Below are 57,671 nucleotides of genomic sequence, written 5' to 3' on the forward strand. Positions count from 1 at the left end.
CTAAAGTTTTTAGGAGTTTGTATAACAATATCATCTATCTTATCAACATCAAAACTCCACTCTCTTGCAGCTGCACTTTTTCCGTTGAAAGATACTCCTGCTGCATCTTGGACGCTAAATCCCGTTGCAAGACCTGTAATAACTATACTTAACTTCTCAGAATCATCATCATAAGAAGCAACCCCTGGCTCTTTGTATAGCTCAGCAAATGAGATGGTCGCACCACTTCTTGTGTTTGAGTTGTCTTCTATAACAACATCACTATAAATGTTTTTTGATATATCAGCATTGACAACTTCATCTGCATCTAACTTTTTAAAATCATCATGAACTGGGATATCTGCTACACCATCAACTGTAACGGTAATAGTTTTAGGATCAGTTGTGCTTGAATAACTTTTTCCATCTCTAGTAAATGCAGTTACTTCAAAGCTATAATCTTCGTTGCTATTGTGTGGCGGTATAAACTTTAGTGGGGCAGTGTTTTTAAAATCTTCTATATTTATCTTCCACGTGTCATCAGCATTGTTAAGTAAAACAGTTACATTTGGATTAGTTCCACTTACCACTCCATCTTTATCTATTGTGATAGTTCCATTAGTATCACTATAGTATATCGCTCCACCATCAGGTATCTTGTCTATCATCGCAGTTACAGTTTCTCTTCCACTTGTATCTGTTGTTGTAGCTGTTATGTTTAAATTTATTCCATTTTGAGGGTTTGTTATATCTCCAGAATTCGAGTCTTTACTCGTGTTTCCATTTGCCCTTCCTGCATCTTCAAATCCTGTAGCTTGAGCAGCATTTAACGCTTCAATACCATTTGCTACATTAGTTACATTGATAACCAAATAATCAGGAAGCGAGATACTTGTATCTTGCTGCGCAGGTGCACCACCTTCGCAATCGACGGTAATAACTTGCATCGCTATCTTTATCTCTCCCGCAAAAAAGTTTGTAGGTTTTACTTCTAGCGTTGAGATATATTCAAAAGGAATAGTTACTCCAACATTTACATCAGCAACCGTAAATTCATGATCAGTTGTTCCATCATGGTATTTAAATCTAAAACCTACTGGCACACCACTTAGTTTTACAGTTGTTATCTCAGATGCAAAAGGATTTGTTGTATTTCCTCTATCGTCTTCATTTGTAACACTCAATGCACTTAATGATATATAGCCATAACTTGAGCTCTCTGTGATGGTGCCATAATTTTTATCGCCTTGAGTTATTACATCATAGTGTGCATCGCCATTTGTATCAGTAGTTTTATTCTCAGCTACTGGAGTAACTGTAATTTTTACACTGTCATTTACTATGGTTGTGTTATCACTTCTTGTTACTTCATAAGAGAATTCTGCATCTTCTCCACAATAGTGTTTACTTGGAGTAAAAGTTACTGTTCCATCTCCATTGTTAGTGATTTTACCAACTACTTCGCCATCAGCTCTTGTTATATTTATAGATTCATTTTTAGCTAGAGTTTTTTCAGAAGTTGATGATGTATCTTTAATCTTGACATCACCAGAAGTATCATTTAAAACTAAAAGCTTATTTGTATCTTCTGTAGTGGTAGTGACAATACTTGTAGCAACATCTGCGTCAAACATTATTAAAGGTTGTTTAGCACTATTTGAGATATCTCCATCACTATCTACTATCTTGTAAGTAAAACTATCTTCAGTATGAGTTGCTATTGTAATTCCAGTAGGATCTAGCTCCCAAGTTCCATCTCTGTTTACTGTTAAATCTCCTAAGGTAGTTCCATTTATAGTATAAGTTGGATTTGCATCATCAAAAGTTCTAATAACTGAATTATATGTAAACTCTTTAAGCTCTTTACCTGTAGTTAGTCCATCTCTGCCTGGGATATCATTTGTAAGAACTTGTCCAGTTACGCTATTTCCACCCTCTTTTACAATAACTCTAGCATCATCAACTGCTACTGGGACATCATTTGTCTGAACTGGCTCTACTCTTTGAGTGTTTAACAATCCTGCATCTAAACTCTCTTCAAACTCTATGTCACCTCTAAATATAGGCTCTTTATTTCCATCATTCCACTCAGCTTTTCTAAGATCACTAACAATGTCTGTGCTGTCTCCATCTCTTAGTGAGACCATAGATTGCGAATCTTTACTTTTTGCAACCTTATCATTTTGAGATCTATCACTTTCTATAATAAGTGGTTCTTGAGTATAGGGTACTTCATCATATGTACTCTCATCAGCTGGATCTAGATCATTTAAAGCGAGTGCTTCATTTAGTGTGTCGGGCTCAAAAGCTACTTCCTCGTTGTCTAAGCCAACATTTAAAAGTGTTTCATCAAGTAGTTGTTCACCGCTAGAGTTTAAGACTATAGTCTCTCCTGCAGTTCTTGGCACTATAGATATAGTTGCGTTAGTCTGGTTTTTAGCATCTGGGACTACACTTTCTCCAGCATAGATCTCATCGCCAACTTCTAACTCTCTTAAGTTTCCTTGTGCATCTTTTGCAAAAAACTTACCGTTTGCTTCGCCTATAGTTCCAATTATTTGAGCCATGTTATTTCCTAACTTTTTTAGATTTTGGTATTTTATATCTATCTGTTTTTTAAAACTATCACACTTTAGAGTGGTGCAGTTTCTTTTTGGTTTTTAAACAAAAGAGACAAAGAGAGTCTGTTTTTTATGCTTAGTTTTTCGTAAATGTTTTTTATGTGAGACTTAACTGTGTTAATGGAGATCCCAAGATGTTCACAAATGTCGTTGTTACTTGAACCATCTTTTATAAGTAGCGCAATATCTAACTCTCTTGATGTTAGTAGCTGAGTAAGATGATCTGGCATAGCTTTTTCTTTGGAAAAACCTCTTATAAGTGAGGTAGTAAACTCAGGGTAGATCCAGACCATTTCTTTAGTTATAGTCTCTAGTGCGGAGTCCAGAAAAACTCTACTCATTAGTGTGTTTCCATAACCGTAAACACCTAGATCTAGAACATACTTTCCTTTGTCAAAGTTAGGTGTTTTCTCTAGTAGTAAAATTTTTATGTTTTGTTTTTTAGCTGTGTTTATAAGTTTTAAGAGATCTCTGTAGCAAGAGGCGTAGTCTAAAACAACAAGAGTATTTTTGTATAAATGAAGTTTGTCGATCTCTTCTATAATTTCGCTTTTAAATAGAGTGATCTTCTTTTGCCACTCATTTAAAAGTGTTATATCTTCGCTATACAACATTACTTTCATTTACTTGTCTCTCCAAGGTATTCATTATTAAAATAATTTATATACATTGTAGATTTTACTAGTATCTCAAAAGTATCAATTTTAAAATAAACACTTAGTTTCAATACATCTTTAACTCCCTTTAGATAAAATTCACACAAATAATACTCATAGGATCTCACTTGTTAGATGTTAAAACACTCTTTATTGCAAGTACAGTTATATTGCTACTGGTGTCGATCATCACGCTATTTAAGTACAAACAAAATCCAAAAAATAGTGCAATAAAATACCTTACACTCTTTATACTCCTGCATTTCATCGGTTTTGTTGGTTTTATCTTAAGAAATCAAATCCCAGACTTTTTATCCATAGTCATAGCAAACACTCTCTTTGGAGCGGGAACGCTTAGTTTATATCTAGCTACAAAAGCTATCACAAACAAAGAACCTATCTGGCACAACAGATATCTCATCCCTATTATTACTTTTTTTATAGGTTTTATCATCTTCACTTATATCGAGTACAATACAAGCGCTAGAATTTTCATATACTATCTTTTTTGCTTTATCTACACTTCAGCTATTGCTTGGTTGTTTTGGTTTAATGATTCGATGAAGTTTAAAATTTTTGATAGAGTCTCTTCAGTCTTTTTCACTATTTTATCAATAATTTTTTTAGGGGTTATCTTTCAAACAAGTTTTATAAAGCTTCAAGCTTACTACTTTAGCAATTCAAATACGTTTATGATTTTATCTATTTTCATTATGATTGCTCTTAATTTGTGGACTATTTTGACTATAAAGCATAGAGTTAAAAACTAGCTTTATAGCCTTCATTAAAGATGTTGATGATCAAATCCTCTGGAAGTTTTTTTCTTAATCTCTTTACCATATTTTTTAAGCCATTTAAGCTTACATCATCTTCATAATCCCACACATATTCAAAAATCTCATCATAGGTAAAGACCCTATTTTTATGAGAAAAAAGAAGCTCTAAAAGGCTTCGCTCTTTACTTGTAAGCTTTATGAGAGAGCTATGATGCCTAAGTTCTTTTAGTTCATTGTTCCATGAATAATTATCAGAAAGATCTATCTTCTTGATAGTTAAAATACTGTATTTAGACAACTCATTTATGGTTAAGTTTAGTGCATCTTTTAGCTCTTTCCTACTTATAGGCTTTACAAGATATTTTGTAAGTTTTAAAGATGCTGCATCTAGCAAAAAAGCTTTTTTTGTATGTGCTGTGAGCATTATGGCTTTAGTTTTGTAGTCATTTTCTCTTATCTTTTTAAGTAACTCCAAACCACTTATCTTAGGTATATTTATGTCTATAATCATAATGTCTGGTTTTTTTTCTTTATAAAGCGTGTATGCCTTTTCTCCATCATCAGCCTCATAAACTTCACAAAAAAGTGTTTTAAGATAACTTACATAGTTTACTCGTGTAGCTTCTTCATCTTCAACAAATAAAATTTTATACGGATATAAACTATGCATAACTACTCTTTTACACTTGGAATTTGGATTGTAAAGCAAGCCCCGTTTAAGTTGTTTTCAACTAAGAGCTGACCAAAAAATCCATTTTCTATAATCATTTTCGCCATATATAAGCCCAAACCTGTTCCTTGTGACTTGTGTTTTGTTGTAAAGTAAGGTTCAAATATTTTTTCAATTATCTCTTCTTCAATGCCTCGTGCATTATCGCCTATGACTATAAAAATCTCATCATCTTTTTCATAAGCTTTTATAACTATCTCTGGAAATTTTATCTTCATTGAGATTAAAGCATCTATAGAATTGTTTAAAATAGTTAAAATAACTTGTTGCAGCTCTTCTAAGTAACTATGACTTTCTAAACCTTCTTCTAGATCTATCTTTATTTTTATATGGTTTATCTTTATCAAACCTTTGACAATGTCATAAGATTTCTCAATCGCTTCTTTTATCTCAAAGGTACTTTTATTTTTATTTGGATGAAAGAAGTTTTTAAAGTCATCAATGGTTTTTGACATATAAGCAGTCAGTGACTCTATCTCAAGAAGTTTATCTTCTAAACTTGCATCTTTTTGTTTATGCTCGCCAAGTGCTAGATCTATCAAAAGCACATAAGAGTTTATCTGCGCTAGTGGTTGCCTCCACTGATGAGCTATGTTTTCAATCATCTCTCCCATTTGAGCTAATTTACTTTGATGCATAAGCATTACTTGATGTTTTGTACTTTTTTCTATCTCATCTTTTATTCTTACTTCTAGTGAGTTGTTTAACTCTTGTAATTCATGCTTTGCATCTCTTAATCTCTGCTCATTTTTACGCTGATTTGTTATATCATAGCCGATATTAATAATCTCATCATTTGGAAGTTTTACATTTGCCCACATTATACTAAGTAGATCTCCACTTTTTGTTTGAGGATGCCACTCTTTAAAAATTCCATACTCTTGACTCAAAAAAGAGGATCGAACTTCTTGATATGCGTTAGAGTCTTTGTAGAAAAGTTTTAGAGGATCACTAGAATCTTCAATCTCTTCAAAACTCCAACCAAAAACTTTTTGGCACTCTTTATTCCAAAGCATTATTTTGCTATCTTTATCAAAAGCATTTAAAAGTACAGGAGCAATATCAAAAAGAGTTCTAAATTTCTCCTCACTCTCTTTTAGCTGTTGTCGAGCTAAATCTTTGCTCTTTATCTCTTCTTTTAGTTTAAGATTCCAGTATATAAATACACTAGCTAGAACTAAAATAAAAAATATCAACTGTATAAGTCTTTCATTGTCTGTTCTTATTTCATACTTAATATTGTTCCATTTACTCAAGATCTCTTCTGTAGTTTTATCATCTATTGACTGAAGTGCTAACTCTAGGATCTCATGGAGTATTGGCTCATCATTTCTAGAAGCTATGCTCAGATTAAACTTGTCTGCAAACTGCCCAGTGATGTTGATATTGTCACTCATTTTATTTTTTTGTATCTCATGGTTAATAACTATAGGATTGTCTAAAAATCCAAAAATCTTCTCTTGATCTACATATGCAAAACCCTCTTGTAAAGACTCAACCTCGATTAGATTTATATCTGGGTATTTTGTTTTTAGTATTTCATATGTTGAGTAGTTTTTTACAACCCCCAATGATTTTTCTTTGATCTTCTCAAGATTACTTGAAAAAGCAACACCTGTTTTTGTGGCTATAACCAAAGGAGTGGTGACATACGGTGTACTGAAGTTAAGATATTTTTCTCTTAGAGGTGTTGCTTGAGTGAGTGTCAAGATGTCGCACTCTCTATTTTTTGCTTTTGCTAAAGACTCTGACCACTCTTGTGTTTGAACTAACTCAATTGGAGTCTCAATCATTTGAGAGATCAGCCTTATAAAGTCAGCAGAGATTCCTATGTGCTTTTCATCTTCAATCTTCTCAAGTGGCATCCAGTTTGGATCTACACACATCTTTATGACTTTTTTCTCTTTAAGATAGTTTTTTTGATCTTGTGTTAATTCAATGATTTTTGGATCAGTTTTTTCTATAAAAGTGTTGATCTGTTTTGCTAAGGCACTACTTATAGAAAGTAAAAAGAACACTAATATAAGTTTGAAGATGCTTTTTTGCATAGTTTAAAATACCAATTTCAAAGAGTTATTTCCTTAGCTTATCAAGTTGTTAATCTCTCAAGCTGATGCTATTTCTTGAGCATTTAGATCTGTATTAATCATAGGAGTATATTATATTTTGACTTTTACTAATCTTTTAAAAATTAACGCTTTAAAAATGCAAACTTTGCTATAATGTCACTCATGGGGCTGACCTGGTTTCGACGGGATCAAGTAGCTTTTAACTGCATGTCGGACTGAGCACTTCCGTTATACGGCTCAAACTTGCTTAAACGCAAACAATACAAATTACCGCCCAGCTTTAGCAGTAGCTTAAGTTTTACCCCCTCGCAAGAGGACGGGCTGCTTCACCTATGGACTCTAGATAAATAGGACTCGAAGTATAACCCTTATGTAGATATATTTTGCGTCTGCCTCGCGCGTAAAATGAACCCTAGAGGCTCGTCTTGTGTAGCTTTGCAAGCTGTGCGAAGCAAGATTAAACCCAATCAACTTTACTAAACATGTAGACGTTAGGAGTAGCGTGGTTTCGGACTGGAGTTCGATTCTCCACAGCTCCACCAAGTAACAAATTAAATCTTCTTTAAAACCTCAAAACTATTAGTCTTTCAATTTTAATTTTAATATCAAACTTGTCTTGTCTTAACTAGACCTCAAAATATAATAGCTTTTGGTACAATACACAACAAAAAAATAACCGAGGATAAATAATGAGTAAAATTTTTATAAGTATTAGTTTAATCTTTAGTATAAACTTATTTGCTAATGAAGACCATGACCATCACGGCCACTCTCATCATGGGCATTCACATCAAGGTACAGCAGAAGATACACAAAAAAAGATACAAGCTTACATTAAAGGATGTGATGCGGGAAATATAAAAAGTTGCAACAATCTAGCAGTTTTATATGATCTCGGTGAAGTTGTAAAACAAGATAAAAACAAAGCAATCAAACTTTATACTAAGGCTTGTAATGGTGGAAATAAATATAGTTGTAGTACTTTAGGAGAACTATATTTTAGAGGTGATGGAGTAAAACAAGACAAAAGTAAAGGCATTGATTTTTACACTAAAGCTTGTGATAAAGAAGACTACAGCAGCTGTAATACTCTAGCGATTATATATATAAAAGGCGATGGAGTAAAACAAGATGTAAGCAGAGCAAAAAGCCTATTTTTTAAAGCTTGTAATGGCGGAAATGAAGGTGCTTGTAAAAACTATGAAAGAGTGAAAGAAAGCGTAAACTAACATAAACTTTGAGACAAAAGTTTATGTTAAACGCCTTAATGAAAAGAGCTATTTTTTAGAGTTTAGTCTTGAAAAATACTCTTGTGTGTACTTACATACTGGACAAGCTTTTGGAGCTTTTTTCCCGTAGTGAACATGTCCACAAACTTCACAGATCCAAGCTTCTTCTGCATCTTCACTTACAAACTCAGCACCAGCTTCAAGTCTCTCAAGTAGCATCTTATACATATTTTCATGCTCTACTTCTACTTGACCAATTCCATTAAATAGTCTTAGTGCTTCTTTATGTCCCTCTTCTTTTGCAATAGCTGCAAAATCAGGATACATTGTTGTGTTTTCATAGTTTTCGCCATCTATTGCGCATTGAAGATTTACTTTTGTATCACCAAAGTCATTTTCAGTACCACTAAGCATTCTGTTATGAAGTGATAACTCCATTTTCGCGTGGTGTTTTTCGTTGTCTGCAGCTCTTTGGAAATGTTCTGCTATATCTCTAAAGCCTTCATTTTGAGCAACTTCTGCAAAGTACTCATACTTGTTTCTAGCTTGAGATTCACCTGCAAATGCTTTTAGCAAGTTTACTAAAGTTAAGTCTTTAGTTATCATCTCCATCGCCTCGCCACAGCAGTGAAGTTCCCCACCACCAACGTTTTGAACTTCTACTACATTACCACATTTATTACACTTGTATGTTTCGTATTGTCTCATTATATTCTCCAAAAATTAGTGCTGTTATTATACAATTATTAAACTTAATTTATAATCTTTATCCTTTAAACAACTTTAGTGTATAATGTCGTTATGAATAATTTTACAGATGAACTAAGAAGACACAACTTAAAAGCAACTCCTCAAAGATTGGCAATAAGTAGTGCGCTTCATAATTATGGACATATAAACATAGACAAACTCTACGAGATGATGCTAAGTAAGTTTTCTTCCATCTCCTTAGCTACCATATACAAAAATATAAATTTAATGCTTGAAAACTCTTATATACAAGAGGTTAAAATACCTCAAAACAAGACAGTTTATGAGTTAACTAAAAGCTCCCATTCTCACTTGGTTTGTGTAGATTGTAAGTCGGTTGAGGATGTAAGTGTAGATGTAGATGAAATTGTCAACAAACTTAATTTAGACGACACTTTTTTGATATCAAAAGCAGATCTAGTTATCTCTGGTGTTTGCAAAAACTGTAATTGAACCTTCTGATTAATCTATAAACTAGATTCCGTGTCAAGCACGGAATGACGGACGCGCGTCATCCTGAACAAACAAAACGTCATCCTGAACAAACAAAACGTCATCCTGAACAAACAAAACGTCATCCTGAACTTGATTCAGGATCCAACTTGATAATTGTTCAGAACATTCAATTAGGAATTTTTCAATTTTTTATATATTTTAACAACTCCTCAGAACTCTTATAATATAATCGCGTAAATCAATTTTCCAAAGAAGGAATAGTATGCGTGGTTATAAAATTTTTGCTGGTTCTGCGAGCATAGAATTTGCAAAAGAAATTTGTCAGGTTTTAAATGTTCCACTAGCAAAAGCTGAAACAAAAAGATTTAGTGATGGTGAGATCTCAGTTCAAATAGCTGAGAGTGTTCGTGGTCGTGATGTATTTATTGTGCAAAGTACAGGTGCTCCATCAAATGATAACTTGATGGAACTTCTTATTATGACGGACGCACTTAGAAGATCTAGTGCATCAAGCATCACAGCAGTTGTTCCTTACTATGGTTATGCAAGACAAGACAGAAAAGCTGCACCTCGTGTGCCAATCACTGCAAGACTTGTTGCAGATCTATACGAGGAAGTTGGGATAGATAGAGTTATAACTATCGACCTTCACGCTGGTCAGATACAAGGTTTCTTTAACATCCCAGTTGATAACCTCTATGGATCTATCACATTTGAGACCTACATTAAAAGTAAAAATCTTAAAAATCCAATCATTGCATCTCCAGATATAGGTGGCGTTGCTCGTGCTAGATACTTTGCAAAAAGAATGGATCTAGAGATGGTTATAGTAGATAAGCGTCGTGAAACTGCAAACGAGAGCGAAGTTATGAATATCATAGGCGATGTAGAAGGCTACGACGTTATTATGATTGATGATATGGTTGACACTGCTGGAACTATGGTAAAAGCTGCAACTGCACTTAAAAACAAGGGTGCAACTTCTGTTATGGCTTGTGCTACTCATGCAGTTTTAAGTGGTAATGCTTATGAGAACTTAAACAATGGCGAACTAGATGAGCTAATAGTTACAAATACCTTAGTCTCAAAACCTCACAAAAAGATAAAAGTGCTTACAGTTGCACCTCTTTTTGCTGAAGTAATCCGCCGTGTTTATCATAATGAGAGTGTAAACTCACTATTTGCATAAAAGTAAAAATTCTCACAAGGGATAACAACATTGAAAAACATTAGAAATTTCTCTATCATCGCTCATATAGACCACGGTAAAAGCACTTTAGCAGATCGCATTATTCAAGAGTGTGGAAGTGTTAGCCAAAGAGAGTTAAAGACTCAGATGATGGACACTATGGACATAGAGCAAGAGCGTGGAATCACCATCAAAGCTCAAAGTGTTAGACTCGACTATGTAAAAGATGGCGAGCACTATATCCTAAACCTCATAGATACTCCTGGCCATGTTGATTTTTCTTATGAAGTTAGTAAGTCTTTAGCATCTAGTGATGGTGCTCTGCTTATCGTTGATGCCGCACAAGGCGTTGAAGCTCAAACTATTGCAAATGTCTACTTAGCACTTGATAACAACCTAGAACTTATCCCAGTTATAAACAAGATAGACTTACCAGCAGCTGATCCCATAAAAGTAGCAGAAGAGATAGAGACAAGTATCGGCATTGATGCAACTGATGCTTGTTTAGTTTCAGCTAAGACTGGAGTTGGGATCCGTGAGCTCATTGACGCTATAGTTGAGCGTATCCCAGCACCAAAGGGAGATCCAGACGCTACTACAAAAGCCATCATTTATGACTCTTGGTTTGACCAATATCTAGGTGCTTTAGCACTTGTTCGTGTTTTTGATGGAGAGATAAAAAAAGGTCAAATCATTAAGCTTATGAGTAATGGCGAAGAACACCAAGTTTTAGACTTAATGTATCCACATCCACTAAAAAAAGCAAAAACATTAGCTATAAAAAGTGGAGAGATTGGCATTGTTGTTCTTGGTCTAAAAGAAGTTAGTGTTGTCAATGTTGGCGACACTATAACTGATGCAAAAAACCCTACAAGTGAGCCCGTTGTAACTTATGAACCTGCAAAACCTTTTGTTTTTGCAGGACTTTACCCTATAGATACAGACAAGTTCGAAGATATGCGTGATGCCTTGCAAAAACTAAAACTAAACGATAGCTCACTCTCTTATGAACCTGAAACTTCCATAGCACTAGGCTTTGGTTTTAGAGTTGGATTTTTAGGAATGCTTCATATGGAAGTTGTAAAAGAGAGACTTGAACGAGAGTTTGACCTAGATCTCATTGCAACTGCTCCATCTGTTATCTATCATGTTTATCTTAACAATGGCAATCTAGTAGAGGTGCAAAACCCATCAGAACTCCCAGAAGTAAACCACATAGATCGCATAGAAGAGCCTTATGTAAAAGCTACAGTTATCACTCCATCTGAATATCTTGGCAATATCATGACTCTTCTTATCTCAAAAAGAGGGATGCAAGAGAAGATGACTTATCTAAATGAAGATAGAGTTATGCTTGAGTACTCGCTTCCAATGAATGAGATCATAGTTGATTTTTATGACAAACTAAAGTCGATATCAAAAGGTTATGCTTCTTTTGATTACGAGCCTACTGAGTTTAAAGAGGGAGATCTTGTAAAGTTAGATGTAAAAGTTGCTGGCGAAGTGGTAGATGCTCTTAGTATTATAGTTCCAAAAACATCTGCTTTATCTCGCGGTAGAATTCTTGTTAAAAACATGAAAGAGCTTATCCCTCGCCAACTCTTTGAAGTTGCAGTTCAAGCCTCTCTTGGCAATCAAGTTATAGCTCGTGAGACTGTAAAATCTATGGGTAAAAATGTGACCGCTAAGTGTTATGGTGGAGATATTACAAGAAAAAGAAAGCTACTAGAGAAACAAAAAGCTGGTAAAAAAAGAATGAAGTCTATCGGAAAAGTACAGCTTCCTCAAGAAGCATTTATGTCCGTTTTAAAGATGGATTAAAATCCATGAGGTGCTTGTTGTGTGAGAGCGTGTCTTTCTCACACATCTGCGACTCCTGCCAAATAATATTTCTAACGCCTAGCATCTATAGACGAAAAATCCTTAACAATATCGAAGTTATCTCTTTTTACAAATACAAAGATATCAAAAATCTTCTTCACACAAAACATACAGATCTAGGTTACTATATTTACTCTATTATGGCGAGAAACTCTTTTAAAAAGTTTGCAACATCATTTCTTTATGAAAGTAAAATAAGTGCAATAGCCATTGATGATAAAACAAACAGCGGTTACTCTCATACAGCCATACTAAACAAACAACTTAGTTCTAAAAGCATTCTGCCTGAGTTTGCAAAACTAAGAGCTAAAAACGATATCTCTTACTCAGGAAAAGGCAAAGAGTTTAGAATGATGAATCCAAGAGACTTTAGCTTTAAAAAACCAAAATACAAAGAGATCATACTTGTAGATGACATCATCACAACAGGCTCTACTCTATCTCAAGCCATTACAAGCATAAGTAGAGAGAATTACACTCCTCTTTTTTGCCTAACTCTCGCAGATGCAAGTGTTAAGTAACTCAGCACAATATAAAGACTATTAAGCTAAGATTTAACAAATTACATTAGGTTAACAGATGAAATTACTACTTTTAGTATCTTTTATATCTACCATTCTTTTTGCAAAAGAGATACTCTTAGATGACTTGCTAGGCGAGTATGAAAAATCGCAATCGCTCTATCATAAAACAAAACAAGAGAGTGCTGGAAATCTCATACTTTTTTCTCGTTCAGACTTAGATAAGATGCAAGCCTATACTTTAAATGATGTCTTAAAAACAATAAGAATGTTTAACTTAGAAGCCACAAGAACTGGAATGACAAACCTTACAAAAAGTGGAAGTAACCAATCCTCTTTTAACTCCGTAAAACTCTTTATAAATTCACACGAGTTAAACTCTGCAACCCTAGGAGACGCACTTACTCAATATGGCAAGATGAGCCTCTACTTTATAGACCACATAGAGATCTACCAGATGGGAAACTCAGTTGTGTTTGGAAATGAACCTGGGAGTATGGTTATAAAACTCTATACAAAAGAGCCGTCTCGTGAAAATGCCACCTCTATGCAAACTTCTATAGATACAAGAGGTAGTTTAACCTTGCGAGCTATAGATGCAAGAGAGTTTGATGAATACTCATATTTAGCTAACTTTGATGTTAGCAAAAACAACTATAAAACTTATAATGCACATGGATATAACTTATCTCGTGATGGACAAAGAGGTCAAGTCTATGCAAAGTTTTCAAAAAAAGAGAGTTTTGATATAGAATTTGGAGCAACAAAAGAGAGATATGACTCTTTTTCTGGCTTAGGAAATGCTCCTCTTGATGGACACACTGATGCAACAAACATATATCTTCAAGCTACTAAGCATTTTGATAAAGATCTAAACTTCATAGTTAGTTTATCTCATGAAAACCTAGAAGTTATAAATAGAGATGCCATAGCTATTCCAACAGCTGACATGCCACAACCAAAACAAGTTGATGTAGATATTGGAAGTCATATTATAAGTGCTATTTTAGAAAAAAGATTTATCTATAAAAACAATGACCTCTTTGTTGGTGCCCATATAAAACATCAGAAATTTGAGATAGATGACTACAGAAGAGATGGTGTTAGTGTAGATAAAAACTGGGGACCTACGCAAAGAGACATCTTTATGGCTTATATAGAAAATCTTTACAATATAAATGAAGATAACCTTATAACAGTAAGTGCAAAGCTAGATAGATATGTAAACAAAAATGCCACTTCATCAACTGAACATATACTCAGACTTGGATATGTTGCTCTTATAGAGGATAGTTGGACTTTCAAATTATTTGCAATGAAAAGCTATGTATATCCAACTTTTAGACAAACAACCTTTTCTCCATACTTCAATATAAATCCAGATCTAGAGAGTATAAAAAACAAAATTTACTCAGCAGAACTTACTTATAAACATAATAAAAACACTATAACAGTAAGCGCGGGAGAGGGTCGAGCAAAAAATGCAATAGTTTTTAATCCAATGCTAAAAAAATATGTTAACAAAGATGAAACTGGATCTTTTCAAAGAGCATATGTAAGATTTACACATAACTTTGATATCAACAATAAAATAACTCTAGAGTATTTTAAAGTTTTTCAAGATAAATATTTAAGTTCAGATCAAGGCGGACTAATACAACTCTTTAATAAAGTAGGCAAACTTGATATATATAATGAACTAGTATATAGATCAGATTATGATTCTGCATTTGGCGTAAAAATGGCAGCTGGATATGACTATACTTTAGGTATAACTTACCCAGTAAACAAAAAACTTGACTTAAAGCTAAAGGGAGAAAATCTACTTGGCAAGGCTCATGAAGTGAAGATAAATGGGGTTGATGTTCCTCTTATAGAAAGACGAGGACTACTAACTATGGAGTACACTTTTTAATGAAAGCATTTATCATAATACTTCTTTTATCACTTTCATCCTTTGCTTCAGATTCTTCTCTTAATTTGCAAGTAAAAATCTTAGAAAAAATCATAAGTGAAATTTCTATAAATAAAGAAAAAATAATTTGGAGTGATAACAAAGAGATCTCTAAAGCGATTGAAAACCATAAGTTGCTACAGACAACGCCAAACTGCAAAAAAGCAACGATAATGATACTTCAAGATAAAAACAATCTTCCAAAAGAGTGTTCTCACTGTGCTATTTTTGTTTTAGACTATGCACTTTTATCTCAAGTTCAAAAAAGTTTTGGTGCGTTTTTTTGGAAAAAAGGAAGACCAAATATAGTTATACTAAAGTCAAGGTTAAAGAGTCTTCTTATCCAAGCTTCAAGTGATCTGGATCCTTATTTAGAAGAGAAAGTATGGTAAAAGCAAAAGAATTTTTTCTATTTTTAATGCTCTTTATCTTAGGAGTCTTTTTTATCTATATCTATTTTTTTATAAAAGAGACTCAAGAAGAGATATTTGTAAAGATGCAAAAAAACAAAATAGAAGATGTATCATTTATCTTAAAAAACATAGAAGAAACACTAGTAACAAAGAACTCTATTTTTAGTGAAGAAGATCTTGTCTCTTATCTATCAAACAAACATAACAGAACTAATTATGAAGAGATGATAGCTCTGTTTATAACTCCTAATATAAAATACATATATCTACTACACAAAGATCCTGAGAATAGATTTAGATTTTTACTAGATGCTTCAAAAGAAGACAAGGCAAACTTTTACCAAAAATTTGATGTTTTTAACCAAGAGTATGAGCTTGTTTATAAAACTCTTAAACCTCAAATCATACAGCAACAAAAGATGCAAAATCTTTATCTAACTTATCTCTACCCAATAAAAAGTTCAAATGAAATCATAGGGATATTGAGCGTTGATATTACAAGTAACATTCAATCAGAAATTTTAGAGTTACTAAAACCTTTAGAGACTTTTTTTGTAATTTTAATCATCTTTATATTTTTGTTAATGCTTATGACTATTATGCAAGTTTTTCACTACTTTATAACTAGAAAAAAAATCTTTACAGACCCTCTAACGCAAGTTTATAACCGTAACTATCTTCAGGAGATAACTCCACGACTAAACTTAAACAACTACTCGCTTGCGATGATAGATCTAGATCACTTTAAAGTTATAAATGATATTTATGGGCATAAGGCTGGAGATGCCATACTTGCTAAGTGTAGTTTGATTATGAAAAGTTCTATCAGAGACAATGATATACTCCTTAGATATGGTGGTGAGGAGTTTATGCTCCTTCTATACAATCGTGATTCAAAAGATAATTTGAGTGAAATTTATGAGAGAATAAGAAAGAACATATCTTCTCATATCTTTACTTATGAAAAACACAAAATAGAGATGCAAGTCTCTATAGGGGTGCATGAGTATCCAGCATCTGAGAAAAATCTAAATGAGGCGATAAAAGTAGCTGATAAAATGCTCTATATTGCAAAAAAAGAGGGAAGAAATAGAATTATTTACCACAAAGAAAGCTCTAAAACTACAGAAATTTCAAATTCAAAAGATATATACTTTGTAAAACAAGCCATAGAAGAAGATAGAGTTTTATGCTACTACCAACCCATCTATGAGTGCAGTTCTGGTGAGATCTTTAAGTATGAAGCACTTGTGAGGATCATAGACATAAATGGTCAAATTATCGCACCTATGCAGTTCCTACCAGAACTAAAACACACCAACATACACTATAAACTAACTAAAAGAATTCTCTCTTTGGTTTTTGATAAGTTTAAAGACTCCTCTCTTAGAGTCAGTATCAACATGAACTTTACAGATCTTATAAACAAAGACATAGAAGCCTCTCTTATAGATACTTTTTCATCAAACCCATCCTTAGCGTCTAGAGTTACCATAGAAGTTTTAGAGAGTGATGAGATACAAAACAGTGCTCTATTTAAAGAGAAAGTTAAACTACTTCATAGTTATGGAGCAACTGTTTCTATTGATGATTTTGGAAGTGGTTATTCAAATTTTAAAAGTATTTTAGACATAGAAGCAAACTACTTAAAAATAGATGGCTCCCTTGTAAAAAATATCGCAACAAATGAAAAAGATTTTAAAGTAGTAAAAAGTATTATAGCTTTTGCAAAAGAGTCAAACATGATAGCCATAGCTGAGTTTGTTCACTCTAGCGAGGTTTACGACAAGTTGTCTGAGCTAGGAGTTGAGTATATGCAAGGTTACTTTATAGCTAAACCTTGCGAGCGACTCTTAAAGAGAAGTGAACTCTTTGAGAGTTAAAAGAAACCTTTAAGTAGCTTCCCCACCTCTTTATCTAAAGACTTTTCAACTTCTTTTTTGATAGCCTTTTCTGCTTCTTTTTTCATTAGCTCTTTAGCATCTATACTTACTTTTGGGGAGGAAATATCTCCTCTTAGAGTTACTGATATAGGATTTTTATTTGCGACTATATCTATCTTAGAGTCTACAGTATTTGCTTGTGTGTTTAACCTTGTGTTTTTTGTTTTTATAGATGATGTGTTTGAGCTTAGATCTAGAGATGTTGTGATCTTATGAGCATCTATATCAGCATTTACATCACCTTTAAATTTTTCAGCATATAGATTTATCCTTGCATACTGTTTTATAAGATCTAGCATCTGATTTTTTGTAAATGTTCCATCTTTTAAATAACCACTAAATTTACCTTTTTTAAGAGCGAGGTTATAGTTAATGTTTGCATCTAATGATGACTTAAACATCTCTGGGTAGATGAGCATGTGGAGTGCATCTAGTGTTTGAATATTTTTTATATCAGCTTTAAAGTCATCGTTGTAAAGCTTTGCCACAATCTCTCCACCTGCTACTTTTGAGTAGACATTTAGAGTCATATCTTTATCTTGAGTAAAGTCTCCATTAGCAACTAAAGAACCTCTCATATGTTGCTCAGTTGCGAAGTATAAGTTATCAAGATTTGGTATGCTTACTTTATAGTCACTGACTATTTTGCCACTTTTAATATTTACCTCTGCACTCTTAATGTTAAAGTTTGCCAAATTAGAATCTAAATCTACTTTAGTAATAAGCATATCTTTATCTAGTGAAGTTTTTGTATCTAACCTATAAGAAGTTTTCGGCATCTTAGATTTAAACTCATATGTTTTTGTAATATAGTTTGAATCCAGAAGCCCCTCTCTAATGCTAGTCGTTATCTCGCCTTTTAGTTTTGAGGCTCTTGCATCTGTTATATCTGCTTCTAAAAAGAGCTTTGCATCTGTATAGTGTGGCTGTTTTACCATATAAAGAGCTTTTGCAATATCAAGATGTTTGATCCTAGCTTTAACGCTTTTTGGCTCAAAATCTTCTAATGTAGCAAGAATTAGTGTTTCAGAAGATGCAATATCACTAATAGCATCAACCACAAGCTTATCTTTCGTACCTTTTGCAGTTCCATCAACTCTAAGTGAGCCTCTAACATCTGCCCCGCTGATAGGCTTTAAGAGCGCTAACTCTTTTATATCTAAAGCGTACTTCACATCTAGCTTTAGTGGTTCTGGGATCAATGAACCCGATGAAGTCACTTTAAAAAGATTAGAGATAAGATCGTAGTTATAGACAACATCCGCACCCTTTAGTTTTGCCTTAAGTGACATATCAAAAGTAGTTTTTAGAGGGATAGTAATGTTAAAATCATCTCTCATAACTCTACTATTTAAACTACCATTTTTAGTTTTTAAAACCACATCCCCATCAAGAGCATTTGGCTCTATGCTTTTAAAGTTTAGATCTAGATTTATCTTTGCATCTGCATAGTTTTTTTGCGCACCCATCTCTAAAAGCTCATCTAACTTTGCTCCATCAATTTTAGCAATAATAGAAGTTGGATCTAGATCTTTTAGTTCAACATGATAAGAAGTAACGCTCGAAGCCACATCACTAACTCCATCTACAGTTATAAAGCCTAGATCTCCTTTTACATTTCCATTTGTAAAAAATGAGTTACGAAGTTCTACATTTGTCAGAGCTTTAAGTGATGAGAGATCATTTAACTCTACTGCATAATCAAGATCAAAACTTTGTGCAAAGAGTGAATAAGAGCCTTTTACTTTGATAATGTTTTGTTTATTTATCTCCAAAACAACATCAATTTCACTCATACTTAGAGAAAAAGTTGTAAGTTCGCTATCCATTTTAGTCTGCTCTTTTATCTTTAACTCTATTGTCGGTGCAATCATTGAGTTACCTAAAGATGTAAATGCAATTACATAAATTAAACCTATTAAACCTATCAATATCCCAAAAATCCATGCTAAGATCTTCATACAATCCTCCAAAAAATATATATTATATGGTTAAGATCATACTAAAAATAGCTTTAAAATATCATTTCTTAGACTTGATATAAGAAGACTCAAGTTAATTTATACAAAAAAACTAAAGTAAGACTTGACATTGTTACACTCAATATGTATAATTGTGTTATCTTTTTAAAAAAAGGAGTGATTTAACAACTATGCAAAACAAATCAGATGAAGAACAATATACTCAGTCCGAAGAAGAGACAAGTATAGACACGCTAAATGATGAGGCAGAAGCTGAAGCTGAAGCTGTAGAAAACGAGTTTGATCTTCTTCAAGAAGAATTGATAGCTCTAAAAGATAAATATGCTAGAGTTCATGCTGATTTTGATAATATTAAAAAAAGGCTAGAACGTGAAAAGTACACTGCACTAGACTATGCAAATGAGAAGTTTGCAAAAGATTTGATTCCAGTTATGGACTCACTTCAAGGTGCTCTAAACTCTGCTAACGCAGAAGCAAACAAAGCAGAACTTTTTGATAATCTAAAAGAGGGTATAGAGCTTACATATAAGCAACTTATAACTTCTTTAGAAAAACATGGCGTAACAATGGTATCTCACGATGAACCATTCGATCCAAACATTCACAACGCTGTTCAAAGCGTCGAGAGTGAAGATGTAGAGAGCGGACAAATAGTCCAAACCTTTCAAACAGGTTACAAGTACAAAGATAGACCGTTGCGTGAAGCAATGGTAATAGTGGCGAGTTAAGCAAGTTAAGCTTTAAAAAGTGACAAGGTATCTCAAAGAGGCACAAGTGCCGAGAGCCTTGCGCTGAGCAAAACCAAGCGTTAGCGTAGGTAGCGGAATTACTTCCGATACCGTGATAAAATAGATGGAGCGAATGAATTTGCTTCATTTTATAAAATAAAATTAAGGAAATTTCAATGAGTAAAGTTATTGGTATAGATTTAGGAACAACAAATTCATGTGTAGCAGTTTATGAGGGTGGTGAAGCGAAAATCATCCCAAATAAAGAGGGTAAAAATACAACTCCTTCAATAGTTGCTTTCACAGATAAAGGCGAGGTTTTAGTAGGTGATCCTGCAAAACGTCAAGCTATCACAAACCCAGAGAAGACTATCTCTTCTATAAAGAGAATTATGGGTCTTATGATGAATGAGGAAAATGCTAAAGAGGCACATGACAAAGTAACTTATAACATCGTTGATAAAGATGGTTCAGCTGCTGTTGATGTAGCAGGTAAAATCTACACTCCTCAAGAGATCTCAGCTAAGATTTTATCTAAGCTAAAAGAAGATGCAGAGGCGTACATTGGTTCTACTGTAACTGACGCAGTTATTACAGTTCCTGCATACTTTAACGATGCTCAAAGAAAAGCGACAAAAGACGCTGGAACGATCGCAGGACTAAATGTTCTTCGTATTATAAACGAGCCAACTGCATCTGCACTAGCTTATGGTCTTGAGAGCAAAGCTGAAGAGAATGTTTTAGTATATGACCTTGGTGGTGGAACATTTGATGTTACAGTTCTTGAGATCTCAGATGGTACGTTTGAAGTTCTATCAACTGATGGTAATGCATTTTTAGGTGGAGATGACTTTGATAATAAGATCGTTGATTTCCTAAATAGTGAGTTTAAAAACTCTCATGGCATAGATCTCAAAAACGACAAAATGGCTCTACAACGTCTAAAAGACGCAGCTGAAAATGCTAAAAAAGAGCTAAGTTCTTCAACTGAGACTGAGATAAATTTACCATTTATAACAATGACAGATGCAGGGCCACAACACTTAGTTATCAAACTAACTCGTGCTAAATTTGAGGGAATGATCTCTACACTTATTGAAGAGACTATCCAGCACATTAGAGTAGCTATGAAAGAAGCAAAACTAGACAACAATGAGATCAAAGAGATTATCATGGTTGGTGGTTCTACTCGTGTTCCAGCAGCTGCAGAGGCAGTTAGCAAGTTCTTTGGTGGAAAAACACTTAACAAAAGTGTTAACCCTGATGAAGTTGTAGCTGCGGGTGCTGCTATTCAAGGTGGAGTTTTAAGAGGAGATGTTAAAGATGTTCTTCTTCTAGATGTTACTCCTTTATCACTAGGTATTGAGACTTTAGGTGGAGTTGCTACTAAGATTATTGAAAAAGGTACTACGATTCCTGTTAAAAAATCTCAAGTATTCTCAACAGCAGAAGATAACCAACCAGCGGTAAGTATCTCAGTTGTTCAAGGTGAGAGAGAGTTTGCAAAAGATAACAAATCTTTAGGACTTTTCGAACTTGGTGATATCCCAGCAGCACCAAGAGGAGTACCTCAAATTGAAGTTACATTTGATATCGATGCAAATGGTATTTTAACTGTTAGTTCAACTGACAAAGGTACAGGAAAATCTCAGTCAATCACAATTTCTGGTAGTTCAGGACTTAGTGAAGAAGAGATTAACAAAATGGTTCAAGATGCAGAAGAGAACAAAGCAGCTGATGGCGAGAGAAAAGCTATGGTTGATTTGAGAAATCAAGCTGATGCTCTTATTGCTCAAACTGAGAAGTCTCTAACTGAGATGGGTGAAAAAATCGAAGCTGATGAAAAAGTAAAAATAGAAGCTGCAATTAGTGACCTAAAAGATACTCTAAAAGATGAGTCTGCTACTAAGGCTCAAATAGAAGAGAAAGTAAAAACTCTTACTGAAGCAAGTCATAAAATGGCTGAACAAATGTACAAACAAGATCAATCTGGCGAAGAAGCTGGTGATGCTGAGGCGCAAAAGAAGAAGAAAAAAGACGATGAAGATGTAATCGACGCTGAGATAGAGTAATCTATCTTGGCTTAAGTGTTAGATGTCACTTTCGCTTCTAACACTATCTCTTCCACTCTTTTTTGCAATATATAGAGCCTTATCGGCTCTGTTTATTGCGTCTTGCATCTCTTCACCTTCTCTAACTTCAGAGACTCCAAAACTAGCTGTTATTGTTCCAACTTTATCAATTTTCACTTCTCTTATAGATTTTTGAATCTTATTTGCAATTGAAATTGCGCCTTCTAGATCCGCTGTTGGGAGAAGGATAATAAACTCTTCACCTCCCCATCTACAAACTATATCTACTCCTCTTAGCACCAAAAGAAGCATTTTAGAAACCTCTACTAGAGCTTTATCTCCGACATTATGTCCAAATATATCATTTACTTTTTTAAAATGATCTATGTCTATGAGTATGACAGACATTTTGTTGTGTCTTTGAACCATGGATGCATAAGAAGATAGATATAGTTGGGTAAATTTATGTCGATTATAGAGACCTGTGAGTGCATCTGTGGATGCTAGATTTTCATACTCTATATTTTTAGTTTGAAGTTTTTTATTTATATCTCTTAACTCCTCTTGATACTCTTTCATAAGTGAACTCCACTTTGAGTAAGTAAGTGTTATAAGCTCTTTTTGTGAGATTATCCCAGAGAGAGTTCCATCATCATCTACAACTATAACTCTCTTAAACTGTCTCTCTTTTAAAAAAGTAAGTGCTTCTCTAATAGAAAAAGTTTTCTTGATGGATTGAACTGGAGATGACATATGTTTTTCTATCTCAACATCTAGGTCAATATCATTTTTAACAAGTCTCATAATATCTTTAGTTGTAAAGATACCAATAGGAATTAAATCTTCTACAACTACAACATTGTCATAAAGATTGCTAACCATGTCTTCAAGCAGAGATAAAATCTTAGCGTCTTTTTTAACCCACTTCATTCTTCTGCCGAGTTTTAAAAAATCCTCTAAGCGATAGTTGTCCATCAAGGTATCAGGATCAATATTTTCTGTGATATCAGTATGAGTTATAAGACCATAAAGGGTTGAATCATCATTTATAACGCAGATATACTCTATAGAATTGTTTAAGTAATCTATAGCTTCTAATATATTTTGGTTTTTATTGATCGTTGGCACATTTACAAGCTGAATATCTTTAAGTGGTGTTTTTATATCTATTTTACTTGTTTTAAGGTTTAAAATATCTATAATTCCAACTACAAAATATCTGTCATTATCAACAACTATAATATTTCGATGCTCGCCCTTTAACATCTTAGCAATTGCATCTTCAAAAGTATGTTTTATATCTATTGATACTACTTCTTTTGTAGCAATATCACCGATATTTGGAAATTTCATATTAACCTTCCTTTTATATATTATCTAGCGCTTTTTGGATTTTTATAGCTTGAACATGTTCACTTACATCATGAGCTCTAATGATACTTGCACCATTTCTTATGGCTTCAAGATGCAAAGCAAGAGTTCCAGCAAGTCTTTGCTGTGGATCTGATGGTGAGATCTTATCTATCATAGATTTTCTTGAAGCTCCAATAAGAAGAGGTTTTTGCAGAGTTAAAAAATGCTCAAGATGTTTGATAAGTGCTAGATTATGCTCTTGTGTTTTCCCAAAACCAATACCAACATCTAAGACAATATCATCCACTCCATAACTCTGAGCTTTTTCTATTCTTTGTGTAAAAAACTCATATATATCACTCAAGACATTGTTATACTCTGGTTTTTTCTGCATAGTTTTAGGTGTTCCTTGCATATGCATGATAATAGCTTGTGCCTTAAAACTAGCTACAAGCTTACAAACCTCATCATTTGCTAAACCTGTTATGTCATTTACTATATTAAATCCACTCTCTAGTGCTTTGTTTATAACTATTGGCTCATAACTATCGATGCTAAAGCTTGCTCTCTCATAGAGTCTTTGCTCTTTTATGGCTTTGAGAATCGGCTCAACTCTTTGTAGCTCTTCTTTTGGATCTACTGCTTTTGTGTTTGGTGCAGAAGAGACTCCACCGATATCTATAATGTCAGCACCCTCTTCTATCATAAGTTCTATCTTTTTTATAGCATCGCTATCTACAAATCTACTTTGAGAGAAAAAACTATCATCATTTGCATTTATAATGCCCATGACTTTAAAGTTATTTGGTTTTTTTACTTTTAATATATCTTGTAGATATTTTGCTAAGATTTTTAGGCCAAAAGGTTGTGCTAACTCTTTTTTACTTAGTATTTTTAGATGTTTTGTAGTAGCTATTAGAATGCAATTTACTCTTGGTGTCTGTGCAATGATTGTACCTTTTGGTACTGCTAGATCTGCTCCGATAGAGAGTGCATCTTGCTTTAAAATGTTTGCGGCTCCAACATGAAGATCTCGTATGTAGATGAGATGTGTTTGCATCTTAGATCTAAGAACACTACTTCCACCCGCATCAACGCCTAGATCTGCTAAGTACTTCTTTGCATCTATGCTACTTGATAATTTTTCAACTTGCATCTATAAATCCCATTAAGATAAGAGCTAAAACACTTTGAGGTCTTGAGTTTAACTCTAAGAGTCTATAAGCTTTGTCAAAGTTGTCTAGTTGGGCTCTTGTGAGGATAAGCATATCAACTACTGTAGCTCTATGATAGAGTGCTTCTAGCATAAGCTTTGCATCCTGTCTTGATATTCTAGCATTTGTTTTTAAAAATGTAAAAATTGCTGCATAATCAAGTCTAGCTATATTTAATTCACACTCATTTGCTAGTTGAGCTTTTTCACCTTTAATAATAGGAAGTCTAGAACGAATTGTTGCAAGAAGGTTTGATTTTGTAGGAGAGATAATTATATAAACAATATTTCTAGGAGGCTCTTCTATAACCTTTAGTAGAGAGTTTTGAGATACTGTGTGAAACTCAGATGCAGCGAGTATAATGTACTTTGTCTCAGACTCACTTATGTAAGATTCCGCTACAACTGCTTTTGCATGTTCGAGTAAAAACTTCTCTTCATGTACCACCACTACTCTGTTTGGTTTAAGACTCTCTTGAAGTTTTGATATCTCCACTTCTATATCGCTAGAGATTATGATGTGACTCTTTATCTTGTTATGAGCTAACATCAACCTCTCCAAATATCGTGGCATTTAGGGATGCGTCAAAAAGTTTGTAAAGTTGTATTAGTTTTATATCTATCATTGGATCATATGATTTTAGAGTAAAACCATTATGAAACTCTTCATCAAATATCCAAAAGTAGCTATTATCCCTTCTCTTTGCTATATCTGATCTTTTGTCATCTCCCTTGCCTATATACCAAAAAAAGAAGTCTTCTTTATATGATAAAGAGATCATATCTTCGACAACATCTATCATCTCTCCTCCACTTATATGTCTGTAGTGTTCGTACAGACTATCCATGCTAACTATTGGCAATAGCGGTCTATCAAGATTCATAGCGTTTATTGAGCTAAGTATATACTTCTCAAACCATTTTCTCTTCTCATCAGTGATAAGAATGATAGTTTTACCCTCTAGGATCTGCTCTAAGGCTAAAGAGAGAGGATTCGTCCAGTCAAATCTCTGCTCTTCAAGCCAGCTTAAAAATGCTCCATCTTCTCGTATAGCGTCAAGACTCCACTGTGCAAAATCTAACACTTCTTTAGCTCCACTAAAGCTTCAACAAGAGGATTTTCTTGCATTATTTATCTAACTCATATGCATCATGAAGTCCTCTGACTGCAAGTTCAGCATACTTCTCATCTATAACCATAGAGACTTTGATCTCCGAGGTTGATATCATATTTATATTTATATTATTCTCAGCCATCGTAGTAAAAGCTTTTGCAGCAACACCGGTGTGAGACTTCATTCCAACACCAACTATTGAGACTTTACACATCTCTTCATTGTAAGAATCAGCTCTGATATCGCCTTTTTGGATAAACATGGAAACTACATTTTTTGCATCAAGCAGATCGCCTCTTGCTACTGTAAAATCAATGTTTGTGTTTGAATCATGTGCTTTATTTTGGATTATCATATCTATGTTTACATCGCTTTGAGCCAGTGCGTTAAATATCTCCGCAGCAATGCCAGGTCTATCTTTTACACCCATCAAAGAGACGCGAGCTTGATTTTTATCCAGTGCTATTCCACTTACTAATGGTTTTTCCATGATATTTTCTTCCTTTGTTATTAGTGTTCCCTCTTCGTTTGAGAAACTTGTTCTTGTTACTAGATTTACATTTAATTTTTTTGCTAACTCTACTGAGCGGTTTTGAAGAACTTTTGCACCCAAAGATGCGAGCTCTAACATCTCATCATAAGAGATCATATCAAGCTTTCTTGCTTTTGGCTCTATTCGTGGATCTGTTGTGTAGATCCCGCTGACATCAGTGTAGATCTCACATAGATCTGCTTTTATAGCTCCTGCAATTGCCACAGCACTAAGGTCACTTCCACCACGACCTAGTGTTGTTACTCTGCCATCAGGAGTTACCCCTTGAAAACCAGCAACAACTATGATCTTACCCTCTTTTAAGGCTTTGTTCATTGTAGTTGGATCTATCTCTTCTATGCGTGCTTTTGTATGAAGAGTATCTGTAACTATCCCTGCTCTTCGCCCAGTCATAGAGACAGCATCATGACCTAATTCATTTAAAGCAATAGCTAAAAGTGAAGCAGTTACTCTCTCCCCTGAACTAAGAAGCATATCCATCTCAGCTTTTGATGGGTTTTTTGAAAAATGTTCAGCATATCCAACTAGTTTATTTGTCTCTCCACTCATTGCAGAAACCACTATAACTAGATCATTGCCAGCTTTTTTTGTCTCACTCACGCGATTAGCAACGTTTTGGATTCGTTCTAGATCTCCAACACTTGTTCCGCCAAATTTTTGTACTATTAACATTTAAGTCCTTAACTTATAGGTAACCTTCATCTCTAAAGTGTTTTATAACAGTCTCATAGACTGATTGTTTAAAAGATGCACTAAGATTCAATGCTTCATTTACATCAACAAATTTATAATCACTAAACTCTGGATCTTTAGTGTTTACATCTATCTTTGCACTCTTTTTAAGTTTTACTAAGAAGTATTTTTGCTTTTGCCCCTTATAAGGGCTCATCTTCTTAGCAATCTTTGGAGGGAAATCATAAGAGATCCACTCAGGATATTCACTTATAATCTTTACGGCTTTAGTGCCTATCTCTTCTTTTAGTTCACGAAAAAGTGCTTCAAGAACTTCTTCGCCATCGTCAATCCCACCTTGTGGAAACTGCCAAACATTACTCAAATCATTTCTTTGTGCTATAAAAATCTCTTTTTTTTGCGGATAATCATTTGACACTATAATCATTGCAACATTAGGGCGATATAAATCTTTTTTCATCATCAACACACCTAATTTTAATAATCGCGATTATACAAAATAAGCGATTAAATTAAGATAATTTTATAAAGAAAAAAAAGCTCTATATAAGTCCATAGCTCTCAGCTGAATTTGGCTCACCATACAAATAACCTTGAATATAGTCAACTCCAAGCTCTCTAACTTTAGCATCTAACTCTTTTGTACTTACAAACTCAGCTATTGTTTTAATTTTTGCATTTCTTACAAACTCTATAAGTGCAACAACCATATGCTCAACATTTTTATCAATATTGATTTTTTCTATTAAAGATCCATCAAGTTTTATGTAGTCGATATCAAGCTTGATAATATTTGTAAAGTTTGAGTATCCAGATCCAAAATCATCTATGGAAATCTTGCACTTATAGCTCTTTACCATTTTTATAAAATCTTCTATGAGATCGTAGTCTTCTATATCTTCAGATTCAACTATTTCAAAAGTTATTCCATCTCCACCATACTTATCTAGTCTATTTTTAATGTACTCACGCATAGTTGGAGAGTTTATATTTTCATATGCAATATTTATAGATATATTAGCTTTTTTCTTAGCATAAACATTAAAGACCTTTTGTATCATCTGTCTTGAGAAAAACTCAAATGTATTATCTTGTTTTGATGAGTCTAAAAAGTGACAAGGAGATACTACTTCACCATTATCCAGCACAAGCCTAGCTAAGGCTTCATACTTCATAACAGAGTTGTTTTTTACATCAATTATCGGCTGAAAATAAGGCACTACATTGCCTTCATTTAGAGCTTTTTTATAAATTTTAAGCCTTTTTAATGTTGTTTTTTGAAGTTCTAAAGTACTTTGATTATTGTTATATACAAACAAGTTTTTTTTAGACATTATCGCATCTTGCAAAGCGATATCAGCTTGATTAAAAACATTTAACATTCCATATGACACGCCAGCAGTAAACTCTGTTATTGAAGAGTTTTCATCTTCTGTATAGTAGTTATCTTCATAACTATTTGTTAAGATAGAGTATTTTAGCAACTCCATATACTTCTCAAACAGAGTTTTTGATCTAACAAGTATTGCAAACTCTTGTATGTTTAAACAGTAAAGAGTTACATCTTTATCGATGATAACCTGACTTAACTGCTTTGATTTTTGCAAAACTATCTTTGAGACTGTTTGCATTCCATATAGATCTTTGATAGAGTTTATTTGGTTTATATGAAGTAGTATCAACATCGCATCTTCTTGCAAAAGAGATAGATCTTTAATAAGAGCTTCTCTGCTTGGTAACTCTATCATTGCGCCCAAATTTTTTACTGATTCTGTAAACTGATCTTCATTTTTTTTATTTTCTATCTCAGTTACACCATCTGTAATAAACAAAGACTCTAATCTTTTTGCATTTGTTATATCTTGAACTATTGCTGTATATCCTACTTTTTGATGATGATAGTCATAAAGTGGACTTATTGTCGTATTTATCCAATACTCTTCATTTGTAGCCTTATTATTTTTTAACTCGCCTACCCACACTTTATCTTTTAATATAGTGCTCCAAAGATCTTTAATAATCTTCTCACCCGCACTTTTATTTCTAAATATAGAGTGATTTTTTCCTATAACTTCTTCTTTTTTAAACCCTGTAAAATCAAGATAGGCCTTGGATATTTCTGTTATCTCTCCATCTAAATTGGAAACAGTCATAAAAATATTCTCATTTATGATTTTAGTTTTTTGTTCTAATAAAAAATCTTTCTTTTTATATTCAATCTTAAGAAGTGCTTTTTCTGAGAGAGTAACAAGTGAAGATATAAAGTCATAAGCATCTACAACAGGCTTAACTATAAACTTGTCAACTCCAAGATTTATAGCTTCTTTTAAGTGCTCTTTAGTATCGTAAGCACTAAGAAGCACAACTATTTGATCTTGCTTAATCTCTTTGATTTTTTTGCACATCAAAACGCCATCCATCTTTGGCATCTCTATATCACTAAGTACTATATCAAATTTTTCAAACTCTTTTTGATATAGTTCAAGTCCTTCTTCTCCATTTTTAGCAACTACTATATCTTGAAAATAATATTCTAAGATTTCAAGTGTCTCTTCTCTTAGTTCACTATTATCTTCAACATACAAAAGTTTTATATCTTTTGTAAGATTTTCTTTATTCATTGTTTCTCTCTTAGCTGGATCTATCACTTTAAAACTAAACTTAACATAATTTTACATTATACATTTTAAAAGTATCAAAAGAGTGTCATTTACTTAAGGCTATTTTGTTGAATTTACTTTTTAGATATACTTCTGCTCCTAAACAAGGACTATTGCATGCTACTTTATATTCATATCCCTTTTTGTGATTCTAAATGCTCATACTGTGCTTTTAACTCTTACGTAGATAAATTTCATCTAAAAGATAGTTATATGAAAGCTCTAGAAGTCCAGCTCAAATTCGAACTAAAAAGATTTAATGTAGCTAGCAACTCAATTGAGTCTATTTTTATAGGTGGTGGAACTCCATCTACTGTCCCTGCATCTATGTACAAAGCACTATTTGAGTCTATAAGACCATATCTTAAAAAAGATATAGAGATAACAAGTGAAGCAAACCCAAATAGTGCTACAAAAGAGTGGCTTACTGGGATGCTTGAGCTTGGAGTAAACCGCATAAGTTTTGGTACTCAAAGTTTTAACAAAGCTAAATTAAAACTTCTAAACCGTTCTCACACTCCAGAAGTTGCACAAAGAGCTATCTTAGATGCTAAAGAAGTTGGATTTGACAATATCTCACTAGATCTCATCTACGCAACTTTAGGAGACACCAAAGAACTCTTAGAACAAGACTTAAAAACTGCATTTAGCTTGCCTATAAATCACCTAAGCGCTTACGCTCTTATCATCGAAGAAAACACGCCTTTTGCATCAAAACCACAAATGTCAAAAGAGTCTCTAAAGCTTACAAACTGGCTTTTTAATGAGATAGAATCTTTTGGATTTAAACAATATGAAATAAGCAACTTTGGAACTTATCAAAGCTCTCATAACCTTGGATATTGGAGTTATAAAGATTATATAGGGCTAGGAAGTGGTGCAGTTGGTAAGCTAAATTTTGAGAGATTTTATCCACAAACAATATTAGAAAGCTACATTTCAAACCCACTTGATATAAGAGTAGAGACTCTCACCTTTGAAGAGAAAATAACAGAACAACTCTTTTTGGGCTTTCGTTCATCTCTTGGAGTAGATATAGATATACTAGATAAAGCCCAATCTAAGCGAGCGTCTATCTTAGTTGATGAGAAAAAGCTTAACTTGAAAAATGGCGTACTTTGTAACCCCAATTTCCTCCTTGCAGATGAGATTACACTTTTTTTATATTCTTGAAAGTAAATTTAATCATTCTTTGGCTAAACTCATGGACTTAATTATAATTTTGAAGGTTTAATATGTTTGGTATGGGTTTTACAGAGATACTCATTGTTTCTATTATTGCTATCTTGTTTCTAGGTCCAGATAAACTTCCTGGTGCTATGGTAGAGGTTGCTAAGTTTTTTAGAAGTGTCAAAAAAACTATAGGCACGGTTAAAGACTCTTTAGAAGAAGAGATGAATGTTGCAGACATAAAAGAAGAAGCACTTGCTTACAAAAAAGAGCTTTTAAATGCCAGTAATGAGCTAAAAAAAGTCACAGATGTCAGTCAAATTGGCACAACTCTCTCAGATCTTAGTGATGATATTTTAAGCGATGAGAAGCCAAAAGAAAAGAAAAAAAACAAAGAAAAAAAAGAAGTAAAAGCTGAAACTGTAACTTTTGAGAAAAAAATAAAAAAAGAAGATAATAGCGATGTTTGAAGACTTAAAACCACATCTAATTGAGTTAAGAAAAAGGTTAGGAATATCTGTAGGAAGTCTAATCGTTATGTTTTTTGTAATGTTTTACTTCCACGAACCTATATTAAATTGGATAGTAGAACCTTTAAATGTAGCACTTATCGAAGTTGGTAAAAAGTCTCTTCATGCAGCTGAGGGAATGGTTACAACTTCTCAAGTTGGTGGTGCATTCTTCGTAGCTCTTAAGGTTGCATTTTTTGCAGCTATCGTTGCGGCACTTCCTATCATTTTAGCTCAGATCTGGCTTTTTGTGGCACCTGGCTTATACGCTAATGAAAAAAAGATGATTATCCCTTTTATAGTTGGCGGAACTACAATGTTTCTTGTTGGAGTTTTATTTGCCTACTATATAGTTACGCCTTTTGGATTTGACTTTCTTATAACATTTGGTAGTTTTAAGTTTACACCACTTATCAACATAGAAGACTATGTTGGCTTTTTTACAAAGATCATGTTTGGTTTTGGTTTAGCATTTGAGCTACCTATCTTTGCATACTTTCTAGCACTTCTTGGCATGATAAATGACAGAATGATGAAAGAGTTTTTCAAATACGCTGTAATCATTATCTTTGTAGTCGCTGCACTTTTAACACCTCCAGATGTTTTGACTCAGATGCTAATGGCTGGACCACTTATCATACTCTATGGGTTTTCTATTCTTATAGTTCGGATGGTAAACCCTGCACCACCTCTTGAAGAAGAAGATGAGGACGAAGATGAAGAGGTTGCTCTTAGTTCTGAGGACAAGAGTGAGTAAAGACGACTTTCTAACTTCTAGCTATGACTTCTCCCTTCCTCAAGAACTCATAGCGTCTTACCCTGCAAACCCAAGAGATAGCGCTAAACTTCTTATCTATAACAGACAAAACAACGAAATAATTCACTCCCATTTTTATGATTTTGAAAAATACATCCCAAAAGATTGCGCACTTATCTTTAATGATACAAAGGTTATAAAAGCCAGACTTTTTGGTAAAAAACCAAGTGGTGGCAAACTTGAACTTCTACTAAATAGGCCACTAGATGCAAACAACATAAATGTTTACATAAGAGGCAAAGTAAAAGTAGGTAGCGAGATCTGTTTTGATGATGGTCTTATAGCTTGTGTACAAGAGTTGCGAGATGATGGAAGTAGAGTTGTAAACTTTACTAAAGAAGATAAACTCTTGAGATTTGAAGATCTTTTACCTATCATAGACAAGATTGGTCATATTCCACTTCCTCCATATATTCAAAGAGAAGATAATACAGATGACGCAAAAGAGTACCAAAGTGTCTTTGCAAAACAAGAAGGAGCCGTGGCAGCTCCAACTGCTTCACTTCACTTTACAACAGAGCAACATAAGAGAGTTTGTAAAAATTACAAACACGCATATGTCACTCTTCATGTAGGAAGTGGAACTTTTAAACCTGTAGAAGTTGAGACTATTACAGATCACCCAATGCACTCAGAATATTATGAGATCTCAGATGATGCAAAAGATCTGCTAGACTCAGATCTACCAATACTTAGCATAGGAACAACAAGCACAAGAACAATAGAGTTTTATGCAAGAAATAAACAGATCCAAAGAGGCGAAGCTAACCTTTTTTTACATCCTAATAACAAACCACTAAGAGTAAACCATCTACTTACAAATTTTCATCTACCAAAATCAACTCTGCTTATGCTAGTTGCGTCTTTTGTTGGAGTACAAAAAGCTCAAGAGTTATACAGTGAGGCTATAGATAAAGAGTATAGATTTTACTCTTATGGCGACGCAATGTTGATTTTATAAAGATACTTTAAAAGCGAACTAAGCTAGTTAGATATACTATCTAGCTAAACTAAATATTAAAAAGTAGATGAAAAGATTATGAACAAACACTGTGATTTTGGGCTAAACGAGCATAAACCATACATAAAGCATACTTCTCATGGACACTCTCATGATCATAGAAGTACAGATAAAAGACTCTTAAAAATAACTCTTTTAATTACTTTTATAACTATGATAGCGGAGTTTGTTGCTGGATATATGTCAAACTCTTTGGCACTTATCTCAGATGCTATTCATATGTTTACTCACTCATTTGCGCTTATTGTCTCACTTGTTGCAATCATATTAGCTAGCAAATCTGCTCCACTAGAGAAAACTTTTGGATACTACAGAGCAGAAGTTTTAGCTGCTTTTATCAATGGCATCACTATAATATTGTCCATTTTATGGATAGTTTATGAGGCTATAGAGAGGTTTTTAAATCCTAGTAGCATTGATATATCTCTAGCCATTAGTGTGGCTATTATAGGACTTGTTGTAAACATAATCACAGGCGTTATTTTGATGCAAGGAGACAGAGAAAACAACAACCTTAAATCTGCATTTGTACATATGCTAAGCGATGCACTTTCCTCCGTTGCCATCATCATAGGTTACATAGTCATATACTATACAAACTGGTACTTTATAGATATATTTTTAGCTCTTTTAGTCGCTTTTGTTATTGCAAAGTGGGCTATAGATATACTTAAGAGCTCTATAAATACTCTTATGGAGACTTCTCCCATAGAGATAAAAACCATAAAAGAGTTTGTTCAACGAGATAGAAGAGTTATCGACCTTCACGACATACACATATGGGAAATAACACAAGATATGTACAATATGACTGCTCATGTAAAGATAGAAAAAAGCTCTTTAGACGAGTACGAGGATATTTTAAGTTGTTTAAACCAAGAGTTAAAAGAGAAGTTTAAGATAGTCCACACAACTTTTCAGTTTGAGTGGTAGTTGGCTTTTAGACTCTTATTTTAAAAGAACTAACCCATTTTGTATAACTATTTCACCACTAAGTTCAGCTTCAAAAACTCTACTTGCATATTTTTTTTGTGCTTCATCGTATGTTGGACTTGATCTGCAAAACTCTAAAAAGTCATCTGTTTTAATCTGTTGCTTTGCATCTACATCTATATACCTAGATGCAAACTCCTCTACATCGTATATGGCTGTTGCTTTACCTTGCTTTAAAAGTTCATTTGTGCCACTACTCTCGCCTACCCTGTGAGGAAGTACATAGATCTCTTTACCCATCTTTAGAGCAAATTCTACACTTCTCATACTTCCACTACTTAGCTCGGCTTCTGCGACAACTAAGACATCTCCTAGAGCTACAACAAGCTCATTTCTAACAACAAAACTCCAAGGAGTAGCTTTAAAATCTTTTTTAAACTGACTAAGTAGTAAGCCTTGTTTCTCTATGTCACAAAGAAGATTTTTGTTTATTGATGGATACTTTATGTTGATACCACAAGGTAGGACTGAGATAGTATTTGCCTCGCCTGCCGCTTTATGTGCTATAGCATCTATCCCCATAGCTCCACCGCTTACTATACAAACTCCATTTTTTGAGAGTTTTGATGCAAGTTGATGAGTCAGAGATCTTGAGTATTTAGATGGTTTTCTACTTCCCACTATCGAGATTTTTTTTCGTTTTAAAAGAGAAAAGTTACCACTAAAGAAAAGCTCTTTTGGATAGCTTTTCATTGCGTTTAGTTCTACAATTTTCTCTTCTAATTTTTGCATCTAGTAAAGCCTGTCTATATAGACTAATTCTACCTCTTTAAATAGATGTTTAGACTCTTTTAGTGCCATAAGAGTATTTGCATGAGGATGACCAATTGCAATGGCAGTTCCATGAGTTTTTGCCACTTTTATAGCTTTTTTAATCTGCTCTTTTACAGACTCTTTGTCCAAGTCGTGATCCAAAAAAACATCTCTTGCAACATACTCTAAACCAAAGTTTTTCATAACTTTTGGTGCTTTTGTCTCGGCTGTAGTTCTACTATCTATAAAGTAAATATTTTGTGCTTTTAAAGCGTAAATGAGGCGATTCATCGCCATCTCATCTGATGTAAACTTACTCCCTGTATGGTTGTTTATATAAGAGACTCTAGGAAAAGCTTCTTTTATAGATCTTATCCTGCTTTGTATCTTTGCATCAGAGTCACTAATCCTAAGAGTCATAGGCTCTTCTGCACTAAAGCTTTGTGCTTCCATAGGAAGATGCACCATATATATGCTCTCTTTTTGTGCGAGTTTTGCTGAATTTGGGCGAAATTTGCTAGGTGGCAAAAACGACATAGTCAAAGGCAGATTTAAACTCTTTATAGCTCTTACATGTGAGCTTACACTTACATCATCTATAATTATGGCTAGTTTTGGTTTTGCAATAGTTCTTTTTACTTCTCTTTGTATAGGTTCAGGCGGTGTTGGAAGGGTTGTATCCCCATACTCATGCGCAGCTGCTCCAATACTTTTTTTACTCTCTTTATCTAACACATCTTTTAATCTTGTATTTACGCTTTTATTATCTTTTTTTGAGCTAATCTCTTCCATCTTTTTAAGCATTGTGAGTCTTTTCTTTTTCTGAGATTGAGACTGCAGCTCTATATCATTTGTAGCTTCTTCATAACCTATATAATAACCTCCAACTAAAGAGCCTAATATAAGCGCTACTAACGCTAAAATCCAAGCTACATATGTTAAGATCTTGCTACTTTTTGTCTGCTTTTTTTTTCGTTTTGCCATATAAAACCATTCTTAAATTTTTCATAACTATATCCAAAAAAGTAAAAAAACAAAATAGTTATGACAAATTGCCATAAAAACAAAGACTAGTTTTTTTTAAGCAATATTTCTGTATAATCCCCCCGTTCCTTTCTCTTTGTATCGCAATAGTGCGATATGTACACATCCGAAAGGGAAACAACGCCATTACGGCAAATACCAAAAGGAGATTATACTCTATGAGAAACTACGAAAACTTAGTTATCATTAAACCAACATTTACAGCTGAAGAGATCCAAAGTAGCATCAACGCTATTGAAGAGACTATCACTTCAAACGGTGGCGTTATTGCTACTACAGACGCTATGGGAATGAGAAAATTAGCATACCCTATAAACAAAAACGAGCGTGGTTATTACCATGTTATTTATTACTCTGTTGCACCATCTGCAATTAGCGAAATTGAGAGACGCTTTCGTATTAATGAAGATCTTCTTCGTTTTGTAACTATCAAGTACGATACAAATCGTGAAATAGCTGCATGGAATCATCTAGTTGAAAAAGCTAATAAAAAAGCAGAAGCACCAACTAAAGAAGAAGTTGCACCAGTTCAAGAAGAAGCTCCAGTAGCTACAGAAGAGCCTGCACAAGAAGAAGTTGCTACTACAGAAGAAAGCTCAACTACACAAGAGTAATCTCAAAAGCATTATAATTAAGAAGGAAAGCTCATGTTTAACAAAGTAATATTAGTCGGAAACTTAACTCGTGATATCGAACTTAGATATTCTCAAGCTGGTATGGGTATTGCAAAAACTGCAATAGCAACTAGTAGAAAGTTCACTAGTAATGGTGAAAAAAAAGAAGAAGTTTGTTTTGTAGATATCACATTTTTTGCTAGAAGTGCAGAGATTGCTAATCAATATCTCCGTAAAGGTAGCAAGATCTTAGTTGAGGGAAGACTTAACTTTGAGCAATGGAGCGATCAAAATGGACAAAAACGCTCAAAACACTCTGTAATAGTTGAAACTATGCAGATGCTAGACTCAAAAGGTGACTCTCAAGGTGGTGGTTATCAAGCTCCAACGCAAAACAATGCGCAAAGCTATAACCAAGGTGGACAACAAGCTCAAAGCTATCAGCAACCAAGCCAACAACAAAGTTACAACAATGAGCCAAAGCAGCAAAGTTATCAACCTCAAGGTGGGGCAAATGGCTATGAGCAAAAAAATGCAAATACTCAAAGTCGCCAAATGCCAAGCAGTGATTCTATACCTGAAATAGATATAGATGAAGATGAAATTCCATTTTAGTAAATAAATAACATCAAGGAAAATACCATGGCTGAAAAAAGAAAATACAAAAAAAGATATTGTAAATATTGTGAATCAAAAGTTGATTTTATGGACTACAAAGATGTAGGAGCACTTCGCTTCTCTCTTTCAGAGCGTTATAAAATTATGCCTCGTCGTCTTACAGGAAATTGTAAACGTCATCAAGATATGATAGCAGCAGTTGTAAAACGTGCTCGTGCAGCAGCTCTAGTTCCATACAGTGTTACTCGTAAAACAGTAGTAACTGCACCTTTTGAAAACTTAAGATAAGTTTTTAAACATGCTCAAGTTAGTTCCTCTAGCTTGAGTCTTTTACCAAACTCCCTCATATAAACAAACTCCATACAAAATTAGGTATATTTTTTGCTACAATACATATAAAAAAGTAGTTATATGCGCATACTCATCTCATTTTTGTTACTACTATCTTTCATCCATGCTAAGAGTTCTGACTTCTCAGTTATTGTAAAAAAACCATTTAACAACGCTCTTTTTGACATCACACAAGATTATGATGGACAGATCAGTGCAGTTGGTTTTTCTAAGGAGTACAAAAACAATAACAACGAACAAGCTAAAACTTATACGGATGCATTTGAATATCTAGCTAGCGTTTCAGGGTCACACGGCTCACAAATGCATCTTATAAGAGTAGATGACTTTGCAGATATAACTCTCTCTAAAGCTACAAACATGAATAGTTTTAGCGAAGCTGTAGCTCTTGTTAAAACCCCTTCCAATGGTTACTTTGTAGGTGGTCATACTATGGATGGTTCTTTAGTTATTTTAAAACTTGACTCAAATGGCAACACTATCTTTAACAGATCTTTTGGTACTAAAAACTACGACAGAATGAGCAACCTTATAAACTTAAGCGATGGCGGTGTTTTAGCAGTTGGATCTTCAGCTACAACTAGATCTACAAGCGACAATCTGTTTGAGACAGGTTTAGGCTTAAATGACATCTACTTAACTCGTTTTTCTAAACATGGAAATATGATCTGGAGTAAAAAATATGGAACAGAATATGACGATAGTGGTATTGACGCTGTAGAAGCTAGAGACGGTTCTATCTTAGTTTTAAGCACTACAAGTTATGACAAGCATAAAGATGTAACACTAATGAGAGTAAGTCAAACTGGTGATAAGATCTGGCTAAAACACTACAAGTCAGACGAACTTATAACTCCACACAAGATTATCAAACTAAGAGATGGAAATTTTCTAGTCTCTTTGAGTCAAAAAGATGAGATGAAAAAAGATCAAGTAAGACTTATAAAATTTGATCTTCAAAAGAATGTTATCATTGACAACATCATAAATACAACTTATGCAAGTGGACTAAAAGATATAAAAGAGTACTCTGATGGCACTATTGTTGGTGTTGGTTATGTTAGAGATACTTTTAACACTGATGCTTTAGTTATGATGTGTGACTCGAACTTAGAGATGCTATATCAAGAACATTTTGGCGAAGAAAATTATGATATGCTAAATGCTGTAAGCATACTAGAAAACTCTCAAGCTGCAGCAGCTGGGATCTACACTTACAAAAATGAGCAAAACTCAAATATGTGGATAGTAAAACTTAATCGTGATGCTACCATAGCCCAAACATCCACAAAAAGCATAAATGTTTATGATGCCCTTTTAGAACTTTTTGCCAATGAAATAAATGCAAAAACTCTAAGAATCAAAGAGGATTTAACCATAGAGTTTTTAAGCCATGGGCTCTTATTTAAAGTGGGAGAATATAAGTTAACATCTCAACAAAAAATATTTTTAGATAAGGTTTCATCTCGTCTTATTGATTTTTTATATAGACACAGAGAGTTCATAGACACACTTGAAGTCAATGGTCACACTTCTAGCGAATGGAGTAACAATGGGTTTACAGATAGATACTTAAAAAATGAAAGACTCTCTATGCAACGCTCATTTGAGACGCTTAGCCATATATTTAAAAAGCAAGATCTTAAAAAACAAGAGTGGCTTAGTGAAATATTAAGAGGAAGTGGTTTTAGTTACTCAAAGCGAATTATGCATAGTGAGGGCGAAAACAGAGAGTACTCAAGAAGAGTGAGTTTTAAAATACTCTTAAAATAAATTCAAACAGGAGAATAGATGAAAGAAAAAATTAAAGTCGCAATAGCGGGTTATGGAAACCTAGGACGAGGAGTTGAACTCTCAATTTCAAAAAACCCAGATATGAGTCTTGTTGGAGTTTTCTCAAGAAGAGATCCAAAGAGTGTAAAAACTATATTTGATCATACTAAAGTTTTTTTAGTTGATGATATTTTAGATTTTAAAGATCAAATAGATGTTTTGATACTTTGTGGAGGTTCAAAAGATGATCTACCTATCCAAGGTCCAGAGTTTAGCAAGAACTTCAACATAGTAGATAGTTTTGACACACACGCAAAGATCCCAGACTACTTTGATAGTATTGATAAACCATCAAAAGAGAATAAGAAAGTAGCTTTAATAGCAAATGGTTGGGATCCCGGAATGTTCTCTATAAACCGACTCTACGGTGAAGCACTACTGCCAGTTGGAGAGACATATACTTTTTGGGGCAAAGGTCTAAGTCAAGGACACTCTGATGCTATCAGAAGAGTTGATGGAGTAAAAGCGGGAGTTCAGTATACTCTTCCATCAGAAGATGCTATACAAAAAGTGCGAAGTGGCGTAAGACCTACTCTATCAACAAAAGAAAAACACAAAAGAGAGTGTTATGTTGTGCTAGAAGATGGGGCTGACGCATCAAGAGTTGAGAATGAAATAAAAACTATGCCAAACTACTTTGAGCCGTATGAAACTACTGTAAATTTCATAAGCCAAAAAGAGCTAGATGAAAATCATAACAAGATGCCTCATGGTGGATTTGTTATACGAAGTGGAAGCTCAAGCGAAGAGAATAACCAAGTTATCGAGTATTCACTAAATCTTGAGAGTAACCCAGAGTTTACTGCAAGTGTCCTAGTTGCCTATGCAAGAGCTGCTTATAGACTAAGTGTAAAGGGAGATTTTGGGGCAAAAACTGCTTTTGATGTAGCACCAGGGCTTCTCTCTATCAAATCAGCACATCAACTAAGAGTCGAACTTTTATAGTTTTGTTTTGAGTGCATATGATATCAACATACTATAATGTCTCAAATATTGTGGGTTTTGCGCTCCGTCACTGTAAGCTTGACTTCTCCGTCATTTCAGCCTGACAATTTCGTTCTTGAAAGTCCAAACCCTCCGTCATTGCAGTTTGACAATTTCGTTCTTGAAAGTCCAAACCCTTCGTCATTGCGGGCTTGACCCGCAATCTCATCAGGGCTTTATATATTTAACAAAAAGGTAAAAGACATAGAACCTCAAGAAATACTCTTTTCATATCTATTTTTTCTAACTGGTGGCTTAGCCGTAATCATAACACTTCTGCATATGCTCTATACTAAACGCTCCCCTACTTCTATGATAGTTTGGCTGCTGTTTATGATTATTTTTCCATATATTTTTATCCTATTTTACTATTTCTTTGGAGTGAGAAAGCACTCTAGTAAAAATAAAAAAAACAGCCTTAACCTAGAAAAACCACAACAGTCTCCATCGTCACATCCCATTGACAACCTTATATTTGCACACAATATAGCACCCGCATCTGACAACAACAATCTAACTCTATATACTAACTCTCAAGATGCTTATAGTGCCTTTATAACAGCTCTAAGAAGTGCGAAAAAGTCTATAGATTTGGCAGCTTATGTTGTTAAGATTGACGATGTTACAGAGACTATTTTTGCACTTTTGCTAAAAAAAGCCAAAGAGGGAGTAAAGGTTCGCCTTATCATAGATGCCATAGGTTCGTACAAGCTTTATCTGTGGCAAAATCCTCTAAAAGAGCTTAGGGATGCTGGTGTTGTTGTTGACTTTTTTGCTCCTGTTTTTTCTTTAAAAAATATCACAAAACTAAATCTTCGCTATCATAGAAAGATATTTATCATAGATAACGAAACTCTCTTTAGCGGTGGGATGAATCTAAGCAGTGAGTATATGGGTGAGACTTATGAGCAAGATCGTTGGCTGGATCTGATGTTTGAAGCAAAGGGTGATATTGTTAAGAGTTATGTAGATGTTTTTAGTTCAGACATTGCTTATATGCATAACCAAGAGACTATACTCTTAGACTCTACACCAAACATAGTTGGGGAGCACTCACTCCAAGCACTTCCTAGTGGACCTGATGTAAAAGGTGATGCTCTGCTTGAAGTAATTTTAAACTCTATCTATACAGCAAAGAACAGGATCTGGATAATTACACCCTACTTTATCCCTGATGAGTTTATACTTCAAGCGATGAAAATAGCTTCGCATAAAGGTATAGATGTAAAGATAATTACTCCTAAAAATTCAAACCACGCCATAGCGGACTTTGCTCGAAGTGGCTATATTAGAAATCTTTATGAATTTGGCATAGATGTGGTTCTATATGAGGGCAAGATGATTCATGCAAAAGCTATGCTTTTTGATGATGAAACACTAATCCTGGGATCTAGTAATCTTGACTATAGAAGTCTTCTACTAAACTATGAAATAGTTACTATTTCATACGCAAAAGAGCATATTGAGCAGATGCATAGTTGGATGAAGTCTTTAATAAATACAGATCATTCAAAACTAAAAGATGCAAGTAGAATACGCCGTATCTTTGAAAACTCCGCTAGAATTTTCGCCTCACAGTTGTAGAAGATGTTTTACCCAAAGAGCAAGCCATTAGAGGGATTTTTTCAAGATGCAACGCTAGAGGAGAAGTTCTCACTTATGAGTTGGAACATTCATAAAGAAAATCTAAATCCAAGTTTCCAACTCACTCTTAAAGAGCTTTTAGATGAAAACCCAATAGATTTTTTACTATTTCAAGAGTATAAGATCAAAAAATCATACGACATTATCATAGATCCATACAACTATGCAACTGCACCAAATATAGAGACAAAAAACCATCTCTACGGAGTCCTAACAGCTTCAAAAGCAACCATAGCACATCAAAAAGCTCATCTCTCTCAAACAAAAGAGTTCTTTCTTGCTACTAAAAAAGCAAATCTCATCACACATCACTACTTTAAAGATGGGCAACTCCTTATCATCGTAAACCTCCACGCCATAAACTTTGTAAATGCGAAGATGTTCAAAGCAGAGCTAGATATGCTCTATGGGCTTTTGTATGGTTTGGATTGTGCTGTAATTGTAAGTGGGGATTTTAACAACTGGTCAAACAAAAGGATCCACGATTTACAGGCTTTTGAGTACTCTTTAGGATACCAAAGAGCCATCATAGACGATGCAAAACATATAAAACAATTTTTCAGTAAACCAATTGATCATATATTTTACAAAAATCTAAAACTACTAAATGCAAAAGCTATCGATACTAAAAAGATCTCAGATCACAACCCTATCATTGCAAAGTTTGCACAGATTAAACCTCTAAGCATCAAACCCTAGCGCTGACTCTCTAAAAGTTAGACGGACTTTGTCTTGTTTTAGTTTTTTGTATAGTTTGTACTTTGCAATTTCTAGCTCTTCATCGTCAAGTTCTAGCCCAGCTTTAAGCTCTTCGTTTGACATTTGTGCGCTATCCATAGCGAAGAGTCTTAACTCTTTTTTTGTGAGTTTTGACTTAAGAGTTGCATATAAAACTTTGTCATCTACTATGAGTGACTCTATCTCCATTTTACAAAATCTAGCTAGTAGTTCTCTAAAATTGTTCTCTTTGTTGTACTGTCTCCAAACGGTGTTTAGTAGCATTTTTGTTTTCCTAATTTAATTTATCTAGTATTTTTGTTAGATCTTTATCTTTTATGATTATATTTGCCTCTTTTTGCAAGATCTCTCTTGCACAAAAAGCGACTCTAGTTCCTGCGTGAGCGAACATACTAAGGTCGTTTGCTCCATCTCCACAGACTAAAGTTTCTTCTTCTTTTACACCTAAAAGGTTTTGAAGTCTTTGTAGCATATCGCCTTTTGAGAAGCCAAACATCATATCTCCACCCACAAGACCAGTGAGTTTGCCATTTTTTTGATGCAGTACATTTGAGAAGTCCGCATCGTAGCCTAGTATATCTTTTGCGTATGAAGTAGCACTTCTAAAACCACCGCTAAAGCAGACTACTCTCATACCTCTTTTTTTAAGCTCGGCTATAGTCTCAATAGCACCATTCATATATGGTAAATTTTGGCTGATTTTCTCAACTATGCTGTAGTCTAAACCTTCTAAAAGTCTGACTCTTTGTTGCAGTGACTCAAAAAAATCTAACCGCCCTGACATCGCTTCTTCTGTTATAAAACCTACCTCTTTGCCTAAACCCAACTCCTCGGCAAAAAAATCGATAGTTTCGCCATCCATAAGAGTAGAGTCAAAATCAAAAACTGCTAACTTTAACATCTATAGTGCTCTCTTTTGTTATAATATCGCAATTATACCCACTTAGGATTTTTTTTGTTTACAAAACTCATAGATAAATTAAAAAACGGCACTTATATTAGTTTAGAGACAACTCCTGCAAACTCGCCTCAATTTGCACCTATCATAGACAAGATAGAAGAGCTTGGACTTCACCACTTAGTAGATGCTTTCTCAACTACAGACAACCCTTTAGCTAAACTAAAGTACAACTCACTCTTTGCAGCAAAGATGCTTCAAGATAGATTTAATAAGCCAGTCTTAGCCACAATGACCATGAGAGATAGAAACAAGATAGCATTGCAGTCAGATCTCCTTGGTGCAAATGAAGTTGATGTTCGTGCTATCTTAGCTCTTACGGGAGATCCAGCCAATATCTCTGACCAACCTCATACTAAAGGTGTTTTTGAAGCAGACAGCACATTACTTCTAGATATCATTAGTGCGTTTAATTCTGGGATGAGTTTTGCTGGAAAACCTCTTGGTCATAAACCTAAAGAGATCTACCCTTTTGCAGTTGTAAACTCCTATGCTAAAAATCCAAAAACACTTCAAAAGAAGATGCAAAAAAAGATAAAGCATGGTGCTCTTGGAATCATAACTCAACCTGTTTATGACAAAGAAAATGCAAAGATGCTCTTAGATCTCATAGAGTCTGCAAACAGAGACTCTCTACCTAAGTACAAAGAGGCTGAGTTAATTTTAGGGATCTTTCCCATCACGAAACTCCGTACTGCTCAGTTTTTGTCTGCTCATGTTCCTGGTATAAATGTACCAGATAGATGGATAGAACTCTTAAGAGTTGCAAACAAACAAGGGGCAGAAGAAGAGTATAAAGTTGGTTTTGAACTTAGTAAAACTCTCTTTGACTCCCTAAAAGAGTTACATCCAAAGATTCATCTTATGAGTGCAAATCAGTTTAGTTTAGCAAAAGAGATATTAAAATAGTTTTTCTAAATCTTTTGCACTAGTGATATCTTTTTGTTCAATATTAAACTTTTTGTATGACAATGTGACATTAGTTCCAAGCAAAATCTCTTCAAGCTCTTCTATGTGAGCCTCTATATCAAACTCATTCTCACTAAGAGCTACAAAATCATCTCCATAAACTCTAAATACCAAATCATTTTCATCTAAAGAATCAAGCTTGTTAGCAAATTTGCTTAAGAGTTCATCCCCACTTACCCAGCCATGATTGGTGTTGTACTGACCAAAGTTATGAAGATAGATTATATATAGATACTTCATATTAAACTCATTTGAGTTATTGTATGCCAAAACAAAATCTAGATACTCTTTGTTATATATACCAGTTATTTGATCTTTGTAAAAATAAACAAATCTCTCTTTTTCAAGCTTGCTCTTAGGTCTTTGTGTAATGTTGTGTTCTAGTTTTATATCTTTTAATGCTTTAGTAGCTGCTTTAACAACTTTGGCGTTGAACTGTTTTGAAGCAAGTTCATTTAACTCTTCTATAGCTTTTACTACACTCTTTCTAGCTTTATATATTCTGTTTGTTGTCATCGCATCAAAGGCGTCAGCTACAGTCATAATTTGTGAGAGCATAGGAATTTGATCGCCTTTTAATCCTTGTGGATAACCATTTCCATTGAAATGTTCATGATGATGGCGAACTATTTCTGCAATGCCTTTGTATATATCAACACTACTAAGTAGCTCATAACTAACAACAACATGTTCTTTAATGATTTCATACTCTAGGTTATTTAATCTACCTGGCTTTAGTAAAATAGAATCAGGTGTAGAGATCTTACCAATATCATGTAACATACAAGCTCTGTAAAGATCTTCTATCTTATCTTCACAATAACCCATTTCCTTAGCTATAAGAACTGAGTATTTTGCTACTCTTTGTGTATGACCAGCTGTATATGTATCTCTTTTTTCTATGATATTTACTAAAGAAAAAATATGTTCTTCATAGTCTTTAACTTTTTTCTCAACTATCTCTTTAGCTTTTTTTCTACCATATAAGATGACACTCAAACCTACGAGATAGACTACTAAGATTATCGCTATATTTAGCACTATTGTCTTAAAAGCTTCATCATAGTACCACTTCATAGGTATAGAGATTGAAACTCCACCTCTTATATCTCCGACTTTATAGCCCTGAAAAGCGTGACATTTTAAACATGATTGTTCAGTTTTCAGTGGATATATATAGCGGAAATGCTCTTCGTCATCTATATCAGACTTTGCAAATGTTGGTTTTTGTGTGTTTTCTATCTTTTTAAGAGCTTCTTCTTCCCATGCATCTGGCTTATTTTTTGGGTTCATAAGTATTCTACTTGTGATATGCCCTTTTGTTCCGTAAAGCTCACTATAGTCTTCCATCATTTGTGAAAGTGTGTATGCTGGATTCATAAGAGTTAGTTGTTGTGATGCTGAAGTATTTACATCACGATTTTCTATATGGGAGAGGTATGGATTTGGCGGTGTTCTTTTGGTAATTGGTACGTAAACACCTCCATGAGAGGCTATCCACTTACGATATGCTATATCTTTTTTGACACTTACTACAGCTTCATTTTTTGCTAAAATTGTTGCATATTCATAATCTCTATACATAGAAACAGATGCTGCAAGAAGCATCAAAGCACTCCAAGAAGCTATAAGCAGGTAAACAATTCTATTTATAAATTTAGCTTTATAGCCCACAAAAAGTCCTTTAAAAATTCCATAACAATATTGTACAATAATTTTTGCTATAATTGCATCTCTTGATTTAGGAGATACTAGGAAGATTATGATTGATTTAAAACTACTACAAAAAGATTTTGAAACTATGAGTTCTAAGCTTATTCGCAAGGGTGTAGATCTAGAGCTTATAGAAAAACTAAGAGAAAAAAGCCAAGAATTAAAAAAAGCAAAAGCGAGTTTTGAAACACTTCAGGCACTTCAAAATTCTATGAGTAAAGAGTTTGGAACTTACAAAAGAGAAGGCAAAGATATAAGCGAACTCAAGCGAAGAGTAGATGCAAACAAAGTTGTGATAAGCGAAGCCTTAGAGATCCAAAGAAATGCAGATCTAGAACTTGAAACCATAGCGATGTCAATCCCAAATATTCCAGATGATGATGTAGCCCATGGCGCTGATGAGAGTGACAACGAAGAGCTAAAAAAAGTTCTAACTCCAAGAGAGTTTAGTTTTACTCCAAAAGAACATTGGGAACTAGCCGAGCAAAATGGCTGGATAGATTTTGAGAGAGGAGTAAAACTTGCAACTTCTAGATTTTCTGTAAGTTTTGGAATGGGTGCAAGACTAGAGCGCGCACTTATAAACTTTATGCTTGACTTTAACCGCTCTCGTGGATTTGCAGAAGTGAGCGTTCCAGCTCTTGTAAACAGAACTGCACTAGAGGGAACAGGACAACTTCCAAAGTTTGAAGATGATCTCTATAAAATGCAAGATCTAGATCTATTTTTGATCCCAACAGCAGAGGTTCCTCTAACAAATCTTTTTCAAGATGAGATTCTTGCATCTGAGGAGCTACCAGTTAAAATGACAGCTTATACATCTTGCTTTAGAAAAGAAGCGGGAGCTGCAGGGCGCGACACAAGAGGGATGATAAGACAGCATCAGTTTCATAAGGTTGAACTAGTAACTATCTCTCATCCTGATAAAAGTGATGAGATCTTTAGCGAGATGGTAGAGTGTGCATCAGACATACTAACAGCACTAGAGCTACCTCATCGCCTAGTTAGTCTCTGTACAGGAGATCTAGGCTTTAGTGCAGCCAAGACTATAGATCTAGAAGTTTGGTTACCAGGACAAAACACCTACCGCGAGATCTCATCAGTTAGTAACACAAGAGAGTTTCAAGCAAGACGCGCAAAAATTCGTTTTAAAGATGGCAAGAAAAACTCAATGGTTCATACACTAAATGGAAGTGCGTTAGCAGTTGGTAGAACTCTAGTAGCCATTATGGAGAACAACCAACAAGAAGATGGAAGTATCACTATCCCTGAGGTCTTAAAGCCTTATTTGGGAATGTGATTTTTTTATCTGAATAAGCCATCAACTAGACTTTAAAGTTTATGTGACTTTTTAAACCCTCAAGAGATCCTGAATCAAGTTCAGGATGACGAGTTGATCGAAGTTTGGGATGACGGGTTGTAAGAGTTCATGGTCACAACATTCCTGCCATTGCAGCCTGACACTTCCGTCATTGTGAGCTTGACTCGCAATCTTATCATTTCCCACACTTCCGTCATTGTGAGCTTGACCCGCAATCTTATCATTTCTGACACTTCCGTCATTGTGAGCTTGACTCGCAATCTTATCATTTCCCACACTTCCGTCATTGTGAGCTTGACTCGCAATCTTATCATTTCTGACACTTCCGTCATTGTGAGCTTGACTCGCAATCTTATCAGGGCTCTAAAACCTTATGTATTTTTTAAACCCTCAAGAGATCCTGAATCAAGTTCAGGATGACGGGTTGATGGAAGTTCAGGATGACTGGTTGATCGAAGTTCAGGATGACTGGTTGATCGAAGTTTGGAATGACGGGTTGATCGAAGTTTGGAATGGCGGGTTGTAAGAGTTCAGGATGACAGAATTATGTCATTTTTATACATTTTTTTACTGAACAATTCTATTAAATTATTGATTTTTTTCTGAGTTATGGCAAATGCCCCCTCTGAATGTCTTGAACTAAACAATTCATGCAATATTTAAGTTTATCGCCCGCCATAAAGGATTATATTAACTTATGTAAAATTTGCTTATTTATTCAAGTCGCTATACTCCCGATTTTTGAGTTCCTTTTGCTATAATAAATTCAGATATTGTAGTTATAATGTTGTCATTTTTAGAAGAAGGGATGTTTTTTGAATAGTGTAAATTTGAGTAGATTATTATTCCCTATCTTCTTATTATTACTAATTGCTTCTATCGGTTATATACTTATCACTAGTAAAAATGAAGCTTTAATAGATGAAAGATATTTAGAGATTTCAAAAAACATGAAAACACATCTTGAATCTTTGATAAAAGAAAAACAAGATGCTATTTTACAGATGTCTTTAGCGATGTCACAAGATCAAAAAATAAAAAATGCACTTTTAAGTAAAGATAGTTTAAATATAAATCTAAAAGAGTTCTCTTTAAAATTAAAAAACAATACTAATCTAAAAAATATTTGGTTTCAAATCGTTGATGCAGAAGGTAAAAGTTTTTACAGAAGTTTTAGTAACAAAACGGGGGATAGTTTAGTAAAAGCTCGCTCAGATATAGATAAAATGATAAAAGATCCACAAATCATAACCTCTATAAGTGCCGGTAAATTTGCTATTTCTTTTAAAACAATGGTTCCCATCTATGAGAATGATATCTTTATTGGTATGTTTGAAACTCTTGGTATGTTTGACTCCATAATTCAAAAGATGCAAGAGAACAACGAGCATACAATCATGCTTATAGATAAATCATATAAAGATCAGTTAGTCTATGTAGATAAAACTAAGTTTATACAAAACTACTTTATAGTTAATGATAAGGCAGATGAAAAATTATTAGACTACATCAAAGCATACTCCATAGAAGCGGTAATAAACTGCGAAGATAACTCTACTGTATGCCTCTCGCCTCATTCGGTTGTGAGTGTTTATAAACTAAATGATGAGCATGGCAAACCAATGGCATATTTTATTATGTCATACAACCTAGATGAAATAAATTTAAATGATATTTTTCAAGTTCGAAACATACTATTTTTAGTTTTTGGAGGTTTGTTATTTGTAGGTTATATTTTATTTTTATATTTTCAATCTAAAAAAAATCTCATAAAAAATTTAAATTTTAAACTTGAAGATTTGGTCAAAAGCAAAACAAAAGAACTTACTTATTTAGCTCACCATGATGCACTAACTGGTTTAACAAATCGTTTTTTATTTTTGGAGATTGTAAAAAATACAATAGAGAGTGCTAAAAGACATAACTCTAAGTTTAGCATTTTATTTTTAGATCTAGACAGATTTAAAGATATCAATGACACCTATGGACACTATATGGGAGATCTGCTTTTAAAAAGTGTTGCAAAGAGATTAAAAAGCTGTGTTAGAGCTGAAGATATTGTATGTAGATTAGCTGGAGATGAGTTTGCTATTTTACTTAAAAATGTTGATGATGATGGTCTTTTAGCAATTGTTGAAAAAATCATACATTCTATTGGACAGTCCATAGAACTCCAAAACAATGTGTTTAATATCACTATTAGTATAGGCATAAGTTGTTTTCCTCGCGATGGATCTGATGTAGATATTTTAATGAGCAATGCTGATACTGCTATGTATAAAGCCAAAGAAATTGGAAGAGATACTTATCAGTTTTATGATAAAAAGATGAGCGAATCTGCTCTCAACAGAGTGATCTTGGAGAAAAACTTAAAAATAGCACTTCAAGAAAATCAGTTTGAAGCATTTTATCAGCCCCAAATTGATACTACTACTGGTGAAATAATAGGTGCTGAAGCACTTATAAGATGGAATTCTCCAAAGTTAGGATTTGTGTCGCCTGCTGATTTTATACCAGTTGCCGAACAAACAAAACTTATCATTAAAATAGATCTTTGGATGATGAGAGAGACTATGAATCAACTAATGAATTTTCAAAAATGTGGAATCGATATAAAAAAATTATCTCTAAATGTATCTGCGAAACAGCTTGAGAGTAAAGAGATGATAGCTGATTTGAAAAATATTTTAAAAGAGACAGGCTTTGATGCTTCAAGACTAGATCTAGAGATTACAGAAAGAGAAATGATGAAAAATCCAGAAGCAACAATAGTGATAATAAATGAAATAAAAAAACTAGGCATTAGTATCTCTATAGATGATTTTGGTACAGGACACTCCTCACTTGCATATATAAAACGCTTGCCAATTGACAAACTAAAGATTGATAAAAGTTTTGTAGATGAACTTCCACATGACAAAGAAGATGTTGCCATTGTTCGCTCTGTAATCTCCATAGCTAAAAACTTGCAAATAGACATTATTGCAGAAGGTGTAGAGACTCACGAACAAAGAGATTTTCTACTCCTTGAGGGTTGTCCTAAAATTCAAGGATACTTTTATTCTAAACCACTTAATGCTAATGACTATAAAGAGTTTTTACTAAAACACAATATATAAACCTTTGATTTAATTTGAGATTATGATACTATCCTTACAAAGGATAAATATTATCTTTTAAAAAGGAGTGTGATATGAAGAAAAAACTTACAACTGTTGTCGGTGCACCGGTAGCTGATAATAACAATTCACTAACTGCAGGACCAAGAGGTCCGATGCTTATGCAAGATGTGTGGTATTTGGAGAAAATGGCACATTTTGATAGAGAGGTCATCCCAGAGAGACGCATGCACGCTAAAGGCTCAGGTGCATTTGGAACTTTTAGAGTGACAAAAGATATAACAAAATACACCAAAGCAAAGATCTTCTCTGAAGTTGGAAAAGAGACAGAGATGTTTGCTAGATTTTCCACTGTTGCTGGTGAGAGAGGTGCCGCAGATGCCGAGAGAGACATCCGTGGTTTTGCTCTTAAGTTTTATACAGAAGAGGGAAACTGGGATCTTGTGGGAAACAATACTCCTGTTTTTTTTCTAAGAGATCCACTAAAGTTTCCAGATCTAAACCATGCCATTAAACGAGATCCAAAAACAAACATGAGAAGTGCAAAAAACAACTGGGATTTTTGGACTAGCTTGCCAGAAGCTCTGCACCAAGTTACCATTACGATGAGTGATAGAGGTATTCCTTACTCTTACCGCCATATGCACGGTTTTGGTAGCCACACTTTTAGCTTTATCAATGAGCAAAATGAGAGAAACTGGGTTAAGTTTCACTTTGTTAGCCAGCAAGGGATAAAAAACTTAACAGATGAAGAGGCGCAAATCTTGGTGGGGCAAAATAGAGAGAGCCATCAGCAAGATCTCTTTGAAAGTATAGAAAAAGGTGACTTTCCAAAGTGGAAGATGTTTGTGCAAATAATGAGCGAAGAAGATGCAAAGCACTACAAATTTAACCCTTTTGACTTAACAAGAGTGTGGCTTAAAAAAGATTATCCACTTATAGAAGTTGGAGAGTTTGAGTTAAACCGCAACCCAGAGAACTACTTTGCAGATGTTGAACAAGCTGCATTTAACCCTGCAAGTGTTGTAAATGGAATTGGCTTTTCACCTGATAAGATGCTCCAAGGAAGACTCTTCTCTTATGGAGATGCACAGAGATATAGGCTAGGAGTTAACCATAACCTCATCCCAGTAAATGCTCCAAAATGCCCAACAAATAGCTACCACAGAGATGGTGCTATGAGAGTCGATAGCAACGCTGGAGCTACTCTAGGTTATGAGCCAAACTCTTATGATGAGTGGCAAGAGCAAAAAGAGTTTGCTGAGCCAGAGTTAGATCTAGATGGTGGAGCTAACAGATACGAGCAAGATGATGACAACTTCACACAACCTAGAATGCTGTTTCAACTTATGAGTAAAGAAGAGCAAAAAGTCCTTTTTGAAAATACAGCAAGAGCTATGGGCGATGCACCACAAAATATTAAGCAAAGACATATAGACAACTGCACAAAAGCAGATCCGGCTTATGGAGCAGGTGTAGCAAAAGCTTTGAATCTCTAATCTCAAAATCTTCTATCTGTATGAAAAGTTTTTTCATGCAGATTTTACAGGGATTTAGAAAGTTAAAATAAGTTTTAAAGAGTAAATAACTAAATGATAAAAAAAGCAAAAAAAACAGATCAAGGTCTGTCTATTCTTATACTAAATGCAATTGGTAAAGTTGCAAAAACACTAACTGGAGAAAGTGAAAAGAAAAAGATTTTAAAAACTTTAGATTTTTATATTTCTATGAATATAAATAGACTAAGTTACAATAATATCTACACATATGAAGTTAAAAACGACTTAGCAGGGCTTATAATAGCTTATGATTCAAATAGAGTAGATGAACTTGATAATCTTATGATTAGACACCTAGCTTCTAAAAACATCTTTTTAGACTCTTTTGATAAAGAGTGTTTTGAAGATGAGTTTTATGTAGATACTATAAGTGTTTTTGAAGAGTTTCAAGGGCGTGGAATTGCAAAAGAACTGTTTTGTTTTATTGAAGAAAAAGCAAAAGAGTTGGGCTTTACAAAAGTATCACTTTTAGTGGATGTTGAGAATATAAAAGCTCTTAGCTTATATGAAAAAATAGGTTATAAAAAAAACACTATTTTAAAACTTTCAAACCACGAGTATCATCATATGATAAAAAGATTGTAATCTCTTTACTAGAGAGCAGCTAAAGACGCTGTTTTTTAGACTGACAATTTATCAAGTAATTTTTGAAAGTTTTTTACATATATATTTTTTCTTTTTATCTCAATAATGCCATCTTTTTTAAGTTTCTGCAGGCTTCTATTTACAACTTTTCTCACCGAGCCTACCATAGATGCTATATCTTCATGTTTTAGATTATTGATTACTTTTAATCTTGACACTCCATCTATAGTCTCAGTAAAACGGGTAAAAAGTTGCAAGACTCTTTGGTATACATCATAAAAAGATAGGCTAACTGCCAAATTTTCCATAGATTTAAGCTGAGATGCAATATAGGCATAAAAATATTGGCGGAACTTTTCATCTTTTAAAATCATCTCTTTAACATCTTCTAAAGGAAGCTCAACTACATGAGCATCTTCGAGCACTTCTGATATGTATTGGTTTGGCCTGCCATCAAGTAAGGATACTACATCAAACATATCTCCATGTAAGAGAATATATAGGATTTGCTCTTTTGAGCTCCCTATATCAATATCATAAATCTTTATTTTACCGCTCATAACGAAGTAAAAATACTTAAGAGTATTAGTATGAGAGAGAGGATCTTCTCCCTTTTTAAAGTATAAATTTTTCTTTTTCTTTAAAATAAGTGGAGCATTACTTATCTTTTTAAGTATAATTTGTTGCGAATTTTCTACACTGTTCATAGTGTAGATTATACACTATGAAGTGTAAAAAATTAATTGAGTGCTCTAGACAATTATTAAGCTAGATCCTGAATCAAGTTCAGGATGACGCGTGTCCCGTCATTACGTGCTTGACACGAAATCTAGTTTATAGATAAAATAACCCTGCACAAGGAGGGCAGCAAATAGCAATCCATTGAGAATATAAAGTATTTTAACACTCTCTTTTCTCATAGCCATCTCCTTGTCTATTTTATAGCGATACTCTTTGGTTTTGCTTTTTCAGTCTTTTGCAACTCTATCTCTAGGCGACCATTTTTAAAGCTAGCGCTGATTTTTTCACTATCTATATTTTCAGGAAGGCTAAAGCGTCTCTCTATTTTTCCAAAAGAGCTCTCGCAAATATAGTAGCTCTCATCATTTAGCTCTTTTTTATAGTGGCGAACTGCACTTATAATTAAGACATCATCTTCAATCTTAAGATCTATATCCTCCTTTTTGACACCAGGCAGATCAACTTCAATATGAAAATCAGCATTCTCCTTCTTCGCTAGGTTAGCAAAAGGGAGGTGACTTGCCAAATTATCAAAAGCCTCAGAGACCTTTTTACCAACAATCTCAACACCTTTTTCTATCTCAGAACCAATATTTTTAACACTTTTTGTGATTTGCATAATATCCTCCTTTTATTTGATAGCGATTTTTTTCACTTTATTTACTACATCTTTTTTGAGCTTAGGCACAACTACCTCTAGGACACCATCTTGACTCTCGGCGCGAATATTTTCAATATCCACTCCCTCTGGAAGTGAAAAAGAGCGTGAAAAAGAGCCAAAACTACTCTCAACTCTATAGTAGTTCTCCTCTTTCATCTCCTCTTTTGTCTTTCTCTCACCTGAGATAACAAGCTTGTTATCTTCAACGGAGATGTTGATATTTTCTTTATTTATTCCTGGTAAATCAACTTCGACATGGTATGCAAACTCGCCCTCTCTTGTATTAATAGCAGGAATAAAATCAGCACTAAAGCCACTTTGCTTACTTACTGGAACATAGTCATCTAAGAGAGTATTAAAGAGGTCGAGTCCTCTTCTATACTCTCTCATATTTCTACTTGGGTTATAGCGTGTAATGAACATAACTGACTCCTTGTTTTTATTTATGCTGTAATTATAGAAGATTATTCTGTAAAATTCTGCCACCTAGGTAGCAGATAAAACTTAAGTTTAAAAAATGTATCTTGATATTTGGTGAGAACCAAAAATTACTATTGTGAATACTTATGCTAAAAGATAGGCGAACTTTTTTACCCACTCTCTAAAAACATCAGAGTGTTCCATTGTTTGACCATTTTTTTGTAGATCTTGCACACATAAAACTGCAAATTCGCTCTTTAGTCCTAATGTATATGAGAGAAGATTGTCAAGTCTCTCATCACTGTAATCTTTAAGCAAGGCACTTACAAGTCCGATGCTAAGAGCGTAAAGTACATCCACTTCATCGCTATAATCGCCCTCGCCTGTTGTCAAAATTGCTTCTATGTCTGGAAGTTTATGCATAACTTTTATAAAACTTAAAAAACCAACTGCAACCTCACGAGAAACAGCTCCACTAAGTGCATCAAGCAGAAGTAACTCATCTAGATCTGCGCTTAGGATACTATCTACATATTCCCAACTTCTAGGAGTTGCGAAGCTTTTAGCGTCACTCTTTGGATCAAAGGTAAAGAGATGCTCTTTTTTATATGATATGTAGGCGATGATTCTCTCATCAAGAGCACTCTTAAATGCCCAATATTTCCAATCATCCACATCAACTTCCATCTCAAAGTGAACAAATCTATTGGCTAGTGGTGATGGCATTCTATATGTCACGCCTCTATCACTCTCACGGTTACCAGCTGCAACTATAGCCCAGCCATCAGGCAACTCATACTCGCCTACCTTCCTATCAAGAATGAGCTGATATGCTGAGGCTTGAACACTTGGTGCGGCAGTGTTTAGCTCATCTAAAAAAAGTATCCCCTCACCATTTTTTGGCAAAAACGCAGGTGGAGCCCAAAGAGCTGTGTGTGAATCTTTATCGTAAAAAGGAATCCCTTTTAAGTCCGTTGGATCCATTAGTGCGAGTCTTAGATCTATAAAGCCTACTTCCTTACTTTTTGCAATCTGCTTAACTATAGAAGATTTTCCAATCCCTGGTGCTCCCCATAAAAAAACTGGAACTTTTTGCTCCACTAAAGCTTGAAGTGTTTGTGTTAATCTTGATGCTCTCATCTACTCTTGCCATCCTATGTTTTCGCTCATTATGTGTTTGCCAAAATTTGGGTTCTCTTTAACCGCTCTCTCGTAGCGAGAATCAAGTTGAAGTTGATACAAAATATCTACAGGTGTATTGGAGTTTCTTGCCAAAGACAACAAGATCTCCCCATCTTCACTCTTAGCTAAAAGTTCTAAGATCTCACTAGGAGTGTTAGAGTTTCTAGCAAGTGTTTTATGGTTTTTATCATCTTTATAAGCGTATTTTAGCACTTCTTTTGGAGTAGCATTATTTTGATATAGAGCGTTACAAATCTCTTGTGAAGACTCATTAAGCAGGCTCTTTAAAATATCTCTATCTATATGCTCGTTTGATGCTAAAGCTAGATTTACATCTTCTATGTCAAGCTCTAAGATCTTCATTTGCATCTCTTTAGTTAGAGAACTATTTTGTGCTAGATCTAGAGGATTTGTACTTAAGAAAGTCTCAAACAGTTCACTATCAGGCTTCACACTTCTTGCCATGTTTTTTGCTCTATCTTGCATAAGTTTTTTTATCGTACTTTTAGCTAGATTTTTATTGTTTGATAGTGCTTCATGAACTTCTTTTGTATCTAAGAGAGAGTTTTGCATCTCCTCATCACAATCTTGGCGAACGGCTATCATTTTTTTTATCTCTATAGGTGCTTTTTTTATAAAAGACTCTAAAACACTTTTTGGAGTTGATTCATTTTTAGCTAGACTTGAGATTATCTTATAGTTTGATTGATTAGTTGCATCTCTCATTGTTTTCTGTAGTGGTTCTAGGTTTGCAATTGTCTCTAAAACTAATGGATCTCTACTTTGAGATGCAAGGTGCATAATACCTAAAGTTGCATACTCAACATTGTGATTTCTCTCTATGTTCTTGTAAAATCGCACTATAAGGGCTGCACTTATATCTCTATTATCATCATTATCAAAAAAGTTCTCACCACCCCAGCTATACATCTTTATAAGCTTTAGGTATAACTCATCACTTATCATTGAGTTTGTTAAAAAATCTTTTAGCCTTGCTCTATCTGCTGAGAGCTTTAGACTCATCATAAGTGTTGCTGCATCTATATGTTTTGCAAGTTCTCTCTCAAGTAGATCTATAGAGATAAACTCTAGACCTTTTTGGCTCTCATAGAGGCTTTCACTCTCATTTTGTTCATATGGAGTCATAAGTTTTCCATCTATGATTAGCTCAACATCTTCGCTAAAGCCCTCTGCTAGTTTTATCTTATGAAACTTTAGTTGGGAGATAAACTCATCAGAACTAAATGAGCGTGTTTTTCCAAAGAGTAAGATAGTTTTATTTTGTAGTTTTTGTAAATTCATAAGGCAGATTATACTCATATTTTTTTAGCATTGTCTTTTTTAGTTATAATTACTCAAAAACCTACAATGGAGTAATATGAGAATTTACGCACCCTGGGAAAAAACATTTAGACGGATTTCTACTCCTTTTGAGCATTTTTTACATGCCCAAACTACCACTGGTGTCATCTTGATGTTTATGACTATAGTTGCTTTAATCTTGGCAAATACTCCACTAACACAGACTTATGCTGACTTTTTTCATACAAATGTTGAGATTAGTATTGGCTCATGGGAGCTTTCACATACTCTTCATCACTGGATAAATGATGGATTAATGGCTATCTTTTTCTTTATTATTGGACTTGAGATCAAAAGAGAGATCTTAATAGGAGAACTATCAAATATAAAAGTAGCTATTTTACCTATTCTCTCAGCTATTGGAGGTATGGCTCTTCCTGCTCTTATCTATATGGCTTTTAACTACGGTGAAGCTGGAGCAAAAGGTTGGGGAATCCCTATGGCAACAGACATTGC

The 57,671-nt window shown here is 34.2% G+C and carries 53 protein-coding genes and 1 other RNA gene (1 of these 54 running past the window's edge); 31 read left to right on the forward strand and 23 right to left on the reverse strand.

Annotated features, from left to right (window positions below; translation table 11 throughout):
• Both M0Q24_RS01985 and M0Q24_RS01990 read right to left on the reverse strand, forming a co-directional pair.
• Positions 1-2,546, reverse strand: a 2,546-nt coding sequence (locus M0Q24_RS01985) for an Ig-like domain-containing protein (protein ID WP_295046495.1), incomplete at its 3' end; no start/stop codon positions are given.
• 65 nt (positions 2,547-2,611) lie between these two features.
• Positions 2,612-3,223, reverse strand: a complete 612-nt coding sequence (locus M0Q24_RS01990; RefSeq protein WP_295046498.1) for a LuxR C-terminal-related transcriptional regulator — start codon at positions 3,221-3,223, stop codon at positions 2,612-2,614.
• Between the two features lie 161 nt (positions 3,224-3,384).
• Here M0Q24_RS01990 and M0Q24_RS01995 point away from each other — a divergent pair, with 161 nt between their 5' ends.
• Positions 3,385-4,026: a hypothetical protein gene (locus tag M0Q24_RS01995; RefSeq protein WP_295046501.1), complete on the forward strand. Its 642-nt coding sequence runs from the start codon at positions 3,385-3,387 to the stop codon at positions 4,024-4,026.
• Here the strand turns inward: M0Q24_RS01995 and M0Q24_RS02000 are convergent.
• Positions 4,016-4,702, reverse strand: a complete 687-nt coding sequence (locus M0Q24_RS02000; protein WP_295046504.1) for a response regulator transcription factor — start codon at positions 4,700-4,702, stop codon at positions 4,016-4,018. The genes M0Q24_RS01995 and M0Q24_RS02000 overlap by 11 nt on opposite strands.
• 2 nt (positions 4,703-4,704) lie before the next feature.
• Positions 4,705-6,810 (reverse strand): transporter substrate-binding domain-containing protein, encoded by a 2,106-nt coding sequence (locus tag M0Q24_RS02005; RefSeq protein WP_295046507.1) that lies wholly within the window; start codon positions 6,808-6,810, stop codon positions 4,705-4,707.
• 185 nt (positions 6,811-6,995) lie between these two features.
• On the opposite strand from M0Q24_RS02005, the gene ssrA reads away from it, so the two are divergent.
• Positions 6,996-7,373: a transfer-messenger RNA gene (gene ssrA, locus M0Q24_RS02010) on the forward strand.
• Between the two features lie 147 nt (positions 7,374-7,520).
• A complete protein-coding gene (locus M0Q24_RS02015) occupies positions 7,521-8,060 on the forward strand; it encodes a tetratricopeptide repeat protein (protein WP_295046510.1) in 540 nt (179 codons plus the stop codon).
• 48 nt (positions 8,061-8,108) lie between these two features.
• Here the strand turns inward: M0Q24_RS02015 and M0Q24_RS02020 are convergent, their stop codons facing one another.
• On the reverse strand, positions 8,109-8,768 hold the full coding sequence (locus M0Q24_RS02020; protein WP_295046513.1) for a ferritin family protein: 660 nt from the start codon (positions 8,766-8,768) through the stop codon (positions 8,109-8,111).
• 93 nt (positions 8,769-8,861) lie between these two features.
• Here M0Q24_RS02020 and M0Q24_RS02025 point away from each other — a divergent pair, with 93 nt between their 5' ends.
• From M0Q24_RS02025 to M0Q24_RS02055, 7 genes are all read left to right on the forward strand, one after another.
• On the forward strand, positions 8,862-9,263 hold the full coding sequence (locus tag M0Q24_RS02025) for a Fur family transcriptional regulator (protein ID WP_295046516.1): 402 nt from the start codon (positions 8,862-8,864) through the stop codon (positions 9,261-9,263).
• 265 nt (positions 9,264-9,528) lie between these two features.
• The gene (locus M0Q24_RS02030; protein ID WP_295046519.1) at positions 9,529-10,455 is read left to right on the forward strand and encodes a ribose-phosphate pyrophosphokinase; all 927 of its coding nucleotides are present in this window, start codon (positions 9,529-9,531) and stop codon (positions 10,453-10,455) included.
• A 30-nt stretch (positions 10,456-10,485) separates the two neighbouring features.
• Positions 10,486-12,276: a translation elongation factor 4 gene (gene lepA, locus M0Q24_RS02035; protein WP_295046522.1), complete on the forward strand. Its 1,791-nt coding sequence runs from the start codon at positions 10,486-10,488 to the stop codon at positions 12,274-12,276.
• 17 nt (positions 12,277-12,293) lie between these two features.
• On the forward strand, positions 12,294-12,857 hold the full coding sequence (locus tag M0Q24_RS02040) for a ComF family protein (protein WP_295046524.1): 564 nt from the start codon (positions 12,294-12,296) through the stop codon (positions 12,855-12,857).
• A gap of 58 nt (positions 12,858-12,915) precedes the next feature.
• A complete protein-coding gene (locus M0Q24_RS02045; RefSeq protein WP_295046526.1) occupies positions 12,916-14,772 on the forward strand; it encodes a TonB-dependent receptor in 1,857 nt (618 codons plus the stop codon).
• Complete coding sequence (locus M0Q24_RS02050) at positions 14,772-15,203, forward strand: hypothetical protein (RefSeq protein ID WP_295046528.1); 432 nt, start codon at positions 14,772-14,774, stop codon at positions 15,201-15,203. The genes M0Q24_RS02045 and M0Q24_RS02050 overlap by 1 nt, the downstream gene beginning before the upstream one ends.
• Positions 15,197-17,107 (forward strand): bifunctional diguanylate cyclase/phosphodiesterase, encoded by a 1,911-nt coding sequence (locus M0Q24_RS02055; protein ID WP_295046530.1) that lies wholly within the window; start codon positions 15,197-15,199, stop codon positions 17,105-17,107. The genes M0Q24_RS02050 and M0Q24_RS02055 overlap by 7 nt, the downstream gene beginning before the upstream one ends.
• Here the strand turns inward: M0Q24_RS02055 and M0Q24_RS02060 are convergent.
• Positions 17,104-19,128: a hypothetical protein gene (locus M0Q24_RS02060; RefSeq protein ID WP_295046533.1), complete on the reverse strand. Its 2,025-nt coding sequence runs from the start codon at positions 19,126-19,128 to the stop codon at positions 17,104-17,106. The genes M0Q24_RS02055 and M0Q24_RS02060 overlap by 4 nt on opposite strands.
• A gap of 191 nt (positions 19,129-19,319) precedes the next feature.
• On the opposite strand from M0Q24_RS02060, the gene grpE reads away from it, so the two are divergent.
• Positions 19,320-19,877: a nucleotide exchange factor GrpE gene (grpE, locus tag M0Q24_RS02065; RefSeq protein WP_295046535.1), complete on the forward strand. Its 558-nt coding sequence runs from the start codon at positions 19,320-19,322 to the stop codon at positions 19,875-19,877.
• A gap of 176 nt (positions 19,878-20,053) precedes the next feature.
• Positions 20,054-21,949 carry a molecular chaperone DnaK gene (gene dnaK, locus M0Q24_RS02070; RefSeq protein WP_295046538.1) on the forward strand — a complete coding sequence of 632 codons (1,896 nt, stop codon included), beginning with the start codon at positions 20,054-20,056 and terminating at the stop codon, positions 21,947-21,949.
• Between the two features lie 18 nt (positions 21,950-21,967).
• Here dnaK and M0Q24_RS02075 read toward each other — a convergent pair whose 3' ends face one another.
• The 7 genes from M0Q24_RS02075 to M0Q24_RS02105 form a co-directional block, all read right to left on the reverse strand.
• Complete coding sequence (locus M0Q24_RS02075) at positions 21,968-23,302, reverse strand: diguanylate cyclase (RefSeq protein WP_295046541.1); 1,335 nt, start codon at positions 23,300-23,302, stop codon at positions 21,968-21,970.
• A gap of 13 nt (positions 23,303-23,315) precedes the next feature.
• A complete protein-coding gene (gene folP / locus M0Q24_RS02080) occupies positions 23,316-24,458 on the reverse strand; it encodes a dihydropteroate synthase (RefSeq protein WP_295046544.1) in 1,143 nt (380 codons plus the stop codon).
• Positions 24,448-25,065, reverse strand: coding sequence for a DNA polymerase III subunit delta' (locus tag M0Q24_RS02085; RefSeq protein WP_295046547.1), 618 nt, complete (start codon positions 25,063-25,065; stop codon positions 24,448-24,450). The genes folP and M0Q24_RS02085 overlap by 11 nt, the downstream gene beginning before the upstream one ends.
• Positions 25,052-25,600, reverse strand: coding sequence for a HobA family DNA replication regulator (locus M0Q24_RS02090; protein WP_295046550.1), 549 nt, complete (start codon positions 25,598-25,600; stop codon positions 25,052-25,054). Before M0Q24_RS02090 ends, M0Q24_RS02085 begins: the two co-directional genes overlap by 14 nt.
• A gap of 43 nt (positions 25,601-25,643) precedes the next feature.
• Entirely contained in the window at positions 25,644-26,855 is a 1,212-nt protein-coding gene (locus tag M0Q24_RS02095; RefSeq protein ID WP_295046553.1) for an aspartate kinase, read from the reverse strand.
• A gap of 13 nt (positions 26,856-26,868) precedes the next feature.
• Positions 26,869-27,339, reverse strand: coding sequence for an RNA pyrophosphohydrolase (locus M0Q24_RS02100; protein ID WP_295046555.1), 471 nt, complete (start codon positions 27,337-27,339; stop codon positions 26,869-26,871).
• Between the two features lie 79 nt (positions 27,340-27,418).
• Positions 27,419-29,497: an EAL domain-containing protein gene (locus M0Q24_RS02105; protein WP_295046558.1), complete on the reverse strand. Its 2,079-nt coding sequence runs from the start codon at positions 29,495-29,497 to the stop codon at positions 27,419-27,421.
• Positions 29,498-29,653: 156 nt separating this feature from the next.
• On the opposite strand from M0Q24_RS02105, the gene hemW reads away from it, so the two are divergent.
• From hemW to M0Q24_RS02130, 5 genes are all read left to right on the forward strand, one after another.
• Entirely contained in the window at positions 29,654-30,709 is a 1,056-nt protein-coding gene (hemW, locus tag M0Q24_RS02110; RefSeq protein ID WP_295046561.1) for a radical SAM family heme chaperone HemW, read from the forward strand.
• Between the two features lie 62 nt (positions 30,710-30,771).
• Complete coding sequence (gene tatB, locus M0Q24_RS02115) at positions 30,772-31,176, forward strand: Sec-independent protein translocase protein TatB (RefSeq protein WP_295046564.1); 405 nt, start codon at positions 30,772-30,774, stop codon at positions 31,174-31,176.
• Positions 31,169-31,972, forward strand: coding sequence for a twin-arginine translocase subunit TatC (gene tatC, locus M0Q24_RS02120; protein WP_295046567.1), 804 nt, complete (start codon positions 31,169-31,171; stop codon positions 31,970-31,972). Before tatB ends, tatC begins: the two co-directional genes overlap by 8 nt.
• The gene (gene queA, locus M0Q24_RS02125) at positions 31,965-32,993 is read left to right on the forward strand and encodes a tRNA preQ1(34) S-adenosylmethionine ribosyltransferase-isomerase QueA (protein ID WP_295046570.1); all 1,029 of its coding nucleotides are present in this window, start codon (positions 31,965-31,967) and stop codon (positions 32,991-32,993) included. The genes tatC and queA overlap by 8 nt, the downstream gene beginning before the upstream one ends.
• Positions 32,994-33,071: 78 nt before the next feature.
• A complete protein-coding gene (locus M0Q24_RS02130) occupies positions 33,072-33,986 on the forward strand; it encodes a cation diffusion facilitator family transporter (protein WP_295046573.1) in 915 nt (304 codons plus the stop codon).
• 15 nt (positions 33,987-34,001) lie between these two features.
• Here the strand turns inward: M0Q24_RS02130 and M0Q24_RS02135 are convergent, their stop codons facing one another.
• Complete coding sequence (locus M0Q24_RS02135; RefSeq protein ID WP_295046576.1) at positions 34,002-34,778, reverse strand: DNA-processing protein DprA; 777 nt, start codon at positions 34,776-34,778, stop codon at positions 34,002-34,004.
• Entirely contained in the window at positions 34,779-35,783 is a 1,005-nt protein-coding gene (locus M0Q24_RS02140; RefSeq protein WP_295046580.1) for a divergent polysaccharide deacetylase family protein, read from the reverse strand.
• A 218-nt stretch (positions 35,784-36,001) separates the two neighbouring features.
• Here M0Q24_RS02140 and rpsF point away from each other — a divergent pair, with 218 nt between their 5' ends.
• From rpsF to M0Q24_RS02175, 7 genes are all read left to right on the forward strand, one after another.
• A complete protein-coding gene (rpsF, locus tag M0Q24_RS02145; RefSeq protein ID WP_295046583.1) occupies positions 36,002-36,457 on the forward strand; it encodes a 30S ribosomal protein S6 in 456 nt (151 codons plus the stop codon).
• Positions 36,458-36,490: 33 nt separating this feature from the next.
• Positions 36,491-37,072 (forward strand): single-stranded DNA-binding protein, encoded by a 582-nt coding sequence (locus M0Q24_RS02150; protein ID WP_295046586.1) that lies wholly within the window; start codon positions 36,491-36,493, stop codon positions 37,070-37,072.
• Between the two features lie 27 nt (positions 37,073-37,099).
• On the forward strand, positions 37,100-37,363 hold the full coding sequence (gene rpsR / locus M0Q24_RS02155; protein ID WP_021286960.1) for a 30S ribosomal protein S18: 264 nt from the start codon (positions 37,100-37,102) through the stop codon (positions 37,361-37,363).
• Between the two features lie 123 nt (positions 37,364-37,486).
• On the forward strand, positions 37,487-39,199 hold the full coding sequence (locus M0Q24_RS02160; protein ID WP_295046591.1) for a hypothetical protein: 1,713 nt from the start codon (positions 37,487-37,489) through the stop codon (positions 39,197-39,199).
• Positions 39,200-39,217: 18 nt separating this feature from the next.
• The gene (locus tag M0Q24_RS02165; RefSeq protein ID WP_295046594.1) at positions 39,218-40,204 is read left to right on the forward strand and encodes a diaminopimelate dehydrogenase; all 987 of its coding nucleotides are present in this window, start codon (positions 39,218-39,220) and stop codon (positions 40,202-40,204) included.
• A 372-nt stretch (positions 40,205-40,576) separates the two neighbouring features.
• Positions 40,577-41,827: a phospholipase D-like domain-containing protein gene (locus M0Q24_RS02170; RefSeq protein ID WP_366934166.1), complete on the forward strand. Its 1,251-nt coding sequence runs from the start codon at positions 40,577-40,579 to the stop codon at positions 41,825-41,827.
• A 3-nt stretch (positions 41,828-41,830) separates the two neighbouring features.
• Positions 41,831-42,586 carry an endonuclease/exonuclease/phosphatase family protein gene (locus M0Q24_RS02175; protein WP_295046597.1) on the forward strand — a complete coding sequence of 252 codons (756 nt, stop codon included), beginning with the start codon at positions 41,831-41,833 and terminating at the stop codon, positions 42,584-42,586.
• Here the strand turns inward: M0Q24_RS02175 and M0Q24_RS02180 are convergent.
• Together M0Q24_RS02180 and serB are read right to left on the reverse strand one after the other, a co-directional pair.
• Complete coding sequence (locus M0Q24_RS02180; protein ID WP_295046600.1) at positions 42,569-42,889, reverse strand: hypothetical protein; 321 nt, start codon at positions 42,887-42,889, stop codon at positions 42,569-42,571. The two genes, M0Q24_RS02175 and M0Q24_RS02180, sit on opposite strands and share 18 nt — an antisense overlap.
• Before the next feature lie 10 nt (positions 42,890-42,899).
• The gene (gene serB, locus M0Q24_RS02185; protein WP_295046603.1) at positions 42,900-43,526 is read right to left on the reverse strand and encodes a phosphoserine phosphatase SerB; all 627 of its coding nucleotides are present in this window, start codon (positions 43,524-43,526) and stop codon (positions 42,900-42,902) included.
• 54 nt (positions 43,527-43,580) lie between these two features.
• Here serB and M0Q24_RS02190 point away from each other — a divergent pair, with 54 nt between their 5' ends.
• Entirely contained in the window at positions 43,581-44,492 is a 912-nt protein-coding gene (locus M0Q24_RS02190; protein ID WP_295046606.1) for a methylenetetrahydrofolate reductase, read from the forward strand.
• Here the strand turns inward: M0Q24_RS02190 and M0Q24_RS02195 are convergent.
• Positions 44,484-46,226, reverse strand: coding sequence for an HD domain-containing phosphohydrolase (locus tag M0Q24_RS02195; protein ID WP_295046609.1), 1,743 nt, complete (start codon positions 46,224-46,226; stop codon positions 44,484-44,486). The two genes, M0Q24_RS02190 and M0Q24_RS02195, sit on opposite strands and share 9 nt — an antisense overlap.
• 88 nt (positions 46,227-46,314) lie before the next feature.
• Here M0Q24_RS02195 and serS point away from each other — a divergent pair, with 88 nt between their 5' ends.
• The 5 genes from serS (at position 46,315) to M0Q24_RS02220 (ending at position 52,849) form a co-directional block, all read left to right on the forward strand.
• Positions 46,315-47,565 carry a serine--tRNA ligase gene (gene serS / locus M0Q24_RS02200; RefSeq protein ID WP_295046611.1) on the forward strand — a complete coding sequence of 417 codons (1,251 nt, stop codon included), beginning with the start codon at positions 46,315-46,317 and terminating at the stop codon, positions 47,563-47,565.
• 394 nt (positions 47,566-47,959) lie between these two features.
• Entirely contained in the window at positions 47,960-48,112 is a 153-nt protein-coding gene (locus M0Q24_RS02205; protein WP_295046614.1) for a hypothetical protein, read from the forward strand.
• 304 nt (positions 48,113-48,416) lie between these two features.
• Positions 48,417-50,705: an EAL domain-containing protein gene (locus M0Q24_RS02210; RefSeq protein ID WP_295046617.1), complete on the forward strand. Its 2,289-nt coding sequence runs from the start codon at positions 48,417-48,419 to the stop codon at positions 50,703-50,705.
• Positions 50,706-50,779: 74 nt separating this feature from the next.
• Entirely contained in the window at positions 50,780-52,204 is a 1,425-nt protein-coding gene (locus M0Q24_RS02215; RefSeq protein ID WP_295046620.1) for a catalase, read from the forward strand.
• Between the two features lie 93 nt (positions 52,205-52,297).
• Positions 52,298-52,849: an N-acetyltransferase gene (locus M0Q24_RS02220; RefSeq protein ID WP_295046622.1), complete on the forward strand. Its 552-nt coding sequence runs from the start codon at positions 52,298-52,300 to the stop codon at positions 52,847-52,849.
• Between the two features lie 35 nt (positions 52,850-52,884).
• Here the strand turns inward: M0Q24_RS02220 and M0Q24_RS02225 are convergent, their stop codons facing one another.
• The 5 genes from M0Q24_RS02225 to M0Q24_RS02245 form a co-directional block, all read right to left on the reverse strand.
• Complete coding sequence (locus M0Q24_RS02225; RefSeq protein WP_295046625.1) at positions 52,885-53,556, reverse strand: Crp/Fnr family transcriptional regulator; 672 nt, start codon at positions 53,554-53,556, stop codon at positions 52,885-52,887.
• 227 nt (positions 53,557-53,783) lie between these two features.
• Complete coding sequence (locus tag M0Q24_RS02230) at positions 53,784-54,209, reverse strand: Hsp20/alpha crystallin family protein (RefSeq protein WP_295046628.1); 426 nt, start codon at positions 54,207-54,209, stop codon at positions 53,784-53,786.
• 12 nt (positions 54,210-54,221) lie between these two features.
• Positions 54,222-54,674, reverse strand: coding sequence for an Hsp20/alpha crystallin family protein (locus M0Q24_RS02235; protein WP_295046630.1), 453 nt, complete (start codon positions 54,672-54,674; stop codon positions 54,222-54,224).
• A gap of 141 nt (positions 54,675-54,815) precedes the next feature.
• Positions 54,816-55,811 (reverse strand): MoxR family ATPase, encoded by a 996-nt coding sequence (locus tag M0Q24_RS02240; protein ID WP_295046633.1) that lies wholly within the window; start codon positions 55,809-55,811, stop codon positions 54,816-54,818.
• Complete coding sequence (locus tag M0Q24_RS02245) at positions 55,812-57,173, reverse strand: hypothetical protein (protein WP_295046634.1); 1,362 nt, start codon at positions 57,171-57,173, stop codon at positions 55,812-55,814.
• A gap of 58 nt (positions 57,174-57,231) precedes the next feature.
• On the opposite strand from M0Q24_RS02245, the gene nhaA reads away from it, so the two are divergent.
• On the forward strand, positions 57,232-57,671 hold the 5' portion of the coding sequence (gene nhaA, locus M0Q24_RS02250) for a Na+/H+ antiporter NhaA (RefSeq protein ID WP_295046637.1). It continues 895 nt past the right edge of the window; the window shows 440 of its 1,335 coding nt (coding positions 1-440); the start codon lies at positions 57,232-57,234; its stop codon lies off the right edge, out of view.

Source organism: Sulfurimonas sp. (assembly GCF_023228785.1).
Classification (GTDB): domain Bacteria; phylum Campylobacterota; class Campylobacteria; order Campylobacterales; family Sulfurimonadaceae; genus Sulfurimonas.

Excerpts from the sequence above, each read along its gene's own strand:
- M0Q24_RS01990 (WP_295046498.1), bottom strand. The coding sequence starts at position 3,223 with ATGAAAGTAATGTTGTATAGCGAAGATATAACACTTTTAAATGAGTGG.
- M0Q24_RS02000 (WP_295046504.1), bottom strand. The coding sequence starts at position 4,702 with ATGCATAGTTTATATCCGTATAAAATTTTATTTGTTGAAGATGAAGAA.
- M0Q24_RS02005 (WP_295046507.1), bottom strand. The coding sequence starts at position 6,810 with ATGCAAAAAAGCATCTTCAAACTTATATTAGTGTTCTTTTTACTTTCT.
- M0Q24_RS02015 (WP_295046510.1), top strand. The coding sequence starts at position 7,521 with ATGAGTAAAATTTTTATAAGTATTAGTTTAATCTTTAGTATAAACTTA.
- M0Q24_RS02020 (WP_295046513.1), bottom strand. The coding sequence starts at position 8,768 with ATGAGACAATACGAAACATACAAGTGTAATAAATGTGGTAATGTAGTA.
- M0Q24_RS02025 (WP_295046516.1), top strand. The coding sequence starts at position 8,862 with ATGAATAATTTTACAGATGAACTAAGAAGACACAACTTAAAAGCAACT.
- M0Q24_RS02030 (WP_295046519.1), top strand. The coding sequence starts at position 9,529 with ATGCGTGGTTATAAAATTTTTGCTGGTTCTGCGAGCATAGAATTTGCA.
- M0Q24_RS02045 (WP_295046526.1), top strand. The coding sequence starts at position 12,916 with ATGAAATTACTACTTTTAGTATCTTTTATATCTACCATTCTTTTTGCA.
- M0Q24_RS02050 (WP_295046528.1), top strand. The coding sequence starts at position 14,772 with ATGAAAGCATTTATCATAATACTTCTTTTATCACTTTCATCCTTTGCT.
- M0Q24_RS02055 (WP_295046530.1), top strand. The coding sequence starts at position 15,197 with ATGGTAAAAGCAAAAGAATTTTTTCTATTTTTAATGCTCTTTATCTTA.
- M0Q24_RS02060 (WP_295046533.1), bottom strand. The coding sequence starts at position 19,128 with ATGAAGATCTTAGCATGGATTTTTGGGATATTGATAGGTTTAATAGGT.
- grpE (WP_295046535.1), top strand. The coding sequence starts at position 19,320 with ATGCAAAACAAATCAGATGAAGAACAATATACTCAGTCCGAAGAAGAG.
- dnaK (WP_295046538.1), top strand. The coding sequence starts at position 20,054 with ATGAGTAAAGTTATTGGTATAGATTTAGGAACAACAAATTCATGTGTA.
- M0Q24_RS02075 (WP_295046541.1), bottom strand. The coding sequence starts at position 23,302 with ATGAAATTTCCAAATATCGGTGATATTGCTACAAAAGAAGTAGTATCA.
- folP (WP_295046544.1), bottom strand. The coding sequence starts at position 24,458 with ATGCAAGTTGAAAAATTATCAAGTAGCATAGATGCAAAGAAGTACTTA.
- M0Q24_RS02085 (WP_295046547.1), bottom strand. The coding sequence starts at position 25,065 with ATGTTAGCTCATAACAAGATAAAGAGTCACATCATAATCTCTAGCGAT.
- M0Q24_RS02095 (WP_295046553.1), bottom strand. The coding sequence starts at position 26,855 with ATGTTAATAGTACAAAAATTTGGCGGAACAAGTGTTGGAGATCTAGAA.
- M0Q24_RS02100 (WP_295046555.1), bottom strand. The coding sequence starts at position 27,339 with ATGATGAAAAAAGATTTATATCGCCCTAATGTTGCAATGATTATAGTG.
- M0Q24_RS02105 (WP_295046558.1), bottom strand. The coding sequence starts at position 29,497 with ATGAATAAAGAAAATCTTACAAAAGATATAAAACTTTTGTATGTTGAA.
- hemW (WP_295046561.1), top strand. The coding sequence starts at position 29,654 with ATGCTACTTTATATTCATATCCCTTTTTGTGATTCTAAATGCTCATAC.
- tatB (WP_295046564.1), top strand. The coding sequence starts at position 30,772 with ATGTTTGGTATGGGTTTTACAGAGATACTCATTGTTTCTATTATTGCT.
- tatC (WP_295046567.1), top strand. The coding sequence starts at position 31,169 with ATGTTTGAAGACTTAAAACCACATCTAATTGAGTTAAGAAAAAGGTTA.
- M0Q24_RS02130 (WP_295046573.1), top strand. The coding sequence starts at position 33,072 with ATGAACAAACACTGTGATTTTGGGCTAAACGAGCATAAACCATACATA.
- M0Q24_RS02135 (WP_295046576.1), bottom strand. The coding sequence starts at position 34,778 with ATGCAAAAATTAGAAGAGAAAATTGTAGAACTAAACGCAATGAAAAGC.
- M0Q24_RS02140 (WP_295046580.1), bottom strand. The coding sequence starts at position 35,783 with ATGGCAAAACGAAAAAAAAAGCAGACAAAAAGTAGCAAGATCTTAACA.
- rpsF (WP_295046583.1), top strand. The coding sequence starts at position 36,002 with ATGAGAAACTACGAAAACTTAGTTATCATTAAACCAACATTTACAGCT.
- M0Q24_RS02150 (WP_295046586.1), top strand. The coding sequence starts at position 36,491 with ATGTTTAACAAAGTAATATTAGTCGGAAACTTAACTCGTGATATCGAA.
- rpsR (WP_021286960.1), top strand. The coding sequence starts at position 37,100 with ATGGCTGAAAAAAGAAAATACAAAAAAAGATATTGTAAATATTGTGAA.
- M0Q24_RS02160 (WP_295046591.1), top strand. The coding sequence starts at position 37,487 with ATGCGCATACTCATCTCATTTTTGTTACTACTATCTTTCATCCATGCT.
- M0Q24_RS02165 (WP_295046594.1), top strand. The coding sequence starts at position 39,218 with ATGAAAGAAAAAATTAAAGTCGCAATAGCGGGTTATGGAAACCTAGGA.
- M0Q24_RS02170 (WP_366934166.1), top strand. The coding sequence starts at position 40,577 with ATGATTATTTTTCCATATATTTTTATCCTATTTTACTATTTCTTTGGA.
- M0Q24_RS02175 (WP_295046597.1), top strand. The coding sequence starts at position 41,831 with ATGTTTTACCCAAAGAGCAAGCCATTAGAGGGATTTTTTCAAGATGCA.
- M0Q24_RS02180 (WP_295046600.1), bottom strand. The coding sequence starts at position 42,889 with ATGCTACTAAACACCGTTTGGAGACAGTACAACAAAGAGAACAATTTT.
- serB (WP_295046603.1), bottom strand. The coding sequence starts at position 43,526 with ATGTTAAAGTTAGCAGTTTTTGATTTTGACTCTACTCTTATGGATGGC.
- serS (WP_295046611.1), top strand. The coding sequence starts at position 46,315 with ATGATTGATTTAAAACTACTACAAAAAGATTTTGAAACTATGAGTTCT.
- M0Q24_RS02205 (WP_295046614.1), top strand. The coding sequence starts at position 47,960 with ATGTATTTTTTAAACCCTCAAGAGATCCTGAATCAAGTTCAGGATGAC.
- M0Q24_RS02215 (WP_295046620.1), top strand. The coding sequence starts at position 50,780 with ATGAAGAAAAAACTTACAACTGTTGTCGGTGCACCGGTAGCTGATAAT.
- M0Q24_RS02220 (WP_295046622.1), top strand. The coding sequence starts at position 52,298 with ATGATAAAAAAAGCAAAAAAAACAGATCAAGGTCTGTCTATTCTTATA.
- M0Q24_RS02225 (WP_295046625.1), bottom strand. The coding sequence starts at position 53,556 with ATGAACAGTGTAGAAAATTCGCAACAAATTATACTTAAAAAGATAAGT.
- M0Q24_RS02230 (WP_295046628.1), bottom strand. The coding sequence starts at position 54,209 with ATGCAAATCACAAAAAGTGTTAAAAATATTGGTTCTGAGATAGAAAAA.
- M0Q24_RS02235 (WP_295046630.1), bottom strand. The coding sequence starts at position 54,674 with ATGTTCATTACACGCTATAACCCAAGTAGAAATATGAGAGAGTATAGA.
- M0Q24_RS02240 (WP_295046633.1), bottom strand. The coding sequence starts at position 55,811 with ATGAGAGCATCAAGATTAACACAAACACTTCAAGCTTTAGTGGAGCAA.
- M0Q24_RS02245 (WP_295046634.1), bottom strand. The coding sequence starts at position 57,173 with ATGAGTATAATCTGCCTTATGAATTTACAAAAACTACAAAATAAAACT.